Origin of the sequence: Allobosea sp. (assembly GCF_017308075.1) — a bacterium.
Taxonomy (GTDB): Bacteria; Pseudomonadota; Alphaproteobacteria; order Rhizobiales; family Beijerinckiaceae; genus Allobosea.
In genome coordinates, this window is sequence record NZ_JAFKFX010000023.1 from 223,354 (window position 1) to 277,699 (window position 54,346).

Annotated in this window: 55 protein-coding genes (2 of these 55 running past the window's edge); 32 read left to right on the forward strand and 23 right to left on the reverse strand. The window is 68.1% G+C overall.

The features are described from left to right. Both J0J10_RS01975 and J0J10_RS01980 read left to right on the forward strand, forming a co-directional pair. Positions 1–399: the 3' portion of an acetyl-CoA C-acetyltransferase gene (locus J0J10_RS01975; RefSeq protein WP_291644848.1), read on the forward strand. The gene continues 810 nt to the left of window position 1, outside the view; only the last 399 of its 1,209 coding nucleotides appear in the window; the start codon falls outside the window, past its left edge; the stop codon is at positions 397–399. Between the two features lie 11 nt (positions 400–410). Further along, on the forward strand, positions 411–2,615 hold the full coding sequence (locus J0J10_RS01980) for a 3-hydroxyacyl-CoA dehydrogenase NAD-binding domain-containing protein (RefSeq protein WP_291644850.1): 2,205 nt from the start codon (positions 411–413) through the stop codon (positions 2,613–2,615). Here the strand turns inward: J0J10_RS01980 and J0J10_RS01985 are convergent, their stop codons facing one another. After that, positions 2,616–3,518, reverse strand: a complete 903-nt coding sequence (locus J0J10_RS01985; protein WP_291637214.1) for a LysR family transcriptional regulator — start codon at positions 3,516–3,518, stop codon at positions 2,616–2,618. 127 nt (positions 3,519–3,645) lie between these two features. On the opposite strand from J0J10_RS01985, the gene J0J10_RS01990 reads away from it, so the two are divergent. Further along, entirely contained in the window at positions 3,646–4,419 is a 774-nt protein-coding gene (locus J0J10_RS01990) for an SDR family oxidoreductase (protein WP_291637212.1), read from the forward strand. Positions 4,420–4,575: 156 nt separating this feature from the next. Further along, positions 4,576–5,070: a peptide deformylase gene (locus J0J10_RS01995; RefSeq protein WP_291637210.1), complete on the forward strand. Its 495-nt coding sequence runs from the start codon at positions 4,576–4,578 to the stop codon at positions 5,068–5,070. 12 nt (positions 5,071–5,082) lie between these two features. Here the strand turns inward: J0J10_RS01995 and J0J10_RS02000 are convergent, their stop codons facing one another. Together J0J10_RS02000 and aptA are read right to left on the reverse strand one after the other, a co-directional pair. Next, positions 5,083–6,288, reverse strand: coding sequence for an ABC transporter substrate-binding protein (locus J0J10_RS02000; protein ID WP_291644852.1), 1,206 nt, complete (start codon positions 6,286–6,288; stop codon positions 5,083–5,085). A gap of 444 nt (positions 6,289–6,732) precedes the next feature. After that, positions 6,733–8,073, reverse strand: coding sequence for an omega-aminotransferase AptA (aptA, locus tag J0J10_RS02005; RefSeq protein ID WP_291644854.1), 1,341 nt, complete (start codon positions 8,071–8,073; stop codon positions 6,733–6,735). A 176-nt stretch (positions 8,074–8,249) separates the two neighbouring features. Between aptA and J0J10_RS02010 the strand changes: the two genes are divergently transcribed. After that, positions 8,250–10,070 carry a hypothetical protein gene (locus tag J0J10_RS02010; protein ID WP_291644856.1) on the forward strand — a complete coding sequence of 607 codons (1,821 nt, stop codon included), beginning with the start codon at positions 8,250–8,252 and terminating at the stop codon, positions 10,068–10,070. Positions 10,071–10,117: 47 nt separating this feature from the next. On the opposite strand, the gene J0J10_RS02015 is transcribed toward J0J10_RS02010, so the two are convergent. Further along, positions 10,118–10,453, reverse strand: a complete 336-nt coding sequence (locus J0J10_RS02015) for a hypothetical protein (protein WP_291644859.1) — start codon at positions 10,451–10,453, stop codon at positions 10,118–10,120. Here J0J10_RS02015 and J0J10_RS02020 point away from each other — a divergent pair. Together J0J10_RS02020 and J0J10_RS02025 are read left to right on the forward strand one after the other, a co-directional pair. Next, on the forward strand, positions 10,452–11,819 hold the full coding sequence (locus tag J0J10_RS02020; protein ID WP_291644861.1) for an EAL domain-containing protein: 1,368 nt from the start codon (positions 10,452–10,454) through the stop codon (positions 11,817–11,819). The genes J0J10_RS02015 and J0J10_RS02020 overlap by 2 nt on opposite strands. Positions 11,820–11,936: 117 nt before the next feature. Then, on the forward strand, positions 11,937–12,794 hold the full coding sequence (locus J0J10_RS02025) for a TIGR01459 family HAD-type hydrolase (RefSeq protein WP_287495630.1): 858 nt from the start codon (positions 11,937–11,939) through the stop codon (positions 12,792–12,794). Positions 12,795–12,976: 182 nt separating this feature from the next. Here J0J10_RS02025 and J0J10_RS02030 read toward each other — a convergent pair whose 3' ends face one another. Continuing rightward, entirely contained in the window at positions 12,977–13,360 is a 384-nt protein-coding gene (locus J0J10_RS02030) for a response regulator (protein WP_066468028.1), read from the reverse strand. 269 nt (positions 13,361–13,629) lie between these two features. Here J0J10_RS02030 and J0J10_RS02035 point away from each other — a divergent pair, with 269 nt between their 5' ends. From J0J10_RS02035 to J0J10_RS02080, 10 genes are all read left to right on the forward strand, one after another. After that, the gene (locus tag J0J10_RS02035) at positions 13,630–14,076 is read left to right on the forward strand and encodes a MaoC family dehydratase (protein WP_452116684.1); all 447 of its coding nucleotides are present in this window, start codon (positions 13,630–13,632) and stop codon (positions 14,074–14,076) included. Positions 14,077–14,157: 81 nt separating this feature from the next. Next, the gene (locus tag J0J10_RS02040) at positions 14,158–15,141 is read left to right on the forward strand and encodes a bifunctional riboflavin kinase/FAD synthetase (protein WP_291644863.1); all 984 of its coding nucleotides are present in this window, start codon (positions 14,158–14,160) and stop codon (positions 15,139–15,141) included. A 206-nt stretch (positions 15,142–15,347) separates the two neighbouring features. After that, positions 15,348–18,371 carry an isoleucine--tRNA ligase gene (gene ileS, locus J0J10_RS02045; RefSeq protein ID WP_291644865.1) on the forward strand — a complete coding sequence of 1,008 codons (3,024 nt, stop codon included), beginning with the start codon at positions 15,348–15,350 and terminating at the stop codon, positions 18,369–18,371. Positions 18,372–18,409: 38 nt separating this feature from the next. Beyond that, positions 18,410–18,898 (forward strand): signal peptidase II, encoded by a 489-nt coding sequence (lspA, locus tag J0J10_RS02050; protein WP_291645272.1) that lies wholly within the window; start codon positions 18,410–18,412, stop codon positions 18,896–18,898. Positions 18,899–18,969: 71 nt separating this feature from the next. Continuing rightward, positions 18,970–19,626, forward strand: a complete 657-nt coding sequence (locus tag J0J10_RS02055; RefSeq protein WP_291644867.1) for a hypothetical protein — start codon at positions 18,970–18,972, stop codon at positions 19,624–19,626. Positions 19,627–19,784: 158 nt separating this feature from the next. After that, on the forward strand, positions 19,785–21,077 hold the full coding sequence (locus J0J10_RS02060; protein WP_291644869.1) for a M16 family metallopeptidase: 1,293 nt from the start codon (positions 19,785–19,787) through the stop codon (positions 21,075–21,077). 106 nt (positions 21,078–21,183) lie between these two features. Then, complete coding sequence (locus J0J10_RS02065; protein WP_291644871.1) at positions 21,184–22,476, forward strand: M16 family metallopeptidase; 1,293 nt, start codon at positions 21,184–21,186, stop codon at positions 22,474–22,476. 38 nt (positions 22,477–22,514) lie between these two features. After that, positions 22,515–23,831, forward strand: coding sequence for a glucose-6-phosphate isomerase (locus J0J10_RS02070; RefSeq protein WP_291644873.1), 1,317 nt, complete (start codon positions 22,515–22,517; stop codon positions 23,829–23,831). Positions 23,832–24,001: 170 nt separating this feature from the next. After that, a complete protein-coding gene (mutL, locus tag J0J10_RS02075) occupies positions 24,002–25,819 on the forward strand; it encodes a DNA mismatch repair endonuclease MutL (protein ID WP_291644875.1) in 1,818 nt (605 codons plus the stop codon). Positions 25,820–25,950: 131 nt separating this feature from the next. Continuing rightward, on the forward strand, positions 25,951–26,241 hold the full coding sequence (locus J0J10_RS02080) for a GIY-YIG nuclease family protein (RefSeq protein ID WP_291644878.1): 291 nt from the start codon (positions 25,951–25,953) through the stop codon (positions 26,239–26,241). Between the two features lie 100 nt (positions 26,242–26,341). Here J0J10_RS02080 and rsmD read toward each other — a convergent pair whose 3' ends face one another. Then, complete coding sequence (gene rsmD, locus J0J10_RS02085) at positions 26,342–26,902, reverse strand: 16S rRNA (guanine(966)-N(2))-methyltransferase RsmD (RefSeq protein ID WP_291644880.1); 561 nt, start codon at positions 26,900–26,902, stop codon at positions 26,342–26,344. A 72-nt stretch (positions 26,903–26,974) separates the two neighbouring features. Continuing rightward, positions 26,975–29,104 (reverse strand): pseudouridine synthase, encoded by a 2,130-nt coding sequence (locus J0J10_RS02090; protein ID WP_291644881.1) that lies wholly within the window; start codon positions 29,102–29,104, stop codon positions 26,975–26,977. Positions 29,105–29,330: 226 nt separating this feature from the next. Here J0J10_RS02090 and J0J10_RS02095 point away from each other — a divergent pair, with 226 nt between their 5' ends. Beyond that, a complete protein-coding gene (locus J0J10_RS02095) occupies positions 29,331–29,759 on the forward strand; it encodes a nucleoside deaminase (RefSeq protein ID WP_465247150.1) in 429 nt (142 codons plus the stop codon). Beyond that, positions 29,759–30,274, forward strand: coding sequence for a GNAT family N-acetyltransferase (locus J0J10_RS02100; RefSeq protein ID WP_291644883.1), 516 nt, complete (start codon positions 29,759–29,761; stop codon positions 30,272–30,274). The genes J0J10_RS02095 and J0J10_RS02100 overlap by 1 nt, the downstream gene beginning before the upstream one ends. Positions 30,275–30,311: 37 nt before the next feature. Here J0J10_RS02100 and J0J10_RS02105 read toward each other — a convergent pair whose 3' ends face one another. Then, positions 30,312–31,049, reverse strand: a complete 738-nt coding sequence (locus J0J10_RS02105) for a sulfite exporter TauE/SafE family protein (protein WP_291644885.1) — start codon at positions 31,047–31,049, stop codon at positions 30,312–30,314. A gap of 156 nt (positions 31,050–31,205) precedes the next feature. On the opposite strand from J0J10_RS02105, the gene J0J10_RS02110 reads away from it, so the two are divergent. Continuing rightward, complete coding sequence (locus tag J0J10_RS02110; RefSeq protein ID WP_291644887.1) at positions 31,206–31,958, forward strand: ArsR/SmtB family transcription factor; 753 nt, start codon at positions 31,206–31,208, stop codon at positions 31,956–31,958. Between the two features lie 57 nt (positions 31,959–32,015). Here J0J10_RS02110 and J0J10_RS02115 read toward each other — a convergent pair whose 3' ends face one another. From J0J10_RS02115 to purD, 5 genes are read right to left on the reverse strand one after another with little or no spacing between them, the layout of a single operon-like run. After that, the gene (locus tag J0J10_RS02115; RefSeq protein WP_291644889.1) at positions 32,016–32,882 is read right to left on the reverse strand and encodes a patatin-like phospholipase family protein; all 867 of its coding nucleotides are present in this window, start codon (positions 32,880–32,882) and stop codon (positions 32,016–32,018) included. Further along, on the reverse strand, positions 32,879–33,793 hold the full coding sequence (locus J0J10_RS02120; RefSeq protein ID WP_291644890.1) for an alpha/beta fold hydrolase: 915 nt from the start codon (positions 33,791–33,793) through the stop codon (positions 32,879–32,881). The genes J0J10_RS02115 and J0J10_RS02120 overlap by 4 nt, the downstream gene beginning before the upstream one ends. Then, positions 33,790–34,212 (reverse strand): type II toxin-antitoxin system VapC family toxin, encoded by a 423-nt coding sequence (locus J0J10_RS02125; RefSeq protein WP_291644892.1) that lies wholly within the window; start codon positions 34,210–34,212, stop codon positions 33,790–33,792. Before J0J10_RS02125 ends, J0J10_RS02120 begins: the two co-directional genes overlap by 4 nt. After that, the gene (locus tag J0J10_RS02130) at positions 34,209–34,463 is read right to left on the reverse strand and encodes a type II toxin-antitoxin system VapB family antitoxin (RefSeq protein WP_291644895.1); all 255 of its coding nucleotides are present in this window, start codon (positions 34,461–34,463) and stop codon (positions 34,209–34,211) included. Before J0J10_RS02130 ends, J0J10_RS02125 begins: the two co-directional genes overlap by 4 nt. A gap of 58 nt (positions 34,464–34,521) precedes the next feature. Then, complete coding sequence (purD, locus tag J0J10_RS02135) at positions 34,522–35,802, reverse strand: phosphoribosylamine--glycine ligase (RefSeq protein ID WP_291644896.1); 1,281 nt, start codon at positions 35,800–35,802, stop codon at positions 34,522–34,524. Positions 35,803–35,895: 93 nt separating this feature from the next. Here purD and xseA point away from each other — a divergent pair, with 93 nt between their 5' ends. Both xseA and J0J10_RS02145 read left to right on the forward strand, forming a co-directional pair. Next, complete coding sequence (xseA, locus tag J0J10_RS02140; RefSeq protein ID WP_291644898.1) at positions 35,896–37,407, forward strand: exodeoxyribonuclease VII large subunit; 1,512 nt, start codon at positions 35,896–35,898, stop codon at positions 37,405–37,407. Positions 37,408–37,481: 74 nt separating this feature from the next. Further along, positions 37,482–38,258 carry an SGNH/GDSL hydrolase family protein gene (locus J0J10_RS02145; RefSeq protein WP_291644899.1) on the forward strand — a complete coding sequence of 259 codons (777 nt, stop codon included), beginning with the start codon at positions 37,482–37,484 and terminating at the stop codon, positions 38,256–38,258. A 14-nt stretch (positions 38,259–38,272) separates the two neighbouring features. On the opposite strand, the gene J0J10_RS02150 is transcribed toward J0J10_RS02145, so the two are convergent. Continuing rightward, on the reverse strand, positions 38,273–39,118 hold the full coding sequence (locus J0J10_RS02150) for a dienelactone hydrolase family protein (RefSeq protein ID WP_291644900.1): 846 nt from the start codon (positions 39,116–39,118) through the stop codon (positions 38,273–38,275). A 118-nt stretch (positions 39,119–39,236) separates the two neighbouring features. Here J0J10_RS02150 and J0J10_RS02155 point away from each other — a divergent pair, with 118 nt between their 5' ends. Beyond that, positions 39,237–39,458: a DUF2093 domain-containing protein gene (locus J0J10_RS02155; protein WP_291641637.1), complete on the forward strand. Its 222-nt coding sequence runs from the start codon at positions 39,237–39,239 to the stop codon at positions 39,456–39,458. Here the strand turns inward: J0J10_RS02155 and lpxK are convergent. The 5 genes from lpxK to J0J10_RS02180 all read right to left on the reverse strand — a co-directional run bounded on the left by lpxK (position 39,411) and on the right by J0J10_RS02180 (position 43,809). After that, complete coding sequence (lpxK, locus tag J0J10_RS02160) at positions 39,411–40,454, reverse strand: tetraacyldisaccharide 4'-kinase (RefSeq protein WP_291645276.1); 1,044 nt, start codon at positions 40,452–40,454, stop codon at positions 39,411–39,413. The genes J0J10_RS02155 and lpxK overlap by 48 nt on opposite strands. After that, positions 40,454–41,755, reverse strand: a complete 1,302-nt coding sequence (locus J0J10_RS02165) for a 3-deoxy-D-manno-octulosonic acid transferase (RefSeq protein WP_291644901.1) — start codon at positions 41,753–41,755, stop codon at positions 40,454–40,456. Before J0J10_RS02165 ends, lpxK begins: the two co-directional genes overlap by 1 nt. Further along, positions 41,752–42,513: a lysophospholipid acyltransferase family protein gene (locus J0J10_RS02170; protein WP_291644902.1), complete on the reverse strand. Its 762-nt coding sequence runs from the start codon at positions 42,511–42,513 to the stop codon at positions 41,752–41,754. Before J0J10_RS02170 ends, J0J10_RS02165 begins: the two co-directional genes overlap by 4 nt. A gap of 25 nt (positions 42,514–42,538) precedes the next feature. Next, complete coding sequence (locus tag J0J10_RS02175; protein ID WP_291644904.1) at positions 42,539–42,784, reverse strand: DUF4170 domain-containing protein; 246 nt, start codon at positions 42,782–42,784, stop codon at positions 42,539–42,541. Positions 42,785–42,981: 197 nt separating this feature from the next. Further along, entirely contained in the window at positions 42,982–43,809 is an 828-nt protein-coding gene (locus J0J10_RS02180) for a 3'(2'),5'-bisphosphate nucleotidase CysQ (RefSeq protein WP_291644906.1), read from the reverse strand. 248 nt (positions 43,810–44,057) lie between these two features. On the opposite strand from J0J10_RS02180, the gene J0J10_RS02185 reads away from it, so the two are divergent. Further along, positions 44,058–44,588, forward strand: a complete 531-nt coding sequence (locus J0J10_RS02185; RefSeq protein ID WP_291644908.1) for a DUF6101 family protein — start codon at positions 44,058–44,060, stop codon at positions 44,586–44,588. A 198-nt stretch (positions 44,589–44,786) separates the two neighbouring features. Here J0J10_RS02185 and ubiA read toward each other — a convergent pair whose 3' ends face one another. Together ubiA and J0J10_RS02195 are read right to left on the reverse strand one after the other, a co-directional pair. Continuing rightward, on the reverse strand, positions 44,787–45,737 hold the full coding sequence (gene ubiA, locus J0J10_RS02190) for a 4-hydroxybenzoate octaprenyltransferase (protein WP_291644910.1): 951 nt from the start codon (positions 45,735–45,737) through the stop codon (positions 44,787–44,789). A gap of 39 nt (positions 45,738–45,776) precedes the next feature. After that, complete coding sequence (locus tag J0J10_RS02195; RefSeq protein ID WP_291644912.1) at positions 45,777–46,244, reverse strand: hypothetical protein; 468 nt, start codon at positions 46,242–46,244, stop codon at positions 45,777–45,779. Between the two features lie 279 nt (positions 46,245–46,523). On the opposite strand from J0J10_RS02195, the gene J0J10_RS02200 reads away from it, so the two are divergent. The 7 genes from J0J10_RS02200 to J0J10_RS02230 all read left to right on the forward strand — a co-directional run bounded on the left by J0J10_RS02200 (position 46,524) and on the right by J0J10_RS02230 (position 52,730). After that, positions 46,524–47,264: a 16S rRNA (uracil(1498)-N(3))-methyltransferase gene (locus tag J0J10_RS02200; RefSeq protein ID WP_291644914.1), complete on the forward strand. Its 741-nt coding sequence runs from the start codon at positions 46,524–46,526 to the stop codon at positions 47,262–47,264. Positions 47,265–47,426: 162 nt separating this feature from the next. Beyond that, positions 47,427–48,593, forward strand: coding sequence for a carboxylate-amine ligase (locus J0J10_RS02205; protein WP_291644916.1), 1,167 nt, complete (start codon positions 47,427–47,429; stop codon positions 48,591–48,593). A 117-nt stretch (positions 48,594–48,710) separates the two neighbouring features. Next, positions 48,711–50,090 carry a glutamate--cysteine ligase gene (locus J0J10_RS02210; RefSeq protein ID WP_291644919.1) on the forward strand — a complete coding sequence of 460 codons (1,380 nt, stop codon included), beginning with the start codon at positions 48,711–48,713 and terminating at the stop codon, positions 50,088–50,090. Positions 50,091–50,208: 118 nt separating this feature from the next. After that, positions 50,209–50,385: a Flp family type IVb pilin gene (locus tag J0J10_RS02215; protein WP_291644921.1), complete on the forward strand. Its 177-nt coding sequence runs from the start codon at positions 50,209–50,211 to the stop codon at positions 50,383–50,385. A 251-nt stretch (positions 50,386–50,636) separates the two neighbouring features. Beyond that, positions 50,637–51,692 carry a TadE/TadG family type IV pilus assembly protein gene (locus tag J0J10_RS02220; protein ID WP_291644922.1) on the forward strand — a complete coding sequence of 352 codons (1,056 nt, stop codon included), beginning with the start codon at positions 50,637–50,639 and terminating at the stop codon, positions 51,690–51,692. A 52-nt stretch (positions 51,693–51,744) separates the two neighbouring features. Continuing rightward, positions 51,745–52,200: a TadE/TadG family type IV pilus assembly protein gene (locus J0J10_RS02225; protein ID WP_291644924.1), complete on the forward strand. Its 456-nt coding sequence runs from the start codon at positions 51,745–51,747 to the stop codon at positions 52,198–52,200. A gap of 59 nt (positions 52,201–52,259) precedes the next feature. Continuing rightward, complete coding sequence (locus tag J0J10_RS02230; protein WP_291644926.1) at positions 52,260–52,730, forward strand: TadE/TadG family type IV pilus assembly protein; 471 nt, start codon at positions 52,260–52,262, stop codon at positions 52,728–52,730. A gap of 78 nt (positions 52,731–52,808) precedes the next feature. Here the strand turns inward: J0J10_RS02230 and J0J10_RS02235 are convergent, their stop codons facing one another. Next, positions 52,809–53,690, reverse strand: a complete 882-nt coding sequence (locus J0J10_RS02235) for a LysR substrate-binding domain-containing protein (protein ID WP_066468091.1) — start codon at positions 53,688–53,690, stop codon at positions 52,809–52,811. A 169-nt stretch (positions 53,691–53,859) separates the two neighbouring features. On the opposite strand from J0J10_RS02235, the gene J0J10_RS02240 reads away from it, so the two are divergent. Beyond that, complete coding sequence (locus tag J0J10_RS02240) at positions 53,860–54,216, forward strand: DUF1127 domain-containing protein (protein WP_291644930.1); 357 nt, start codon at positions 53,860–53,862, stop codon at positions 54,214–54,216. Positions 54,217–54,323: 107 nt separating this feature from the next. Here the strand turns inward: J0J10_RS02240 and J0J10_RS02245 are convergent, their stop codons facing one another. Next, positions 54,324–54,346: the end of a DUF937 domain-containing protein gene (locus J0J10_RS02245; RefSeq protein WP_291644934.1), read on the reverse strand. 877 nt of this gene lie beyond the right edge of the window; the window shows 23 of its 900 coding nt (coding positions 878–900); its start codon lies beyond the right edge, outside the window — the gene reads right to left on this strand; it ends in the stop codon at positions 54,324–54,326.

Consider the following 54,346-nt stretch of genomic DNA (forward strand, 5'->3'; position numbering starts at 1 on the left):
AAGCGGGCCGGCAAGGCGGCCGGCCTTAAGCCTCGCGCCCGCATCAAGGCCTTCGCCACCACCGGCTCCGACCTCGCGCTGATGCTGACCGGCCCGGTCGACGTCACCGAGCTCGTCCTGAAGAAGGCCGGTATGACGCCGAAGGACATCGACCTGTTCGAGCTAAACGAGGCCTTTTCCTCGGTCGTGCTGCGCTATCAGCAGGCCTTCGACATCGATGACGCCGTGCTCAACGTCAATGGTGGCGCCATCGCCATGGGCCACCCGCTCGGCGCCACCGGCGCAATGATCCTCGGCACCGTGCTCGACGAGCTCGAGCGCACCGACAAACAGGTCGCGCTGGTGACGCTCTGCGTCGCCGTCGGCATGGGCGTCGCCACCATCATCGAGCGCGTTTGAGGAGAGCAGCGATGAACCTCGTCAATTTCCGCTTCGAGACCGACGCCGACGGCATCGCCACCCTGACCTGGGACATGCCCGAGCGTTCGATGAACGTCATCACCCCGCAGGTGATGGAGGAACTCAACCAGGTCGTCGACAAGGTCGCTTCCGACGAGGCGATCAAGGGCTGCGTCATCGTCTCCGGCAAGGAGAGCTTCTCCGGCGGCGCCGACCTCACCATGCTGCAGGGCCTGCGCGACCTCTATGTCGGACTGGCGAAGGAGCAGGGCGAGCAGATCGCGATGCAGCGCTTTTTCGACGAGAGCCGCAAGCTCTCGCTGCTATATCGCAAGCTCGAAACCTGCGGGAAGCCGTTCGCGGCGGCGGTGCACGGCGTCTGCCTCGGCGGCGCCTTCGAGCTCGCGCTCTCCTGTCAGCTCCGTGTCGTCTCGGACGATGCCTCGACCCGCGTTGGCCTGCCCGAGATCAAGGTCGGCCTGTTCCCCGGCGCCGGCGGCACCCAGCGCGTCGCGCGCCTGATGCAGACCGGCGACGCGCTGCAGATGATGTTCAAGGGCGAGCAGATCAAGGCGCTCCCGGCCCGCAATATGGGCCTCGTCCATGCCGTGCTGCCGCGTGACCAGATCGTCGCCGCCGCCAAGGAATGGCTGAAGGCCAATCCGCAGGCCAAGCAGCCCTGGGAAGACCCCAAGTTCAAGCTGCCCTCCAACAAGGTCCACTCGCCGGCCGGCATGCAGATCTGGCCGCCGGCCAACGCGATCTATCGCCGCGAGACCAACGACAACTACCCGGCGGCGCGCGCCATCCTGAGCGCGGTCTATGAGGGGCTGCAGCTGCCGATGGATCTCGCCCTCAAGGTCGAGAGCCGCTATTTCGCGAAGATCCTGCGGACGAAGGAGGCGGCCTCGATGATCCGCTCGCTCTTCGTCTCGATGCAGGAGCTGAACAAGGGCGCGCGTCGCCCGGCCGAAGTCCCGCCGAGCAAGCTGAAGAAAGTCGGCATCGTCGGCGCCGGCTTCATGGGCGCCGGCGTCGCCTATGTCACGGCGCTCGCCGGGCTCGATGTCGTGCTCGTCGACCGCGACATGGAAGCGGCCGAGAAGGGCAAGGCCTATTCGCACAAGCTGGTCTCCGACCAGATCATGAAGGGCCGCGCCAAGACCGCAGACCGCGACGCGCTGCTCGGGCGCATCAAGCCTTCGGCCGATTATGCCGACCTCAAGGGCTGCGACCTCGTCATCGAGGCGGTGTTCGAGGACCCGAAGGTCAAGGCCGAGGTCATCGCCAAGGTCGAGGCCGTGGTCGGTCCCAAGACGATCTTCGGCTCCAACACCTCCACCTTGCCCATCACCGGCCTTGCCTCGCATTCGCAGCGGCCGAAGAACTTCATCGGCATCCACTTCTTCTCGCCGGTCGAGAAGATGCTGCTGGTCGAGATCATCAAGGCCAAGAAGACTGGCGACAAGGCGCTCGCCATGGCGCTCGACTATGTCCGGGCGATCAAGAAGACGCCGATCGTCGTCAACGACGTCAGAGGCTTCTACGCCAATCGCTGCGTCGGCAACTACATCCGCGAGGGTCACCTCATGCTGATGGAAGGCGTGCCGCCGGCGATGATCGAGGCGGCCGGCAAGCAGGCCGGCATGCCGGTCGGCCCGCTCTCGTTGAATGACGAGGTCGCGGTCGATCTCGCCTGGAAGGTGCTGAAGGCGACCAAGGCCCAGCTCGGCGAGGCTTCGGTCGATCCGGCCCAGGAGAAGCTGCTCTCCGACATGGTCGAGAAGCATGGCCGGCTCGGCCGCAAGAACAAGAAGGGCTTCTACGACTATCCCGAAGCCGGCCCGAAGCGGCTCTGGCCCGGCCTTGCCGAGCTGACCGCGAACCGGCTCGAGCCCGAGCTCATCGACATGGCGGAGCTGAAGCACCGCCTCCTGGTCACCCAGGCGCTCGAAGCGGCCAAGACCTATGAGGAAGGCGTCGTCACCGATCCGCGCGAGGCCGATGTCGGCTCGATCATCGGTTTCGGCTTCGCGCCCTATAGCGGCGGCACGCTGAGCTATATCGACAATATGGGCGCTGCCGCCTTCGTGAAGCTCTGCGAAGGGCTGGCCAAGAAGCATGGCGAGCGCTTCAAGCCGAACCGTCTCCTGAAACGCATGGCCAAGACCGGCGAGAGCTTCTACGGCTCGGCGGAGAAGAAGGCCGCGGCCTGATCAGGCGAAGAGCCGCTCCCTCAGGAGCGGCTCCAGCCATTCGATGAAGACGCGTAGGCGGCGCGAGAGATGCTGCCGGTGTGGATAGAGCAGGGCGACCGGCAGCGGCTCCGCCCTGTGCTCCGGCATCACCTCGACCAGTGCTCCGTCCGCAATCTCGGCCGCGACGTCATAGGCCGGGATCTGGATCAGACCGAGTCCGGCAAGGCAGCAGGCGATATAGGCCTCCGCGCTGTTGACGGTGACGCGTCCGGGCAGGGCGAGACTGTGCAGGTGCCCTCCATTCAGCCATTGCCAGTCCTCGACCGCGCCGGTTGAGGGCGAGGCATAGTTGACCGCGAAATGCCCGGTGAGGTCGCCCGGCGCCATCGGTGTGCCATGACGCGCGAGATAGGGCGGGCTCGCGACATTGATCAGCCGGAGACTGCCGAGATTGCGGGCGATCAGGCTGGAATCGCTGAGCGGTCCGACGCGGAGCACGCAGTCGACGCTGTCCTCGACCAGATTGACGGCCCGGTCGGTGACGCCGAGTTCGATCGCGATGTCAGGATAGCGCGCCAGGAAATCCGGCAGGGCGGGGGCGATGATCAGCCGGCCGATCCGGCCCGGCACGTCGATCCTGAGCTTGCCGGATGGCCCGTCGACGGCGCTGCGGAACAATGCCTCGGCCTCTTCGACCTCGGCGATCAGCCTTAGACAGCGCTCATAGAAGGCGAGCCCGTCCTGTGTCGGCGCGACATGGCGGGTGGTACGGTGGAGCAGCCGCGTCCCCAGCCTGTCCTCGAGCAGGCGGATCGCCGCCGAGACCGAGGAGCGCGGCTGACCCAGCGTCGCGGCGGCCCGCGTGAAGCTCGCGCATTCGACGACGCGGGCGAAGGTGGCGAAGAGGTCGATCCGGTCCATCGTCTCAGCGTTAGATTGTTCGTTAGATCTGACAAGTCATGTCAGCTTATCCTGCTTTATCGAAACAATCTGCCGCGTACCTTGCCGACAGGGCGAGCAGTTCGCAAAGACGGCAGGAGATCAGGCCATGGCCGAGCACAGCATCAAGGGCAAGACCGTCATCATCGCTGGCGGCGCCAAGAATCTCGGCGGGCTCATTGCCCGCGACCTAGCCGCGCACGGCGCAGCCGCAGTCGCGATCCACTATAACAGCGCCGCCAGCCGGGCCGATGCCGAGGCGACCACCGCCGCCGTCAAGGCGGCGGGGGCGCAGGCCGTCGCCTTCCAGGCCGATCTGACCAGCGCAGGCGCGGTCGAGAAGCTCTTCGCCGATGCGACCGCAGCGCTCGGCAGGCCGGACATCGCGATCAACACCGTCGGCAAGGTGCTGAAGAAGCCGATCGCCGAGATCAGCGAGGCGGAATATGACGAGATGGCTGCGGTGAACGCAAAATCGGCCTTCTTCTTCCTCAAGGAGGCCGGCAAGGCGCTGAACGACAACGGCAAGGTCACGACCGTGGTGACCTCGCTGCTCGGCGCTTTCACGCCGTTCTACGCCGCCTATGCCGGCATGAAGGCCCCGGTGGAGCATTTCACCCGCGCCGCCTCGAAGGAGTTCGGCGAGCGTGGCATCTCGGTGACCGCAATCGGCCCGGGTCCAATGGACACGCCGTTCTTCTACCCGGCCGAGGGGGCGGATGCGGTCGCCTATCACAAGACCGCGGCAGCCCTGTCGAAATTCTCGCCGACTGGCCTGACCCATATCGAGGACATCGTCCCCTTCATCCGCTTCCTCGTTTCTGAGGGGTGGTGGATGACCGGCCAGACCATTCTGGTGAATGGCGGCTACACGACGAAGTGAATGCGTCGGACTGCGCCGGCCTCTCGCCGGATCGCGATATCGTCATTGGGGAGATCGTGGCGTGACAGCGCCTGGCGCGTAGAGCGCGGCGATCCGGCTTGCTAGGCTACGTTCCCCCCAACGGCATCTCAGCCAGGAAACACCAAGAATACCGCGATGCCTGTCCGACCGATCCTGAGTTTCCCTGATCCGCGTCTGCGCCTGACCGCGGCCCCTGTCCTGCGCTTCGACGCCGATCTGCGCGCCCTCGCCGACGATCTGCTCGAGACCATGCGGGCCGCGCCGGGCATCGGCATCACCGCGCCGCATATCGGCGTGCTCTCCCGGCTCGTCGTGCTCGAACTCTCGCCCGGCGAGGTCCGCACCTATGTCAATCCGGAGCTGGACCAGATCTCGCGCGAGACCACCCGCCACATCGAGGGCAGTGTCTCGATGCCGGGGGTGACCGACGAGCTCGAACGTCATGCGCGCATCCGCGTGCGCTATCAGGATCTGGACGGGAAGGAGCAGAGCGAAGAGGCGGATGGTCTTCTCTCGATCTGCCATCAGCACGAGATCGACCAGCTCGACGGGATCTTCTGGATCGACCGCCTGTCGCGACTCAAGCGCGACAGGCTGATCGCCCGCTACAACAAGCTGCGGCGGGCTTAGGAACCGGTTGCTTCACTTCTTGACGAGCGGGCACTCGCCCTCGCTGAGCGGGCGGAAGGCCTGGTCGCCGGGAATGGTGCGGATCAGCTTGAGATAATCCCAGGGGTACTTCGATTCCTCGGGCTTCTTGACCTCGAGCACATAGAGGTCGTGCACCATCCGGCCGTCCTCGCGGATCACGCCGTTCCTGGCGAAGAAGTCGTTGACCGGCGTCGCCTTCATCTGTGCGGCGACCTTCTCGGTCTCGGTCGTGCCGGCCGCCTTCACCGCCTTGAGATAGTGCAGGATCGAGGAATAGGTGCCGGCCTGGCCCATGGTCGGCATCGCCTTGTGGCGTTCGAAGAAGCGCTTCGACCAGGCGCGCGTCTCCTCGTTCAAATCCCAGTAGAAGGCCTGGGTCAGGATCAGTCCCTGCGCATCCTGCAGCCCGATGGCGTGGATGTCGGTGATATGCAGATAGAGCCCGGCAAGCTTGGTCCCGCTCTGCGGCAGGCCGAACTCGGTCGCCTGCTTGATGGTGGCGATCTGGTCGGCTCCGGAGCTGGCGATGCCGACCATCTTGGCGCCGGAGCTTTGCGCCTGCAGGAGATAGGAGGAGAAGTCGGTGGTGCCCTGAGGATGCTTGACGCTGCCGATGATCTTGCCGCCGGCCTTCTTTACCGCCTCCGAGGTGTCGCGCTCGAGCGCATGGCCGAAGGCGTAGTCGGCGGTGATGAAATACCAGGGGCCGTCCTTGGCGAGCGGCAGGCCGGTGCCGACCGCCAGCGCATAGGTGTCGTAGGTCCAGTGGATGCCGGTTGGGGCGCAGAACTTGCCGGTGAAGTCGGAGGAGCCGCCGGTCGAGGCGAGGACGAGCTTGTTCTTGCGCCGGCCGATCTCCTGGATGCCGAGCAGCACCGAGGAGGTCGGGATGTCGGCGATCACGTCCACGCCGTCCTCGTCGATCCAGCGGTTGACCAGGGCAGAACCGATATCGGGCTTGTTCTGGTGGTCGCCGGCGAGGATCTCGATCGGTCTGCCGAGAACTGTGCCGCCGAAATCCTCGACCGCCATCTGGGCGGCGATCACCGAACCGGGCCCGGCCATGTCGGCATAGATGCCGGCCATGTCGTTGAGCACGCCGATCCGCAATGGCTTGGGTGTCTGGGCGAAAGCGGGGGCGAGCAGGAAGGGCGTGAGAAGGGCTGCCAGTCCAGCGGAAATGCTGCGAAGCGACATCGTTGGTCCCAAGAGAAACTGCGAAGATTTGCAGAGCCTTAGGTGTCGCTTTATCAGGTGGTCAATGCTGCGGTGCGCAAATAAGAACGAACGGCTGAACAACGGGATTCGAAGAGACGAGGCCGTTCGTCAGGGCAGTCGTCGAGGGAAGTTTCTTCCCCCGACGCGCGCGACCGGTTGCGGTTTGGCTATGACTTACCCGGGGCCGTAGGCCGCTTGCAGAACGGCGAGAAGTTGTCGCCCTGTGTTGCGGTCCAACTGGATCGTTTGGCTGAGCTTCCCGGGAATCTCCCGATCGGGCGAACCAAACGTATCAATCTGGACGATGGGACCATCGATCCCATCGCCAAAGGTCTTAACACGGGCGTGCACCTTGCTTGGGTGCAGGTTCCCTTCGCTAGGCCCGATCTCAAGCCTATCGATACGAGCCATGAGAAACGCCGCTCAGTTCGCCACGGCCCGGATCGCCCGGCGCAGCTTGCCGATCAGCTCCTCGACCTGGTCCTCGGTGATGATCAGCGGCGGCGAGAAGGCGATCGTGTCGGCGGCGGTGCGGACCATCAGCCCTTCCTCGCGGAACAGGCGGTCCATCGCCGCGAAGGCGCGCTTGCCGACTCCGTCGGCGCGCGGGGCGAGGTCGATGGCGCCGACCAGGCCGACCGTGCGGATGTCGACCACGTTCGGCTCGCCCTTCAGGCTCATCACCGCATCAGCCCACATCGGCTCCATGGCGCGGGCGCGCTCGAACAGGCCTTCCTCGCGATAGACGTCGAGTGTCGCCAGGCAGGCCGCCGCCGCCAGCGGATGGCCGGAATAGGTGTAGCCGTGGAACAGCTCGATGACGTTGTCCGGCCCGTTCATGAAGGCGTCGTAGATGTGCTTGCGCACGATCACGCCGCCCATCGGAACCGTGCCGGAGGTCACGCCCTTGGCGAAGGTGATCATGTCGGGGATCACGCCGTAGCGCTCGGCGGCGAAGGCGAAGCCGAGGCGCCCGAAGCCGGTGATCACCTCGTCGAAGATCAGGAGGATGCCGTGCTTGTCGCAGAGCTCGCGTAGGCGCTTGAGATAGCCCTTCGGCGCCGGCAACCCACCGGTCGAGCCGGCCATCGGCTCGACGATCACGGCGGCGATGGTCGAGGCGTCGTGCAGGGCGACGACGCGCTCGAGGTCGTCGGCGAAATGCGCGCCATATTCGGGCTCGCCCTTGCTGAAGGCCTGCTTCTCGCGGTCATAGGTATGCGAGATGTGGTCGGTGCCGGTCAAAAGTCCGCCGAAGAACTTGCGGTTGTTGACCATGCCGCCGACCGAGATGCCGCCGAAGCCGACGCCGTGATAACCGCGCTCGCGGCCGATCAGGCGGGTCTTCGAGCCCTTGCCGGAGACATTCCAGTAGGCGAGCGCGATCTTCAGCGCCGAATCCGCGGCTTCCGAACCCGAGCCGGCGAAGAAGACGTGATCGAGATCGCCCGGAGCGAGCGCCGCGATCCGCGCCGCGGCGGCGAAGACCTTGGGATGGCCGTATTGGAAGGAAGGGGCGTAATCGAGCTCGCGGGCCTGCGCCTGGATCGCCTGGATGATCGGCTCGCGCGCGTGGCCGGCATTGCAGCACCAGAGCCCGGCGGTGCCGTCCATCACCGGCTTGCCCTCCGGCGTATAGTAGAACATGCCCTCGGCGCGGGCGATCATGCGCGGGTTCTGCTTGAACGAGCGGTTCGCCGTGAACGGCATCCAGTAGGCTTCGAGGTCGTTCGGCGTGGCGATCGCGCCCATCGCGGAGGTCATGATCCGATCCCTTTAGTTTTTAAAAACTTCCTCAGCCTAGCAGCGTGCAACGGGCTGTAAATCCACGGTCCGGCGGGGCATCCCTGCGCCGGGCGGGCGGCAGGGCGCCTCTGTCGCAGATGACGCAACGTCGTTTCCGGCGTAGCTTGAAGGAGGGGACTCTGGATCGCGCCCCAATGGTCGTTCGCGCCACAGCTCTGGATGGGGAGAACGGGCTGGCGCCGGATGAGATCCGCGCCGAGCTCGAGCGTGTGCTCGCCTCCGACATCTTTCGTGCCGCGCCTCAGCTGACGGCCTTCCTGAGCTTCATCGTCGAGCAGACTTTGGCAGGGCGGGCGAACGAGCTGAAGGGCTATACGATCGCCGTCGAGGCCTTCGGCCGTTCGCCGGATTTCGACCCGCAGGCGGACCCGATCGTCCGCGTCGAGGCCGGGCGCCTGCGAAAGGCGTTGAACCTCTATTTCGCCGCCGACGGCGTTGCCGATCCCGTGCGCATCACCGTTCCCGTCGGCGCCTATGTTCCGTCCTTCGAGCGTGCCGCTCCGCTGGCGCCCCCCGAAGAGGAGGTTTCCGAGCAGGACGGGCTCACGGCGCAAGAGGCGCATCACGAGAGCTCGGTGGCGGTCGAGAGCGGTGTGGCTGCCGCCGGGCCTTCGCGCTACTGGCTCTATGTCGCGGGCTTCGGGCTCCTGCTCGGCCTCGCCGCGATCGGCTTCTGGTACTGGGGAGAGCACGGCACGAACGGAATGGCAGCGCGATCGCCTGACATCGCCTCGCAATTGCCGCCGTTACCAGCCGCGCCGCGTTCGGATCCACCGCCCACGGTCCGGGCCGTACCTCTGGTGAGGGCGCGCCTGCCCGTGGTCTCGGTCGAGGTCGCCGAGACGGTTACGGATGCTTCGCTGGATGACATCACCCGCAATTTCGTCCGCGAGGTCGCGGACACGATGGCGCGTTTCGACGATCTCGTGGTCGTCAAGCTGCCGGAGCCGCTGACGCGTGCGGGCGAGGGGAGCGATTACATCTTGTCGATCAGTGCCCGGCGCGCCGGCAATGCGATCGAAGGCTTCGCCCGGCTGAGCGCCGCCAGGGACGGGCGGGTCGTCTGGACCACTTCGGGGGAGGGCAGCGTCGACAGGTTCGGCGAGGGCCTGCCGATGCGCGAAGTGGCACAGCGTCTGGCGATCCGGCTGGCGCAGCCTTTCGGCGTGCTCCACGCGGATGCGCGCCAGTCGCCTCCGACCCCGGCGGCTGCCTGTCTGTTCCTGGCCTTCAATCTGCGCCGCACCATGAAGGCCGAAGATCACCTCGCCGCGCGCGACTGCCTGGAAGACCTTGTCGCTCACAATCCGGAGTTCCATCCGGCCTGGTCGCAGCTCGCTTTGCTGGCGCTCGACGAATACGCCTCGGACTTCAATGCGAGGCCGGGCTCGGCTCTCGACCGGGCGCTCGCCGCCGCGGTCACCGCGGTCCGGCTCGCTCCGGCCAGTGCCCGGGCGCATCAGGCCATGATGGATGCGCAGTTCTTCCGGGGGGCGACCGAGGACGCGCTGAAGGCAGGTCGCGAGGCGCAGGCGCGCAATCCCTATGATCCCGACGTGCTCGCCGCCCTCGGCGCGCATTACGTCCAGCTCAACCGGCCGGCCGAGGGGCTGCCGCTGCTCGAGCAGGCGGTCGCGCTGTCGATCGGCAGGCCGCCCTGGTACGATTTCTATCTGTATCTCGCCGCCTATCTCACGGGTGCAACCAGGTTGGCGGAAGCGCATGCCGCTCTGATCAATGCTGAGGAGACCCCGTTCGGCCTGATCGGGCGCGCCATGGCTGCCGCTGCGAGCGGCGACGGATTCGCGCTTGAGCGCTCTCTGCGGATTTTGCGCCAGAAGGTGCCGCTCTTCGATCTCGATGCGGGACTCTATCTACGCCGGAGGGGATTTTCGCCCGAGGTCAGCGACCGGATCATCGCCGCGATCCATGCCCGGGGTGTGCCGCCGCGCTAGATCGCCGAGCCTCCTATCGGACCCAAGCTGGCGATCTAGCCCGTCGTTCAGGCACCGGCTTTGTCCGGAAAGCGGATGGCATTTTCTCGTCGGATGCTCGGCAAGGGGCGCAGCAGCCCCTTCCGAGGCATGAAGATCGGCGCCGCCCCGGCCCGCTTGGCTGGTTTTCGCCTGATTTTCGCCGTCGCGAGCCGGTCGCGGCCGTGCCCGCTCTCGCAGCCATCCGTCCGGGCGGCTATCCTGCGGCTGTCGCGGGTGATTCGCCACTCCGGCATTCCTTCCACCTCTTTTTGCGTGATCCTGCCCTTGGCTCGCATCCGCCTCAGCGCACTCCCACCGGCCGCCAGCGGCGTCGCCGGTTTTTCGCTGGGTGCCGCCGCCATGCTGCTGCTTCCGGGCGGGCTCGCCAATGCCGTCGGTCTGTTGGCTGCCGGGCTCGGCCTTTCCGGTTCGTTCGCGCTGATGCGCCGCAACTGGGCTGGCGAGCGCGAGCAGCTCCTGGCTGCGGTCGGCGAGGTCAAGGTTCGGTTGGCGACCAATGCCATCCGCCTGGATGGCATGGCGAAGCGCATCGACCAGCTGCCGATGAGCGAGGTCGAGGCCGCGCCGGCCCGGGCGATGCTCAACGAGCTGACCGCCGAGGTCGGCCTGCTCGGCGACCTGCTGCAGCAGGTCGCGACCACGCTTGGCGATCACGACGACCAGCTGCGACTGGTTCAGGATAAACTTGCAGCGGCGGCGCAGCCACCTGCGCGGCAGGGGCCGACGGCACTGACGGAGCGCGGTGCACCGCGCGAGGCCGAGCCGCTCGTCGCGGTCCGGCAATCGCCGGCCGAACTGGCGCAGATTCGGGCTGCCGAGCAGCGCGCCGCGGTGATCAGCGACGCCCTCGCCAATGGCCAGGTCGAGGTCCATCTCCAGCCGATCGTGCAGCTGCCGCAGCGCCGGACCCGCGGCTACGAGGCACTGGTGCGCCTGCGGCTGGACGAGAAGACGCTGCTCCTGCCGGCCGAGTTCATGGAGACGGTCGAGCAGCGCGGTTTCGGGCCGACGCTCGATGCGCTCGTCCTGACCCGGGCGCTGGCGATAGCCCGCCATCTCGGCAGCAAGGAGGGCGGGCTCTTCGTCTCCTGCAATTTCAGCGGCGCGACCTGGGGCTCGTCGCGCGCGCTGGCCACGCTGGCGCGTATCCTCGAAAAATATCATGCCCATATCGGCAATCTCGTCATCGAGATGCCGCAGCGCGTCTTCCGCACGCTCGAACCGACTGCCCTCGGTCTTCTGGGGGCGATGTCGGCGAACGGGGTGCGCTTCGCGCTCGATCACGTCACCGATCTGCGTCTCGATCCGGCCTCGCTGCATGATCGCGGCGTGCGCTTCGTCAAGGTCCCGGCCTCGCTGCTCCTGGCCGAGGCAAAGGGCGGGCCGGCGACCGACATCGCCACCGGCGACCTTGCCGCGCATCTCGCGCGTGCGACGATCCAGCTCGTCGCAGACGAGGTCGAAGACGATCCGATGGTCGCCGACATGCTCGATCTCGGCGTCGGCTATGGCCAGGGCGCGGTCTTCTCCCCGCCGCGCCCGGTGCGACCGGAGGTCTTCGCCGAGCCGGAGGCCGTGGCGCCTGCACCGGCAGCCCCTGCGCCGGCGGCCGCCGAAGTCGTCAACTATCCGCCGCCGGCTCCCGCCGCGCCGCCTACCCCGACGCGGGTGCCTTTCCGCGATGTCCTGCGACGCGCGACCGGCTGAAACAGCCTGGACGCCGGCGCGTTATGCCCTGATCAGACTGGCCGGCCTGTCACTGGCGGCGTATTGAGCCCGATGCCGTGGCGCCAGCCGCCGCCCATTCCAAGCCGGAGCTTGCCCGTGCCGTCTTCAACCCGCCTGCTTTCCGGCGTTTCGCCGATCATCGGTCAGTATGAGCTTTGCCTCTGCGACATCTGGGGCGTCGTTCATAACGGCGTGGCGCCCTATGCCGAGGCCTGTGCGGCGCTGGCGAAGATGCGGGCCGGCGGCGTCACCGTCGTGCTCGTCTCGAACGCGCCGCGCCCGCGCTCCGAGATCGCGATCCAGCTCGGTCGTCTCGGCGTCCCGGGCGATGCCTTCGACGCGATCGTCACCTCCGGCGACGTCGCCCGCGACCTGATCGCCCATCGCGCCGGCGAGCCGCTCTATCATCTCGGTCCGGATCGCGATCTTCCGCTGCTCGCGGGGCTCGACGCGCCGCGCGTCCCGGCCGCCGAGGGACGCTATGTCGTCTGCACCGGCCTGTTCGACGACGAGACCGAGACGGCGGAAACCTATGCCGAGGCGCTTGCCGATTTCGCCCGTCGCGACCTCACCCTGATCTGCGCCAATCCCGATCTGGTGGTCGATCGCGGCGGTCGCATGGTGCCCTGCGCCGGCTCGATCGCACTCGCCTATGAGAAGCTCGGCGGCCGGGCGATCTATGCTGGCAAGCCGCACGCCCCGATCTACGAGCTGGCGATCCGGCAGGGTCAGGAACTGCGCGGCGAAAATGTCGAGAGGTCGCGCATCCTCGCCATCGGCGATGCGATCCGCACCGATATCGCCGGCGCCGTGCATTACGGTCTGGGATCGCTGATGTGCCTCGCCGGCATCCATGCCGAGGAGACCGGAGAGCTCTCGCCAGCGGATTTGCAGGGCTGGTTCGCCCGCCAGAGCCACCGTCCCGACTACGCGATGCCGCAGCTGGCCTGGTGATGAAAGGCGAAGAGCGCCAGCCGTACTGACCGGCGGTCGCCATTTCTGCCGCAGCGCAATGAAGCGCCGGAATCCATTATAGAGCGTAGCGCCTTGCGAAGGATTTCGGAGCGGCGCCGCTGGCGCGGCTTGTCCGGAATGATGGAGTTTCTGCGAGCGGAGCCCGAGCGACCGGCCGGCTCTCAGGCGGCGCAGACCGATTCGATCTTGGATTTCAGCGTCTGCGCGTTGAACGGCTTGACGATGTAGTTGTTCACGCCGGCCTTCTTGGCGGCGATGACGTTCTCGGTCTTCGATTCCGCGGTCACCATGATGAAGGGCGTCGCGGCGATCTCTTCCTCGTTGCGAACCTGGCGCAGCAGCTCGAACCCGGTCATCGGCTCCATGTTCCAGTCGGAGATCACCAGCCCGTATTTCTTGTCGCGCATCTTGGCGATCGCGCTGCTGCCGTCCGAGGCATCGTCGACATTCTCGAAGCCGAGTTGCTTCAGCAGGTTGCGGATGATGCGAACCATGGTCTGGTAATCGTCCACCACCAGGATCGGCATCGACGGGTCAAGGGCCATGGTGGAACTCCGAACATGCAAGCGCGCACCGGGCAATACCGATGCGCTGGCCGCTCTCCCAGAGCGGCGACCATGGGTCAACCCTGATAGCCGAGCGGTGTTTCAAAGCCGTTAACCCGTTCGTAGACTGACCTAGCGTCATCATCCAAAAGGCGACCTCCTCAGGGCACGAAAGTTCTATGGTGCAATGCAGCGAATTGTGAAACGCTGCCATACCCTGCCCCGTGCGGCAGCGGGTTTTCACCGTTGCTGCGCATGCGAGACGACCGATGATGACCAGCGCGCTCTATCAGGTCCATGCCTTCGAGGACCTGGCCATCGGCCAGCGCGAGAGCCTGATGCGTACCGTGATGGAGCGCGACATCTCGCTCTTCGCCGACCTCTCCGGTGACGCCAATCCGATCCATCTTTGCGACCGCTACGCCGCCGGCACGAAGTTCGGCCAGCGCATTGCCCATGGCATGCTGACGGCCAGCCTCGTTTCGGCCCTGCTCGGCACCCGCCTGCCGGGGCCGGGAGCGGTCTATCTCTCGCAGACCCTGAACTTCCTCGCCCCGGTCAAAATCGGCGATGTCGTCACCGCGCGCGTCGAGGTGGTAGAGCTGGTCGTCGAGCGCCGCCGCGCCCGGCTGTTCTGCGAATGCCTGGTCGACGGCAAGGCGGTTCTCGAAGGCGAGGCCTGGGTGGCGCTGCCGAAGGCGGCAGCGAAAGCCTGAAGAGCAAGTCTTGACGCTTCCGCCGGCTTGAGGCCAAACACGGCCCGCCGGATGGTCCCGGCGCCCGGACGCTTGCGCTCCATGACCTCATCAGCCGAAGCGCCGCGAACCGACACGCCGGCCGCCTTCATCCTCGAGCCGGGAAAGCCCGTGCCGGACGCCCTGCGCGGGCGGGTGCTGGCGCTCGGCAATTTCGACGGCGTCCATCGCGGCCATGCCGAGCTCGCGCGGGTGGCGAACGAGATGGCGGCAGGGCAGGGCGGCAAGGCGGCGGCGCTGACCTTCGAGCCGCATCCGCGCTCGGTCTTCCGGCCGGACCAGCCGGTGTTCCGGCTGACGCCGGCGGCGCTCAAGGTCGAATTGCTGGCCGGCGAGGGGCTCGCGCCGAGCTTCGTCCTGCCTTTCGACCGCGAGATCGCCGCGGTCGCGGCCGAGGCCTTCATCGACGAATTGCTGCTCGGCCGGCTCGGCGCCGCCGGTCTGGTCTGCGGTTATGATTTCCATTTTGGCGCCGGCCGCACCGGTTCCCCGGAGATGCTGCAGGCGCGTGCAGGCGCGGCGGGCGTGCCGGTGGCGGTGGTCGCGCCCTATTCCTGGCAGGGCGAGCCGGTTTCCTCGACCCTGATCCGGGCCGCTCTGGAGCAGGGCGATGTCGCCCGCGCCGCCGCCTTCCTCGGCCGGCCCTGGTTCGTGCGCGGCGTGGTCGCCCATGGCGACAAGCGCGGGCGCGAGCTCGGCTACCCCACCGCCAACATGCATCTGCCGCGCGACTGCCGTCTGCGCTACGGCATCTACGCGGTGCGCATGCGCGTCGACGGCATCTGGCGCGACGGCGTCGCCAGCTTCGGCAGCCGTCCGACCTTCGACGACGGCGCGCCGCGGCTGGAAAGCCATCTCTTCGATTTCGCAGGCGACCTCTACGGCAAGACCGTCGACGTCGCCCTCGTCGGCTGGCTGCGTGGCGAGGCGAAGTTCGAGGCGCTGCCGCCACTGATCGCGCAGATGGACGCCGACAGCCGGCAGGCGCGCGACATTCTCGGCCGGACGCCGCCCTTCCTTCCCTAGGCAACGCCTGCTAGAAGCCGCTCATGTCCGCTTTCCGCGCCACGATCATCGCACTGTCCCGGCGAATTACGAGCCCGGCTGCCGCCCTGCGCTGACGCGCGGGCGCCTGCGCAGTCCGGGATTTTGATCGCTTTCCCAGTTTTCGCGGACAAGAGCGCAGCGCCAGACCGATCTGGCCCGCCTGTCCGAACCGCCAGAGCCGGATCATGAACGACAAGACCGCCGAAAAGCCCGCCGCCCAGGACGCCAAAGCCCAGGAGGCCAAGGGGCAGGACTATTCGCAGACCCTGTTCCTGCCGCAGACCGAGTTTCCGATGCGGGCCGGCCTGCCGCAGCGCGAGCCGGAGCTGCTCGCCCGCTGGGCCAAGATGGATCTCTACCGCAAGCTCCGCGAGACCGCGAAGGGCCGCGACCGCTTCGTCCTGCATGACGGCCCGCCCTATGCGAACGGCAACATCCATATCGGCCATGCGCTGAACAAGGTGCTGAAAGACCTCGTCACGCGCTCGCAGCAGATGCTCGGCCATGATTCCAACTATGTGCCGGGCTGGGATTGCCATGGCCTGCCGATCGAGTGGAAGATCGAGGAACAGTACCGCGCCAAGGGCCTGAACAAGGACGATGTCCCGGTCGTGGAGTTCCGCCGGGAGTGCCGCACCTTCGCCGAGCACTGGGTCGATGTGCAGCGCACCGAATTCAAGCGCCTCGGTGTCGAGGGCGATTGGGACGATCCCTATCTCACCATGGCCTATCCGGCCGAGGCGCAGATCGCCCGCGAGATCATGAAGTTCGCGCAGAACGGCATGCTCTATCGCGGCTCCAAGCCGGTGATGTGGTCGGTGGTCGAGAAGACCGCGCTCGCCGAGGCCGAGGTCGAATACGAGGAGCATGTCAGCGACACGGTGTTCGTGGCGTTCCCGGTGCTCGGCTCGGGGCCGCTTGCCGGGGCCTCGGTGGTGATCTGGACGACGACGCCCTGGACGATCCCTGGCAACCGCGCGATCTCCTTCCATCACAAGCTCGCCTACGGACTCTACCGCGTCACCGCGGCGCCGGAGAACAACTGGGCCAAGCTCGGCGCGACCTATGTGCTGGCGAAGAACCTGGCCGAAGGCGTCTTCAAAGCGGCCAAGGTCGAGGCCTTCGAGCTCGTGGCGGATGTGTCCGCCGAGCAGCTCGCCGGCCTGACGGCGGCCCATCCGCTGCGCGGCCAGGGCTACGAGTTCGACGTTCCCCTGCTTGATGGCGACCATGTCACCGACGATGCCGGTACCGGCTTCGTCCACACCGCGCCGGGTCATGGCCGCGAGGACTTCGACATCTGGATGGCGAGCGGGCGCATGCTCGCCGAGCGCGGCATCGAGACCAGGATCCCCTACACCGTCGATGCCGATGGCCGCTTCACCAAGGATGCGCCGGGCTTCGAGGGCGCGCAGGTCATCACCGACAAGGGGGAGAAGGGCAACGCCAACGACGTCGTGATCAAGGCGCTCGCCGCCTCCGGCAACCTCGTCGCTCGTGGCCGGCTCAAGCACCAGTACCCGCATTCATGGCGTTCGAAGAAGCCGGTGATCTTCCGGAACACGCCGCAATGGTTCATCGCCATGGACAAGCCTTATGGCGATGCGGGGGCGCCCAATCCGGCGGCTCTCGCGCCGGTGGCGGGTGGCAATGCCGACACGCTGCGCAACCGGGCGTTGAAGGCGATCAAGGATACGCAATGGGTTCCCGCTGCCGGCGAGAACCGCATCAACGGCATGATCGCCAACCGGCCCGACTGGGTGGTCTCGCGCCAGCGCGCCTGGGGCGTGCCGATCACGGTCTTCGTCGCGAAGGAGACCAAGGAGGTCCTGGTCGACGCGAAGGTCAACGCCGCCATCGCCGAGGCCTTCGAGGCGGAAGGCGCCGATGCCTGGTTCAGCGACACCGACGGCGCCCGCTTCCTGAAGCCCTTCGGCTACGACCCGGCCCAGTATGAGCGCGTCACCGACGTGCTCGACGTCTGGTTCGATTCCGGCTCGACCCATGCCTTCACCTTGGAGAAGCGCGCCGATCTCAAGACGCATCGCGTCGTCGACGGCGGCAGGGACAAGGTGATGTATCTCGAAGGCTCGGACCAGCATCGCGGCTGGTTCCATTCGAGCCTGCTCGAAAGCTGCGGCACGCGCGGCCGGGCGCCCTATGACGTCGTCCTGACCCACGGCTTCTGCCTCGACGAGAAGGGCGAGAAGATGTCGAAGTCGAAGGGCAACGTCACCGCGCCGCAGGATGTGATCAAGGACAGTGGCGCCGACATCCTGCGCCTCTGGGTCGCGGCTGCCGACTATTCCGACGATCTGCGCATCGGCAAGGAGATCCTCAAGACCTTCGTCGAGACCTATCGCAAGCTGCGCAACACCATGCGCTGGATGCTCGGTACGCTCGCCCATTTCAGCGAGGAGATCCGCGTCACCGAGCCGGCCTCGATGCCGGAGCTGGAGCGGCTGATGCTGCATCGCCTCGCCGAGCTCGGCCCGCAGGTCGAGGAGGCCTATCGGACCTATGACTACAAGAAGGTCGTGAACCTGCTCTCGCAGTTCATGAACACCGAGCTCTCTGCCTTCTATTTCGACGTCCGCAAGGACGCGCTCTATTGCGACCCGCGTTCCAGCCATGTCCGCAAGAGCGCGCTCACCGTCGTCGATCAGCTGTTCCGCTGCCTGACGACCTGGCTCGCGCCGATCCTGGTCTTCACCGCCGAGGAGGCCTGGCTCGAGCGCTATCCCGATCAGAAGGCGGGGGAGGGCTCGGTCCATCTCGAGCTCTTCGCGCCCGTGCAGGAGAACTGGTTCGATCCCGAGCTCGCCGAGCGCTGGGCCAAGGTCCGGCGCGTGCGCCGCGTCGTCACCGGCGCGCTCGAGCTGGAGCGTGCGGCCAAGCGCATCGGCTCTTCGCTCGAGGCGGCGCCGGTCGTCCATATCACCGATGCCGATCTGCGCGCCGCCGTGAGCGGGCTCGATCTCGCCGAGATCTGCATCACCTCGGGTGCGAGGATCTCCGATGTCGAGGGTCCGGAAGAGGCCTTCCGCCTCGCCGACGTGCCCGGCGTCTCGGTCGTGCCGGTGCGGGCATCCGGGGTGAAATGCGCCCGTTCATGGAAGTATTTCGACCCGGCGACGGCCGAGGCCGACCATCCCGACGTCACGCCGCGTGACGCCAGGGCGCTGCGCGAGCTTCGCCGCGCCGCATGAGTCCGCAGGAGCCGAACATGCTGCCGGCCGGTCCCGGCATGACGCCGCTGCGCCGCTTCGGCGCGGTCCTTGCCCTGGTCGTGCTGCTGCTCGACCAGGCGAGCAAGCTCTGGCTGCTGTTCGGTGCGCGCCTGGCCGAGGAGGGGCCGTTCCAGATCACCTCCTTCCTCGAATTCGTGCTCGCCTGGAACCGTGGCATCTCCTACGGCTTGTTCCAGCAATCGACCGATATCGGCCGCTGGGCGCTGGTGGCGGTCTCCTTCCTGGCGCCGATCTGGCTGGGGCGCTGGATGTGGCGCTCGCCGGACAGGCTGACGGTCGCGAGCCTTGCCCTGATCATCGGCGGCGCGATCGGCAACGGCATCGACAGGGCCGTGTTCGGCGCCGTGGTCGACTTCGTCCACGTCCATTTCGGCAGCTTCAGCTGGTACATCTTCAACATCGCCGATGCGGCCATCGTTGTCGGCGTGGCCGGGCTTCTGTATGAGTCCTTCCGGCCCGGCGGCGGCAAGCCGGCTGCGGAGTGAGTTTGCTCGCCATGGTTTTGCCGCGCCGATCGATCATGACGGGGTCTCGTACCCTGGGACGGAGAATGGACATGGCTTATCGGATCCGCGCCTCGCGCATGCTGCTCGCCGGCGGCTTGTTGCTGGCTGCGACCCCTGCCTTTGCCCAGGAAGGCGTGCTCTTCCAGAACCTGGTGAAAGGCATGGGGCTTTTCGGCAGCGACAAGGACGACATCGAATACAAGCAGCGCGCTCCGCTCGTCGTGCCGCCGTCCTCGGCACTGCCCCGGCCGCAGGAGCCCGGCGCGACGCGCACCGCCGCCTGGCCGGATGACCCGGACGTCGCCCGCCGCAAGGCTGACCGCGATGGCGCCCGCGCGCCCTTCTCCAGCACCGAGGCGTTTCGCGGCAACAACAGGCCGGAGATGTCGCAGCAGGAGCTGCGCCGCGGCCGTGTCGCCGGGCGAGCCAATGGCCCGGAAGGGATCGTTCCGGACCACAACAACTACAACAACCAGATCGCGCCGATCCGCATCGGCCGCGAGATGGCGGCGCGCCAGGCCCAGACCGACACGTCCAATCTCGCCTATGGCGTCGAGCCGGAGCGCAAATATCTCTACGAGCCGCCGACCGGCTATCGCATGCCGGCCAGCACGGCGCCGCTCGGACCCGGCGCGCGCGGCCCGCAGGAAGACAAGCAGGCGGTCGGCCAGCGCGAATTCATCGCCGGCACCAAGCCGATGCAGTAGCGGCCGGGCCTGCCGGCCGGTACGCACGCGCCCATGAGGCGATGCGGGCTGGTGTCCGGCGCGGCGCGGGCCTATCTTCCGGTTGAGCCAATTTTCGGCTCGGGGCTTCTTGCGCCCGGGCCGGCATCCGTCCGTTGCCCGAGGAGTCCGCCCAGCCCATGACGGTCCACACGCCGCCCAGCAGCGTCGCCAGCACGGTCGAAACCTTCCGGCTCGCCAATGGCCTCGAGATCGTCGTCGCCCCCGACCACCGGGCTCCGGTCGTGACCCATATGGTCTGGTATCGCAATGGCTCGGGCGACGATCCGGCCGGCAAGTCCGGCATCGCCCATTTCCTCGAGCACCTGATGTTCAAGGGCACGGCGAAATGGCCGGCCGGCGAATTCTCCAAGATCGTCGCCGGTTATGGCGGCCAGGAGAATGCCTTCACCTCTTTCGATTACACCGCCTATTTCCAGCGCGTGCCGAAGGAGCACTTACGCGCGATGATGGATTACGAGGCCGACCGGATGACCGGCCTCGCCTTCGACGAGAGCGTCGTCGGTCCGGAGCGCGACGTGGTGCTCGAGGAACGGCGCATGCGCGTCGACGCCGACCCCGCCGCCCAGCTCGGCGAGGAGTTCTCCAGCGCGCTCTATGTCCATCATCCCTATGGCACGCCGATCATCGGCTGGGAGCACGAGATCGAGGGGCTCTCCCGCGACGATGCCTTCGCCTATTATCAGCGCTTCTACACACCGGAGAACGCGATCCTCGTCGTCGCCGGCGATGTCGAGCCGGCCGAGGTGCTGCGCCTGGCGCAGGAGACCTATGGCACGATTCCGGCGCGCGGCGAGCCGCCGCGCCGCAACCGGCCGGCAGAGCCCGATCCGCGCGCCGCGCGCCGGGTCTCGCTGACCGATCCGCGCGTGCAGCAGCCTTCGCTGCGCCGCGCCTGGCTGACCCCGACCTATCTCTCCGACAAGCGCGATCATGCCTTCGCCCTCGAGCTGGCATCGGAGATACTCGGTGGCGGCACGACCTCTCGGCTCTATCGCCGGCTCTGCGTCGAGCAGGAACTGGCGGCCGGCGCCGGCGCCTATTTCATGGGATCGATGGTCGACCGCTCCGCCTTCCAGGTCTCGGTGAGCCCGCGGCCCGGCGTCGCGATGACGGCACTGGAGGCGGGCCTCGACGCGGCACTCGCAGCGTTTATCGCGGATGGGCCGACTGAACTCGAACTCGCCCGGGCCCGCACCCGCCTCGTCGCCGAGACGATCTTCGCCCGTGACAGCCAATCCTCGCTGGCGCGCATCTTCGGCGCTTCGCTCGCCGTTGGCGAGACCGTCGAGGATGTGCTGCTCTGGCCCCAGCGCATCGAGGCCGTCACCCGCGAGCAGGTTCTCGAGGCGGTGCGCCTCTATCTCAGGCCCGATCGTTCGGTCACCGGGCTGCTCCTGCCCGCCGCCTGATCCGCCGGAGCAGGCTACGAGAACGGAAGCCGGGTCTTTCGTGTCGAGCCTGTTCCGAACTCTGGACAGCAACCGGGCCTCAGCCGTCACGCCGTCAGGAAACGCCATGAACGCGCCGACCATCCCCGCCCTTGCCGCCCCCGGCCCCGCGCTCGACGTGCAGCGCGTCACCGCTTCCTGCGGCGTCGAGGCCTGGCTGGTCGAGGAGCACAGCCTGCCGCTGCTGGCGCTCGATTTCGCCTTCGACGGCGGTGCCAACCGCGACCCCGCCGACGCTGCTGGCAGCGTCAACCTGGTCTCCGGCCTGCTCGACGAGGGCGCCGGCGATCTCGACGCCGAGGCCTTCCAGGGGCGCATGGCCGACCATGCGATCAGCCTGTCCTTCGATGCGCGGCGCGACGATTTCCACGGTCAGGTGCAGACCCTGTCGCGCCATCGGGACACCGCCTTCGAACTGCTCGGGCTCGCGCTCAACGCGCCGCGCTTCGACGCCGATGCCGTCTCGCGGGTCAAGGCACAGGTCATCGCCGGGCTGCAGCGCCAGGCCCAGAACCCCGATGCGCTCTGCCGCAACGCGCTCTTCGCCGCAGCCTTTCCCGGCCATGCCTATGGCCGCCCGGAGCGCGGCGAGATCGCCAGCGTCGGCGCCTTGCAGCCGGAGGCGCTGAAGAGCCTGACGCGTGATCTGCTGACGCGTGGCGGGCTCAGATTCGTCGCCGTCGGCGACATCACCGCCACCGAACTGGCGCAGCGCCTGGACGATCTTTTCGCCAGGCTCCCGGCCGGGCAGCCGCGGACCATGCCGGAGGCCGGCCTGCCGATCGCCGATCTCGGCAAGACCCATGTCGTCGATCTCGACGTGCCGCAGACCGTGCTGCGCTTCATCGGCCCCGGCCTGATGCGGCATGATCCCGATTTCTTCGCCGGCACCGTGCTGAACCACATCCTCGGCGGCTCGGCCTTCACCTCGCGCCTGTTCATGGAGGTCCGCGAGAAGCGCGGCCTCGCCTATGGCGTCTCCTCCAGCCTGATGCCGCTGCGCCAGAGCGGGTTCCTGATCGGCGGGACCTCGACCCGTAACGACCGCGTCGCCGAATCCATGACGGTGATCCGCGAGGAGATCGCCAAGCTCGCCGCAGAAGGGCCGAGCGAGCATGAGGTCGAGGAGGCCAAGCGCTACATCATCGGCTCCTACCCGCTGCGGTTCGACACCTCGCCCAAGATCGCCGCCGAATTGCTCGGCCTCGCGGTCTCCGGCTACGGCCCGGAATTCCTGGCCGAACGCAACCGGCGCTTCGCCGAGGTCACGCTCGCCGATGTCCGGCGTGTCGCATCGCGCCTCTTCGGCGATGGGCGCCTCCTGGTGCAGGCCGTCGGCCGCCCGGTCGGGCTCGCCTGAGCGTTACCATCCTTCCTCCAGCCGTCCGGATCCGCTCCATGCTCCAGCAAAGCCTCGATCTCGCGCTCGTCTCCGGTGTCGGCGAAGGCGGGATTCCCGATGCCGCCTTCGAGAAGGCGGTGGCCGATCTTGCTCCCGCTCTGGCGCGGTTGAATGGCGAGGCCAAGACCCTGCCGCTGCTCGGCCTGCCGGCCGATACCGCCGACCTCGCTCCGGTGCGGGCCGCTGCCGAGCGTCTGCGCCAGGGGGCCAGCGACGTGCTCGTGCTCGGCACCGGCGGCTCCAGCCTCGGCGGCCAGACGCTGGCGCAGCTCACCGGTTACGGCACCGCCGGCCTCTCGGCCTTCCTGCCGGAACCGCGCGTCCATTTCATCGACAATCTCGACCCGCTGACCTTTGCGGCGCTGCTGAAGACATTGCCGCTGAAGACGACCAAGTTCGTCTCGATCTCGAAATCCGGCGGCACCGGCGAGACCCTGCTGCAGACCATCGCCGCGATCACCGCATTGCGCGGCGCCGGCATCGCCGAGGACAAGATCGGCTGGCATTTCCAGGGCCTCTCCGAGCCGGCCAGGCCCGGCAAGCTGCATGCGCTGCGGGCCCTGCTCGAGCCGTTCGGCGTGCCCTTCCTCGAGCATCATACCGGCGTCGGCGGGCGCTATTCGGTGCTGACCAATTGCGGCCTGCTGCCGGCGGCGGTGCTCGGCCTCGACATCGTCGCGCTGCGCCAGGGTGCCGCCAAGGCGCTCGCCCCGGTCCTCGCCGGCAAGGGCGTCAAGGAGACCCCGGCGGCGCTCGGCGCCGCCCTCAACCTCGCGGCGATGCGCAACGGCAAGAACATCGCCGTGCTGATGCCCTATGCTGATAAGCTCGCTTTGCTCACCCGCTGGTGGATGCAGCTCTGGGCCGAGAGCCTCGGCAAGGACGGGCAGGGCACCCAGCCGGTCGGCGCGCTCGGGCCGGTCGACCAGCATTCGCAGCAGCAGCTCTATCTCGCCGGTCCGAAGGACAAGCTCTTCACGGTGCTGACCGTCGCCAACAAGGGCAAGGGCCCGGCGATCGACGCGGCGCTGGCAAAGCAGATCGGCGAAGGCGATTTCGCCGGCAAGACGATCGGCGACCTCGTCGCGGCGCAGGGTCTCGCCATGATCGACACCTTCGCCAAGAACGGCCGCGCGGTGCGCAAGCTTCATGTCGACGTGGTCGACGAGGCGAGCCATGGCGAGATCCTGATGCATTTCATGCTCGAGACCATCCTTACCGGCTACGCCATGGGCGTCGACCCGTTCGACCAGCCGGCGGTCGAGCAGGCGAAGATCCTCGCCAAGCGTTATCTTGCCGAAGGGCGCGGCTGAGCGAATCGGCCGGACCGCTGCTTTCACCCACGACGTCATCCCGGGCGAAGCGAAGCGCAGATCCGGGATCCATTATCGAGCGCGGAGCTCTGCGATGGATCCCGGTGCAAGGCCGGGATGACGCGATTTGAAGCTCGCGCCGAGCTTCAACGCTATTCCAGAACGTGCTCATGACCGTCCGCCGCCTCGATCCCGTCCTTGTCGACCGCATCGCCGCCGGCGAGGTGATCGAGCGGCCGGCCGCCGCCGCCAAGGAATTGGTCGAGAACGCCCTCGATGCCGGCGCCCGCTCGATCGCGGTGACCATCGCCGCCGGTGGGCGCGAACTGATCCGCGTCGTCGACGACGGCGCCGGCATGACACCGGAGGATCTCGCGCTCTCGGTCGAGCGCCACGCCACCTCCAAGCTTCCCGATGGCGACCTCTTCGCCATCCGCTCGCTCGGCTTCCGCGGCGAGGCCTTGCCCTCGATCGGCTCGGTGGCGCGGCTCTCGATCACGACGCGCCGGCGCGAGGCGGCGCAGGGCTCCGCACTGGTGGTCGAGGCCGGCGTCAAGGGACCGGTGCGGCCGGCGGCTGCGGCCCACGGCACCCGCATCGAGGTCAGCGACCTTTTCATCTTCACTCCGGCGCGGCTGAAATTCCTGAAAAGCGACCGGGCGGAGGCGCAGGCCGTCTCCGACATGCTGCGCCGCCTCGCCATCGCCCATCCCGAGGTGCGCTTCTCACTCGAAGGCGAGCATGTCAGCGCCTTCGACTGGCCGGCCGAGCCGATCGGCGCCGACGGCCGCCTGCGCCGGCTCGGTCGGGCGCTCGGACGCGACTTCCCGGAGAATGCGCTGCCGGTCGAGGCCGAACGCGAAGGCGTCAGGCTCTCGGGCTTCGCCGGCTTGCCGACCTTCCATCGCGGCACCTCGGCCGGCGTCCACATGGCAGTGAACGGGCGCCCGGTGCGCGACAAGCTGCTGCTCTCGGCGGTGCGCGGCGCCTATGCCGACGTCGTGCCCTCGGACCGGCATCCGGTGCTCTATCTCGACGTGCTCTGCGACCCCGCCGCCGTCGACGTCAACGTCCACCCGGCGAAGAGCGAGGTGCGCTTCCGCGATCCCGCCCTGGTGCGCGGCCTCGTGGTGTCCAGTCTCAAGGCGACGCTGGCGAGCGCCGGCCATCGCGCCACCTCGACCGGCGGCGCCCGCACGCTCGAAGCCTTCCGCGCCGTCTTCTCGGGCGGCGGCTCAGGCGGCGGCGCTGGTTCGATCCAGCGGCCAAACTTCGGCAGCGTTGCCGACTGGCGCCTGCCCGAGCCGCCTGCGCCCGCGGAGCCGCTCCAGTCCGGCTTTTCCGATTTCGCCATGCCCTCGGCCGATGCCCGGGCTCATCTCGCCGAGCCGGCGCAAGATGCGCTCGACCGGCCGCTCGGCGCCGCCCGCGCCCAGGTCCACGGCACCTATCTGATCGCGCAGACCCGCGACGGCATGGTCATCGTCGACCAGCACGCCGCCCATGAGCGGCTGGTCTATGAGCGGCTCAAGGCCGAGCGTGAGAAGAGCGGCATCGCCCGCCAGCCCTTGCTGCTGCCCGAGGTGGTCGAGCTTGACCCGGTCGATGCCGACCGGCTCAACGCGGCGGCCCCCGATCTCGCCTCGCTCGGCCTCGTCATCGAGAGCTTCGGCCCCGGCGCCGTGCTGGTGCGTGAGGCGCCGGCAGCCATAGCTGGCGGCAATCTCCAGGGCATCGTCCGCGATGTCGCCGACACGCTGGCCGAGCATGGCGATACCGGCTCGCTGGAGCGCCGGCTCGACCATGTGCTGGCGACCATGGCCTGCCACAACTCGGTCAGGGCCGGACGCCGCCTGCGGCCGGAGGAGATGGACGCGCTGCTGCGCGAGATGGAGGCGACGCCGAATTCCGGCCAGTGCAATCACGGCCGGCCGACCTATGTCGAGCTCAAACTCGCCGATATCGAGAAGCTGTTCGGGAGAAGGTAGCGCCATCCGTCATTGCGAGGAGCGTAGCGACGACGCAATCCAGGGGGGCTGCGTGAGGCCCCTGGATTGCTTCGCTACGCTCGCAATGGCGGCTATTGAGACTCTGGGCCAGCGAAGCCGAAAGGTTGAGCATGCGCGAACCGGCCGTTTACATCATGGCAAATCAGCGCAACGGAACGCTCTACGTCGGCGTGACCTCGAATTTGGCCGAGCGTGTCTGGCAGCACCGCGGAGGCCTGACGCCGGGCTTCACCAGACGATATGGCTGCAAGATTCTGGTTTGGCATGAACGTTACGAGCGCATGGCGGAGGCCATCGGACGGGAGAAGCAGATCAAGGGCGGTTCGCGTGCGAAGAAGTTGGCACTGATCGAGGCGGCGAACCCGAACTGGCGCGATCTTTACGAGGACTTGACCGGCTGACACCGATCGTCATTGCGAGCGAAGCGAAGCAATCCGCAACCTGGAGCTCTGCCGCCTCTGGATTGCTTCGTCGCTTCGCGCCTCGCAATGACGGGGAGGTTCACACCGCCCGCAGGAACCGCACCTGCGTCTCGCCATAATCCCGGCGGTCGAGCTCCTCGAAGCCCTCGGGAAGGGCGATCTCCGCACCAGACGCTTCCTCGAACACGACCAGCGCGTCCTTGGCGAGCCAGCCGCCTTCGCGGGCCGAGGCAAGCGCCTTCTCGCCCAGCCTCTTGCGATAGGGTGGGTCGCAGAAGACGAGGTCGAAGGGCGCCATCGCGCTGATCGGCCCGAGCTTCGTCGCGTCGCGGCGGAAGATCCGGCTGACCCCGGCGAGGCCGAAATTCATCTGGTTCTCGCGGATCAGCCCGCGCGCCTCGGCGCCGTCATCGACCAGGAGGGCGAAGGCGGCGCCGCGCGACAAGGCCTCGAAGGCCATGGCGCCGGTGCCGGCGAACAGGTCGAGCACCCGCGCGCCGGCGACGGCGTCGTCATAGCCATGCGCCAGCACGTTGAAGAGCGATTCCCGCAGCCGGTCCGAAGTCGGGCGGATCGCGCCGATCCCCGGCTTCGGACTGGCGAGGGGCCGTCCGCCGAAGCGGCCGCCGACGATCCGCATCAGATCGCCACGTGTCGGATGGGCATGATGTCATCCGAAAACCGGTTTCCACTTTTCGGCATCATGCCCGCCTCAGCCACGCCGGTCGCGCCCGCCGCCGCCTGAACGGGGCGGTCCACCCTTGCCGCCGCCGGGACGCGGGCCCCGGCCGCCGGGCCTGTCACCGGACGGCTTTCCGCCGAAGGGCTTGCTGCCGAACGACTTGCCGCCGCCCGACCTCTCCCCGAACGGCTTTCCGCCGGAGGATTTGCCGCCGAAGGATTTGCCGCCGCCCGGCCTGTCGCCCGAGGGCTTGCCGCGCGGCGGTGCATCGGCCCAGTCGCCGCTGCCCTTCCAGGGGGAATCGCCGCTGCGATCCGGACCGTACACCTCCTGCGGCGCGCGGGAGGGTCGCTCTCCGCGTGGCACGCGCGGCTTCAGGCCGGTTTCGCGCGGCGGCTCGGCCGCCGCCGAAGTCCTGACGCGCTCGACCTTGACGCGGCGGCCGCTCGGATCCTCGATCGCCTTGTCGCGCACGCGTATCACGGCGCCGCTGGCTTCGCGGGCCTGGCGCTCCTCCCTCGGATCGGCGCCCCGGCGCGGCGCGGCGCGGCGCTCGCGCTGCGGCTGCGCCTCCTCGTCGCGCCAGACCGTGCGCTTCCACGGCTTGTCGCTGCGGTCGTCCTGCGAAGGCGTGCGCTGGACGAAAGGCAGCCCGTCGCGATCCTCGCGCGGGCGTCGGCGCGGCCGGTCGTCGCCAGCGGGCGCCCGGCCGCGTGCCGGTCGCTCTTCCTGCGGAAGCTCGTCGCGGCGCGGGGCCTCGAAATCGACGCCGGCCTTCGCCATCAGCTCGGTGCCGAGCTGGTCCTTCAGCACCTTGGAGCGGATTTCGTCGGCCTCGCCCTCGGGCAGGTCGCCGAGCTGGAACGGGCCGAAGGAGATCCGGATCAGCCGGTTCACCTGCAGGCCGATATGCTCGAGCAGGTTCTTGACCTCGCGGTTCTTGCCTTCGCGCAGATCGACGATCAGCCAGGTATTGGCGCCCTGTTCGCGCTCGAAACGGGCGTTGACCGGACCGTAATTGACGCCGTCGATGGTAACGCCGTCCTTGAGCGTGTCGAGCCGCTCCTGCGTGACATGGCCGAAGGCGCGCACCCGGTAGCGCCGCAGCCAGCCGGTTTCCGGCAGTTCCAGCATGCGCGCGAGGCCGCCATCATTGGTCAGCAGCAGCAGGCCTTCGGTGTTGATGTCGAGCCGGCCGATCGAGAGCACGCGCGGCAGATCCTCCGGCAGCGCGTCGAATACGGTCGGCCGCCCTTCCGGGTCGTGGTTGGTCGTCACGAGGCCGCGCGGCTTGTGATAGAGCCAGACCCGGGTGCGCTCGCGCGCCGGCAGGGGCTCGCCATCGATCAGCACGACATCGGCGGGACCGATATCGAGCGCCGGGCTGTCGATCACCTCGCCGTTCACCGTGACGCGGCCCTCGGCGATGATCGCCTCGCAATCGCGGCGCGAGGCGACGCCGGCGCGCGCCATCACCTTGGCGATGCGCTCGGGCTCCAGAAGCGACGGCAGAATGGTCGGGGTGACCGCCTCGGCGATCTCGGCGGCGCTGCGATGAGCGCGGTCGGGCCGGCCGCGGAACGGCTTGTCGCCGCGCGGGGCATCGAAGCGCTTGGCGCCGAAGTCCTTGCCGCCGAAGCCCTTGCCGGCAGGCCTCTCGCCGCGCGGTCGCTCGCCACCTTCGCGCGGCGGCCGGCCGGCGAAGCGATCCTCGCTGTCACGCGCGCGGAACGGCCGCTCGCCGCCCTCGCGGGGCGGGCGCGAGCCGGCATCGCGGCCGGGCCGCTCGAAACGCGCGGGCCGTTCGCCGCGCGGCCTCTCGCCTTCGCGGGGCGGCCGGCTGGAGAAACGCTCCTCGCTGCCGCGCTCACGGAAGGGACGTTCGCCGCCTTCGCGGGCCGGCCGCTCGCCGCTCGGGCGCTCGCGGAAGGGCTTCTTCTCGAAGCGCTTGGCGGGGCGCTCGCCTTCGAAACGCCGCTCCGCGCCTTCGGCCGGGGGGCGCCGCGGGCGCTCGTCGCCTTCGCGCGAACGGAAGGGCGGCTTGCCGGCGCCGCGGCCTTGCGGCCTGCCGCCGCGCGGGCCGCCATCGCGTCCGCCGCCGTGTCCACCGCTTCCGCCCTTGCGCGGGCCGCGGTTTTTCTGGTTGTTGTCGTCGCTCATAATGGCTCCAAGAGCAGTCTCGTCGTCGGCCGCGATGAGGGTCGCAGGGGCCGCGAGGCAAGCCGTCTCCAAATTGGGTCGTAGCCGGCGCTTGTAGCAGGGCCTGCGGCGCGCCGCGAGCGGCAATGATGAGGGTTCGATGACATCTGTCGACGCAGGGCGCATCGAGGCCATGTCCGAGACGCCCATATCCGAGACGCCCGACGCCGGGACGCCCACCTCGCCGATGGCGTTGGCGCTGGCCCAGGCACGCGCCGCGGCCCAGCGCGGCGAGGTTCCGGTCGGTGCGGTGGTCGTGCGGGAGGGAAAGGTGCTCGCCAGCGCCGGCAACCGCACGCTCGAGCTGAAAGACCCGAGCGCGCATGCCGAGATGCTGGCGATCCGCAGCGCCTGCCAGGAGATCGGCTCCGAGCGGCTGATCGATTGCGATCTCTACGTCACTCTCGAACCCTGCCCGATGTGTGCGGCGGCGATCTCCTTCGCCAGGCTGCGCCGGCTCTATTTCGGCGCCTATGATCCCAAGGGTGGCGCGGTCGAGAGCGGTGTTAGGCTCTATGCCAGCCCGACCTGCCACCATCAGCCTGAGGTCTATGGTGGGCTGAGCGAGAGCGAGGCGGCCGCCTTGCTGCGCGATTTTTTCAAGGAGAGGCGCTGATGTCGCGGACTGGCGAGGCGGTCGATATCCGCGCAGCCGCGGCTGCGGACCACGATGCCGTCGCGGCGCTCAACCGTGCGGCCTTCGGTGGTGAGGACGAAGTCGGCATCGTCCAGCGCCTGCGGCGTGACGACCTGGTCGCCGTCGAACTGGTCGCGGTTCGGGCCGAGGCGATCATCGGCTATATCCTGTTTAGCTGGTTGCCGACTGTGGTGGATGGTCGGGCTGTGAAGACCTTGGCGCTGGCACCGATGGCCGTTCGGCCGGGGGCGCAGAAGCGGGGCATCGGCGGCAGGCTGATGGCGGCGCTCGACGGGGCGAGGGGCGCGGGAGCAGAGGCGGTGATCGTCCTCGGCCATCCCGGCTATTATCCACGCTTCGGCTTCTCGGCGGCGCTGGCGAGCAAGTTGGCCTCGCCTTTCTCAGGCGAGGCCTTCATGGCGCTCGAACTGGTTCCGGGTGCGCTGGCGGGGCAGGCGGGGGCGGTGACCTATCCGCCGGCCTTCGGACTGTGAAGCAGGCCGGGCGCTGACTGCGCAAAGCCAGTCTGTTTCAGAGCGTCCGCAGCACCAGATATCCCCCGAGAGCCAGCAGCCCGGCGAAGAAGCAGAGCTTGAAGGTCGCGGCCGAGATGCGCTGCCGGATTGCCTGGCCAGCGCCCATTCCGGCCAATGCCGGCAGCAGCGCCAGCAGCGAGGCGCCGGCAACGGCCCAGTCGAGAGCGCCGGCGCCGATGAGCCCGAAGGCGAGCGCCACCGTCGAGACGATGAAGGAGAGGCCGAGCGCCTGCACCAGCTCTTCCTTCTCGAAGCCGAGCGCCTGCAGATAGGGCACGGCGGGGAGCACGAAGACCCCGGTCGCGGCGGTTGAGATGCCGGTGAGCACGCCGACAACCGGTCCGAGCCAGCCTTCATGAGCGGCCGGCACACGCAGCTTCGCCGCCTTCAGCCCGACCAGCGCATAGAGGACGAGGGCGATGCCGAGCCAGAGCGTCGCCGAGCCGTCCTTGGCCTTTTCCAGCAGGCCGGCGCCGGCCCAGGTGCCGAGGCAGGTCCCCGCCAGCATCGGCCAGAGCCGGAGCGCGATCGCCTTGAGTTTCGGGCCGGAGAGCTGCCAGCCATTGGTCACCAGATTGGGGATCACCAGCAGCGCCGCCGCCTGTGCCGGGGCCATCACCACGCCGAGGATGCCGACGGTGATGGTCGGCAGGCCGAGCCCGATCACGCCCTTGACGAAGCCGGCGACCACGAAGGTCGCGGCGATGAAGAAGAGGAGCGTCGTCTGGTCCATGGTTCGGCCGGCCCTGTCAGTCGGTGGTCGTGGACTGCTTGTGGCAGTCCTGCCGCCTGCTGTCGCGCCTCGACACTACGGTCGCGGTCGTAGTGTCGCCGCTTGCCTGAGGCGCCATGCCGGCGATGATGGCGCCAGCACGGGGAGGGCGAAGCCATGGCCATGAACGGACCTTATCTCGCCGAAATCGCCCATCTGATCGGCGACCCCGCCCGCGCCAACATGCTGCATGCGCTGATGGATGGCCGCGCCCTGACCGCCAAGGAGCTCGCCTTCCTTGCCGGCGTCGCGCCGCAGACGGCGAGCGGCCATCTTGCCAAGCTGTTGCAGGGCGGGCTGCTCGGCGTCGCCGTGCAGGGGCGCCATCGCTATTACCGTCTCGCCGGGGCGGATGTCGCCGCGACCCTGGAGGGGCTGATGGTGCTGTCCGGCGGCCAGCCCACCAGCCGGCGCCTGCCTTCGCGCGTCGGGGCCGATCTCGCCGAGGCGCGGACCTGCTACGACCATTTCGCCGGCCGGCTCGGCATCGCCATCCATGACGCGCTCGTCGCTGGCGGGCATCTCTCGGTTTCGGAGGGCGGCTATGGTCTGACACGCACTGGCGTCGCGGTCTTCGTGGGCCTCGGCATCGACCTTGCCGCCGCACAGAAGGTGCGTCGCGCGCCCTTGCGGCCCTGCCTCGACTGGAGCGAGCGCCGACCGCATCTCGCCGGCTCGCTCGCCGCTGCGTTCGCCTGTCGTTGCTTCGAAGCCGGCTGGGTCCGGCGGATCAAGGACAGCCGCGCCGTCCAGCTCACCGATACCGGGCGTGAGGCGCTCGAGGGAGGCCTGCCGGGGTTCCGCTGTGATGCGCCGACGGTGGTACGTCATTCTCTGGCGGAGCGAAGCGCAGACCCGAGAATCTCATGACCAGATGCCGCTGGTTTCCGAGGTGCTCGGGCCTTCGGCCCGCCCCGGAATGACGCCTCATGCCGATACTCGCTGCTCCAGCGCCTGCGACAGCTTGCGCTTGACTTCGTCCTTCACCGGCGCGGCGGCATCGAGGATCGCCTGTGTCCTGAAGAAATCGAGCGGGCCGAAGCCGTCGCCGCCGGCCCTAATCAGGATGTCGGGCGGCTGGCGTTCGACCATGCGCTGGACGAGGGCGCGCGTCAGGATCTGCGTGACGCCGACGAGAGCCTCCAGAGGCTCCGGCACCCGGCTGTCGCTGACCATGGCCGGGGCGCTGGTGTCGATGGCGAGCACGATGCGGTTCGTGGCGATCAGCCGGTCATAGGGCAGGGGATTGACCGCACCGCCGTCGATCAGCACCCGCCCGCCGATCGTCACCGGCCGGATCAGGCCGGGGATCGCCAGCGAGGCGGCGACCGCTGGTGTCAGCGGCCCGCTGCCGATCACCACCTCCTCGTGCAGATGGTAGTCGGTCGCGACCGCGAGGAAGGGGGTGCCGAGCTCCTCGAAGCGATCCGGCACCTTTTCGGGCCAGAACAGGTCGAGCAGGCGCTCGCCGTCGAGCAGCACCGGATTGCCGAAGCCGCGCCAGAGATCGGCGAACTTGCCGACGCGCGCTTCGAGCAGCCGGGCGATCACCCTCGCGCGATCGCGGAAGGTCGTCTCGACATGCTCGCGCAAGTCGCGGCCGGAGAGCCCGGCGGCATAGGCGGCGCCGATGATCGCACCCATCGACGAGCCGGCGATCAGTACGGGCCTGATCCCGAGTTCGTCGAGCGCTTCGAGCACCAGGATATGGCTCAGCCCGCGCGCTCCACCGGAGCCGAGCGCGAGGACGAGTTCCGGCGCGCCGGTCGGGGCGGGAGAAGGCAAGGTCGTCATGCTGCAGCCCGGGCCAGGAACGGCTTCAGCGCGGCAAGTGTCGCCTGCGGATTCTCCTCCGGCAGGAAATGGCCGCTCGCAATGGCCTGGCCTTCGGCCTGCGGAGCGAAGCTCTGACGCCAGATCTCGAGCGGGCTTGCGCCCTTGGCCGGAATACCGCCATCGCCCCACAGCGCCAGCACCGGGCAGAGGATCCGCTTGCCGGCCGTAAGGTCGGCCTTGTCCTGGGTGAGATCGGTGGTGGCGCCGGCGCGGTAATCCTCGCAGGCGGCGTGAATGCGCGAGGGATCGTTGAAGGATTCCGTATAGGAGGCGAGCGCCAGCGGATGGAAGGCTTTCAGCTCCTTGGCGCGTGTCCAGCTCGCGATCGTATGGTCGAGCCAGCCGGCGGGATCGCCCTTGATCAGGTTCTCGGGCACCGGCTCGGGCTGCGCCAGGAAGGTCCAGTGATAGACCTGCATGGCGCGCGCGGCGTTCATGCCTTCCCACATCGCGAATGTCGGCAGAATGTCGAGCAAAGCGAGTCGCTCGACCCGGCCGGGATGGTCGAGCGCGAGGCGATAGGCGACGCGGGCCCCGCGGTCATGGCCGATCACGGCGCAGCGGACATGGCCGAGCGCGTCCATCACAGCGACGATGTCCTCGCCCATGCCGCGCTTGCTGTAGGTCTGCTTGCCGCCATCGCCATGCGGGGCGGACGACCAGCCATAGCCGCGCAAATCCGGGCAGATCACGGTATGGCTCTTCGCCAGTTCGGGCGCGATCTCATGCCATTCGGCATGGGTTTGGGGGAAGCCGTGGATCAGCATCAGCGGCGGGCCTTCGCCGCCGACGCGGGCGAAGATCTTGCCGACCGGGCCGTTGATCCAGTGCGCGGTAAAGCCGGGGAAGAGCTGGTCGATATTGGTCATGGGCGTGCTCCAGCAGCCAGGGCCGAGACGATGTCGGTGCGGCTGAAATCCTCCCCCTTGTACAGCAGGGGGGCGTCGAGCGATTTGGCGAGCGCATAGGAGAAGCAGTCGCCGAGATTGAGCTTGGCGGGGTGGCGGCCCTTGCCGAAGCGCAGGAAGGCCCTGGCCGACAGTGTGCTCTGATCTTCGTCGACTGGAAGACGACGGATGCCGAAGCTGTCGATCAGTGCAGCATGGCGTTCGAGCGAAAAACCCGGCACGCGGTTCATCGCGACCATGAAGGCTTCGACGAACGTGACCGCGGAGCAGCAGGCATCCGCGCTCTCATCTAGAGCGGCGATGAAGCAGGTTCGCTCCGGCTCATTGAGCAGGATCGCGAGGATCGCCGAACTGTCGACGACGATCGTCGAAGCCGTCACGACGGCACGCCGTTCTCGTCGTAGCCGATGATCTCGTCATCGCTGAGATCATCGTTGATTTTCGGCATGGCGTCGATTTCGGCGAGCAGCTTCTCGACCTTTACCCGGTCGATCCGGCCCTTGCGAGGGCACAAATCGGAGAGCTCGCGCTCTGCCGCGTTTCTGACCGCCTCAGTGATCGTCTTGCCGGTGCGCGCGGCAAGTTCCCGCACGATGCGATCCGTCTCGGGGTCCTTGATCAGGATGGTCATGGCATCCTCGTATATATATCGAGCCTCTGCCGATATATACGCCGCTCAGCCCGCGCTGTCAGCCTTCGCGCTCGCGCTTCACCGCCTGCCAGCCGATGTCGCGGCGGCAGAAGCCGCCCGGCCAGTCGATCAGGTCGACCGCCGCATAGGCGCGCGCCTGCGCCTCGCTGACGTTCTTGCCGAGGGCGACGACATTGAGCACGCGGCCGCCATTGGCGACGAGCTTGCCTTCCTTCTCCTGCGTCCCGGCATGGAAGATCAGCACGCCGTCCTGCGCCACAGCCTTCTCGACGTCGGCGATGACGCTGCCCTTCTCGGGCGTGCCGGGATAGCCCTTCGCCGCCAGCACCACGGTCAGCGCCGCCTCGTCAGACCAGCGCAGGTCGAAGGAACCGAGCACGCCATCGCAGGCGGCGAGCAGCGCCGGGACGATGTCGCTCTTCAGACGCGGCATCAGCACCTCGCATTCGGGGTCGCCGAAGCGGACATTGTATTCGATCAGCTTCGGGCCGTCCGCGGTGATCATCAGCCCGGCGAAGAGCACGCCCTTGAAGGGGGAGCCGCGCCGCGCCATGCCGGCGAGCGTCGGCTGGATGATCTCGGCCATGACGCGCGCTTCCATCGCCTTCGTCATCACCGGGGCTGGCGAATAGGCGCCCATCCCGCCGGTGTTGGGCCCGGTGTCGCCGTCGCCTACGCGCTTGTGGTCCTGCGCCGAGGCGAGCGGCAGGGCATGCAGCCCGTCGCAGAGCGCAAAGAAGCTCGCCTCCTCGCCGATCATCCATTCCTCGATGACGATCTCCTCGCCGGCGGCGCCGAGCCCGCCGGAAAACATCATCGCGACCGCGTCATTGGCCTGCTCGACCGTCTCGGCCATCACCACGCCCTTGCCGGCAGCGAGCCCGTCCGCCTTGATCACCAGGGGTGCACCATGCTTCGCCACATAGGCTCTGGCGGCGTCGGGATCGTCGAAACGGGCGAAGCTCGCGGTCGGAATGCCGAATTCGGCGCAGAGTTCCTTGGTGAAGGCCTTGGAGCCCTCGAGCTGGGCCGCTGCCTTCGACGGGCCGAAAGCCTTGATGCCGGCGGCTGCGAGATCGTCGACGATGCCCTCGACCAGCGGGCCTTCCGGCCCGACCACGACGAGGCCGACCCGCTGCAGCTTGCAGAAATTGGCGACCGCCTCATGGTCGGCGATGTCGATCACGACGTTCTCGCCGCATTGCGCCGTGCCGGGATTGCCGGGCGCGATGAAGAGCTTGTCGCAGAGCGGCGAGGCCGAGATCGCCCAGGCCAGGGCATGCTCGCGTCCGCCCGAGCCGATCAGAAGGATGTTCATTGCGCCGTCTCCGCTTGCTCAGGGCGCAATAACCCTCGCGGACCGACGGGGCAACGCTTCAGCTATCGCGCTCGCGCCGGTAAGGTCCGCACCATGGACAACGAATCGCCTCAGCCTGCCGGCAATGCCCCCGAATGGACGGTTTCCGACCTTTCCGGCGCGCTCAAGCGCACGCTGGAGGACGCTTTCGGCTTCGTGCGCGTGCGCGGCGAGATCTCGGGCTATCGTGGTCCTGTCGCCTCCGGCCATGTCTATTTCTCGCTGAAGGACGTCAACGCCAAGATCGACGCGGTGATCTGGAAGGGCGTCTTCGGCCGGCTGAAGACCAGGCCGCAGGAAGGGCTGGAGGTGATCGCCACCGGCAAGATCACCACCTTCGCCGGCAAGTCGAGCTACCAGATCGTCATCGATTCGCTGGAGCCGGCCGGCGTCGGCGCGCTGATGGCCCTGCTCGAGGAGCGCCGCAAGAAGCTCGCCGCCGAAGGCCTGTTCGACGAGGGCCGCAAGCAGCTCATCCCCTATCTGCCGGCGACGATCGGCGTCGTCACCTCGCCGACCGGCGCCGTCATTCGTGACATCCTGCACCGGCTGGAGGAGCGTTTTCCGCGCCGCGTGCTGGTCTGGCCGGTCCGGGTCCAGGGCGAGACCAGCGCGGCCGAGGTCGCCAACGCCATCGACGGTTTCAACGCCCTGCCGCAGGGCGGCCGCATCCCGCGCCCGGACGTGATCATCGTCGCGCGCGGCGGCGGTTCGCTCGAGGATCTGATGGGCTTCAACGAGGAGGCTGTGGTGCGTGCCGCCGCCGCCTCGCTGATCCCGCTGGTCTCCGCCGTCGGCCACGAGACCGACTGGACGCTGATCGACCACGCCGCCGATCTGCGCGCGCCGACGCCGACCGGCGCGGCCGAGAAGGTCGTGCCGGTGCGGGCCGAACTGATGGCGCAGGTCACCGATCTGTCGCGCCGGCATGTGGGCGCGACCTTGCGCCTGTTCGACAGGCGCCGCAGCGAATTGCGCGCCGCCGGCCGCGCCCTGCCGACGCCGGAGAACCTGCTCGCCGGGCCGCGCCAGCGGCTCGACCTCGCCGCGGCGAAGCTCGGTCCGGCTTTGGCGCGCAACGCCCGGGCCTATGAGCAGCGGCTCGCCCAGCTCGATCGCCGCCTGCACGTACAATCACCGGCGGCGCGACTGGCGACGCTGGCGGTGAAGCTCGACAGCCTGGGCGGACGGCTCGTCCTTGCCCGCGGCAATGTCGTGCTTCGGCAGCGCGAGCGCATCGCCCGTGCCCGCGACCGGCTGGAGGCCGTCGCGGCGAGGGCGGAAGCCGCCTTCGCGCGCCTCGTCCAGCGCCGCCGCGACCGGCTGGGTGGCCTCTGGTCGCTCGCCGCTTCGCTCGGCCCGCAGGCCGTGCTGGCACGCGGCTATGCGCTGGTGCGCGACGAGAACGGCGTGCTGCTGCGGCAGGCTGCAGCGGCGCGGCCGGGCATGACCCTGCAGGTCACGCTCGCGGATGGCAGCTTCGGCGCTGTCGTGCCGGGCAGTGCAACGCCGCGTCCGGCCACACGCAAGGGCGCGGCCTCCGGCGGGCAGGGGGATCTCTTCTGAGGCTGCGGCCACTGTTCAGCCAGCGTTCAGCAAGCGCCGGCTAACCGCAAGGCATCGACGGTTGGGGGTGCCTGATGCGGATTCGGATCCGGACGGCCTATGCCTGCGCCTTGGCGATGTTGTCGCTGTCGGGTCTTGCGCTCGTGCCGGCGCAGGCCTCGGAGTTCGTCTGCAAGCCCAGCTCGATCATCTCTGCGGCTGCCGCCCCGGATTTCGCCCCGCTTTCGCGCCATGGCGAGGGGGCGCTGCGCCTGCTGGCGATCGGCTCCTCCTCGACCGAGGGCATCGGCGCCACCAGCAAGGAACGCAGCTACCCGGCGCGGCTCGCCGCCCTGCTGCGTCAGGGGCTTTCCGGCCGGGCGGTCGAGATCGTCAATGCCGGCATTGGCGGCGAAATCGCGCCGCAGACCCTGCAGCGCCTGAAGAAGGCGCTGGCCGAGACGCGCTATGATCTGGTGATCTGGCAGGTCGGCACCAATGACGCCGTTACCGGCGGCGATCTCCAGGCTTTCCGCGCCCTCGTCGCCGACGGCATTGCCGCTGCCCGCAAGGCCCAGACCGGGCTCGCCATCCTCGATCCGCAATTCTATCCCGGCATCAAGGAGACGCCGCGCTACCGCGCCTATGTCGATGCCATCGCCGAAATCGCTCGCGCCAATGGCGTACCGGTGCTGTCGCGCTTCGCGGCGATGTCGGGCTGGTATCAGCGCGATGCCGAGGGCTTCATGGCGGCGCTCGCCAACGACCGTTTCCACATGAGCGATGCCGGCTATGCCTGCCTGGCGCAGGACATCGCTCGTTCCCTGCTAGAGCGGTCGCCCGGCGTGACTCTGGCCTCGACCGCGCGCTGAGCGCGCCGGCCGCCTCATTTACCCGCGAGGAATTCCTTGACCCGGCGGATCGCGTCCTCGCGTGCCGCGGGGTCGGTGCCGACCGTCGCCTTGCCGTTCCCCGTCGCCGAATAGGCGATGTCGTCGCGCTGCTTCAACTCGAGCCGCGGATGATCGAAGTCATGCACTGCACCCTCGTAAAGCACGAGGGTGACCGGCTCGCCGCGGGCGCGCGCCGCTTTGGTCAAGAAGTCGCAAGGGGCCGGAGGCGTCCAGTCGTCGGCAGCTCCCATCAGGATCAGCACGGGCAGGCGCACTTCGAAGCCGCGCGATTCCGACTGCGTGCGGCAACCGGGATAGAAAGCGATCGCGCGGGCGAAATCCGGCTGGCGGTCGGCCGGGCGCCGGTCCCTGCGCACGGCGGCGAGGATGGCGGAGCCGCCGCCGGACCAGCCGAGCAGCGAGATCGCGTCCGGGCGGACATCGGAGCGGCTCTGCAGCCAGATCCGCGCCGCGACGGCGTCGATCACCCGCTCGCGACTGGCGCGTACGGTGAGGTCCTTGACGCCGCATTGCGAGCCGAGGCCGCGCGAGCCGTAGCTGTCGGGCATCAGCACCATGAAGCCGGCCGCGGCGAGCCGTTCGCCCCAGTCGCTATGCCGGGTGGAGAGCTTTTCCTTGTCGCGCCAGAGCCCGCCGCAGCCATGCAGCGCGACCACGGCCGGGAACGGCCCTGGCCCGGGCGGGCGATAAAGCACGGCATTGAGCTGAACGTCGTCGAGCGTGATGCGCACGCGCTCATAGCCTCCCGCCCCCGCGGCGGCGGCAAGGCAAGGCAGCAGCCCTGCCGCGAGGAGCAGGAGACGGACGAGACTGGACATCATCGGCCGGGACGCTATCACAAGAGCGCCATGATCAGGCAATTTATTCATACACTTGTCTCAGCACGCCGCCGCGATGCCCGCGGTGCGGAAGGCTGCTTCACAACCCGGGTCCGTCATGAACATCAATGAGCGCCTGCCGACTGGCGGCTCCGAGGCATTGCTTGATTACGGCCATGGCGAGTTTCGGGTCGTTCGCCCCGGCGCCTTCGTGCGCTGCGCCGTCACCGGTGCGCCGATCCGGCTCGAGGATCTGCGTTACTGGTCGGTCGACTGGCAGGAAGCCTATGTCTCACCCGAGGCGGTGCAATTGCGGGTCCGCCGCGGCGGCCGTCCCTGAACCCGTCAGGGCCTGTTCCAGAAGCGCGCCGATCGCCGCCTCGTCCTCGAAGCGCAACTGCACCGGCACGGCGAGCAGGCGCTCGCGCTCGTCCGCCGGCCAGAGCGGCGCCAGCTTGACCATGTCCTTCTCGGTCACGGCGATGGTGGAGCCGGTCGCCTTGGACTCCGCGAGCAACGTCGCGACATCGCCCGCCGTATAGGGATGGTGGTCGCCATAGCGGCGCTCGCCGGCGAGCCAGGCGCCGGACTGGCGCAGGGTCGTCGCGAATTTTTCCGGCCGTCCGATCCCCGATGCGGCGATCACCGCGAGCCCGTCGAGACGGGCGAGGGCTTCCGGCAGGACGTCGAGCCCGACGCGAAGCACGGGCCGTCCGGCGGCTTGCGCCAGCGCCGCGACCGCGTCGCCGGCGGCGCCCGGGCCATTGACCACCACCGCATCGGTCTCTCCGAGCTGCCCTTCCATCGGCGCACGCAGCGGCCCTGCCGGAAAGCAGTAGCCATTGCCGATCCCGGCGGCGCCCTCGACCACGGCGAGCCGCAGATCCTTGCGCAGGGAGGGGTTCTGCAGGCCGTCATCCATCAGCACCACGGTGGCACCGCGCGCGGCGGCGAGCGCCGCGCCGGCGGGCCGGTCGCGGGCGACCACCACCGGCAGATGATGGGCCATCAGCAGGGGCTCGTCGCCGATCTCGGCAGCGCCATGACGGGCAGGGTCGGCCAGCACGGGCCCGGCCTCGCGCCCGCCATAGCCGCGCGACAGCACGAAGGGCGTTTCGCCGCGGGCGGCGAGCAAAGCTGCCAAAGCGAGGACGGTGGGTGTCTTGCCAGCACCGCCGACGATGAAATTGCCGACGCAGATCACCGGGACGCCGGCCCGGATGCCGGGGCGGCGCATGCGCGCCAGCGTCGCGGCGCCATAGATCGCGCCGAGCGGGTAGGTGAGCCGGGCCAGGGCTGAAGGTGGCGTTCGCCACCAGAAGCCCGGCGCGCGCATCATGGCGCCGTCTCGCGCTGGCCGAGCGCAACGCGCATCAGCAGGGGCTCGAGAGCCTGCACGGTTCGTTCCAGCGCCCCGCCGAGCTGGGCACTGGTCTGCGCGGCGGCGCGCGCCGCTTGCCGCGCCGCTGCGGGGTCGCTCAGCCAGCGATGCACGGCGTCGGCCAGTTCCTGCCGGTCGGCGACCTGGCGGGCGCCGCCGCCGGCGTCGAAGGCGGCGAAGAGATCGGCGGATTTGTGGACCAGCGGCCCGTGCAGCAGGGCGCAGCCGAGCTTGGCGGGCTCGATCGGGTTGTGACCGCCGATCGGGGCGAGCGAGCCGCCGATGAAGGCGACCGGGGCCAGCCGGTAGAACAGGCCGAGATCGCCGAGCGTGTCGGCGACATAGAACTCGACCTCGCGCTCCGGCAACTGGCCGAGCGAGCGGCGTGCGCTGACGGCGCCATTCGCCTGGGCGAGCGCCGCGACCTCGTCGCCGCGATCGGGATGGCGTGGTGCGACGATGGTCAAGAGCTTCGGCAGATGCGCCTTGACGCCGAGATGGGCAGCGAGCACGTCCTCTTCCTCGCCCGGATGGGTCGAGGCGGCGACCCAGACCGGGCGCCCCGCCATCAGGCCGTCAAGCAAAGCAAGAGTGTTGGGGTCGGCCGGTGGCGCCGGCACGTCGAATTTCAGATTGCCGGCGATGCTGACGCGTGGCGCGCCGAGCTGCGCCAGGCGCTGTCCGTCCTCCTGCGACTGGGCGAGGCAGCGTTCGAAGCCCGAGAGCAGATAGCGCGAGGTCTTGGGGAATCTGTACCAGCGCTGGAAGGAGCGCTCGGACATGCGGGCATTGACCTGGACCAGCGGGATGCCGCGCTTGCCGGCCTCGATCATCAGGTTCGGCCAGATCTCGGATTCGCAGAGCAGGCCGAGATCGGGACGCCAATAGTCGAGGAAGCGGCGCATATAGCGCGGCACGTCGAGCGGCAGGTACTGGTGGATCGCTCCGGCCGGCAGGCGCTGCTCGAGCAGCCGCGCCGATGTCACCGTGCCGGAGGTGACGAGCACGGCGAGGCCGCGGCGCTGCAGGCGCTCGACCAGCGGCAGCAGAGTCACCGTCTCGCCGACGCTGGCGCCGTGCAGCCAGACCAGGGTCTTTTCGGGGCGGTCGACACCGGGATAGCCGCGACGCTCGGCGATCCGCGCCGGATCCTCCTTGCCGCGCCGCTGGCGCCAGAGCAGGAGCCCGGCCGCAGCCGGCTCGAGCAAGGCGGTCAGGGTGCGATAGATGCTGATGATCAGGCTGCGGCCGATCATGGCGTTGCCGCTTTCGCTGCAGCCGTAGCGGCCTCCCTGGCGGCTGCGGCTTCGCGCAGGCCGGCGCCGGGGTCGCTTGCCCCGATCAGCGCATAGGCCCGCTCATGCGCGGCATCGAGCCCGGCCTGCACGGCGAGCCTCGCCGCCTCGCAGGTCGCCTCGTCGGCGTCGCGCGCCACGCTCACCGCCTCGCCGACGACGATGGCGCCGCGGCCGAAGGGCAGCCCGATCGACGCGCGGTCCCAGCTGTTGAAATCGATCCGCCGGCTGGTGACCACGGCGATCGGATGGATCGGCCGGCCCGAGGCACGCGCCAGCGCGACGATGCCGGCGCCGCAGACCCGGGCGCGCTTGGGGATGTCGGCGGTCAGCACCATCGTCTCGCCGGCCGCGAGCCGGCGCATCATGGCGAGGAAGGCCGGGGCGCCGCCCTTTTCGCGGACCTTCTTGCCCATGGCGCCGGAGCCGCGGATCGCGCCGATGCCGAGCTCGCGTAGCGCCACCGCATTAAAGCCGCCATCGCCATGGCGCGACACCAGTGAACAAGCCGGCATCCAGTCCGGCCGCGCGAACGGGATCATGATGTGCTGGCCGTGCCACATCGCGATGATCAGCGGCAGTTCCGGGCGGACGCGCTCATAGATGTCCGCGGGCTCGGTGACGAAACGGTTCGTCCGGCGTACCAGGCGCAGATACCAGGCCAGGCTGCGCCCGAGCGCCTCCTGTGCAAATCGCGTCTTGAGCAGCGAGAAACCCATCGAATATGCGCGAGACCGCCTCTGTTCAGCCTTGCGGCGCCGTCGACGGGTCGAGCAGCCGGTGCAGATGCACGACGAAATAGCGGGTCTGCGCCTGGTCGACCGTGGCCTGGGCCTTGGCCTTCCAGGCCGCATGCGCGGCAGCGTAATTCGGGTACACGCCGACGATGTCGAGCTTGGAGAGGTCTTTGAACTCGACGCCGTCGAGCGCGCTCAGTTCGCCGCCGATCACCAGATGCAGCAACTGCTTGTTTTCCCGGCTCGCGCTCATCGACTCCTCCGTTTCCGGCTGGCGGGCTCCCCAGCGAGAGAAAGCTGAAGGCGGGGCCCGAAACCGCTCCGGGCGACCTCGCGCCATCAGCGGCCGCGCGTTCAGTTACGCCATTCGCGCGCCGCGCGCGAGCGCCGATTTCGGGCATTTTCCGTTGTAATGACGCGCCAATGGTCGCATTGCGCCGCTGGCGGTGCTCAGCCGCGCTCCGAGATGGCTTCGCGCATGCGGCGCAGAGCCTGGTCGAGCGGCGGCAGGAGTGCTGCGCCGGATGCCACCAGCATGCCATGGACCGGATGCGCCTGATTATAGCGCACCGGTGCGCCTTCGGCGGTGGTCAGCTTTCCGCCGGCCTCGCTCAGCACGAGATCGGCGGCGGCGAGGTCCCAGTCGCATGAATCCGGCGAGACGAGCCCGGCATCGATGCTGGCATCGGCAATCCGTGTCAGTCTGAGCGCGAGCGAGGGAATTTTGTCGACGGCGACGAAGCTTCCCTGCCGTGCGAGCGCGTCGAGCATCGGCTTCGGCCCGGCGATCCGCGCTGCTGCGAGATCGCTGACGCCGCTGGTGCGGATCGGCGCGTCATTGCGCGATGCGCCGCCGCCGCGCAGCGCCGCATAGCTGGCGCGGCTGGCGGGGGCGTGAACCACGCCGGCAATCGGGATGCCGTCCTCGAGCAGCGCGACGCAGACCGCCCAGTCCGGCGAGCCCGCCATATAGGCGCGGGTGCCGTCGATCGGGTCGACGACCCAGACGAAGCGTCGCGACAGGCGCAGCGCGTCATCGGCCGTCTCTTCGGAGAGCCAGCCGGCTGCCGGCAGAAGCTCGGCCAGTCTGATGTGCAGGAAGGTGTCGACGCCGATATCGGCTTCGGTCACCGGCGAGCCACCGGCCTTGGACCAGGTGCGTGCCGCCGTCTTCTCGCCGGGGCGGAAGAGGTCTAGCGCGAGCTGTCCGGCCTCGAGGCAGGCAGAGCGGATGGCGGGCAGGAGATCGCGGGCGAGGGGAAGCGGATTTGGCTGCATCATGCTTCGTTATGGGCCTCGCGCGTGGCGGGACAAGGAAAAATGCAGCCTCCTCGCGAAAGATTTCGTCAAGCATCAGGGGGAAAAGCGGCCCGATCCACCCCGAAAACCCCGCCGATACCTTTGTTTAACCGAAGCTCTTAAGCGCTCGGACAGGCTCCGGCCGCCAATCTCAGCCTGCACAGCACGAGAACCCCGCAATGACAGAGGGTTCCGGGCAGCAGGGAATTGAGAGAGGCGTTAAATCGATGGCAAGCGTCACGCCAGCCGCCGGGGAGATCGGCTTTCAGCCGGCCAGCCCTGGCGGCGTCACCAACTTCAATGGGCAGCCCTTCAGGACGCAAGGGGCGCCCTCGCATCAGGCGGAGGCGCCGCGGATCGAGCGCCTTGGCCCGGTCCGCATCCTGCGCGGCGGGATGGGCTGGCGCGGCATCGCCTTGCGCCTGGCCGGCGCCGAGGGTGAGGAAGCGCGCTTCCAGCTCGCTCTGACCGCCGGCGATGGCCGCTCGGTCACGATCGCCGTGCTCGATGAGGACGAGGCCGTGGCCACCTGGCGCAGCTTTGGCCGCTCCAGCGGGTTGCCGCTGCTGCTCGAGACCAGTGACGGCGTCGTCACCGAGCCGTTTCCGCAGCTCGGCCGGGTCGCGCTCGGGCCGGTCCGCATCCGGCGCCGCTATGCGTTGCTGGCTGGCCGGCGACCGCGCTTCCTGACGCGCCGCAAGACCGGCTGTTTCGCAGAGCGGCCGGTGGTCATCCAGGGCGAAATCCTGTCGGGTTGACACCGACTGCGTCGGTTACAACGGACCAGATCGACAGGCCGGGGCTCGCATGGCGAGCCTCGGCCTGATCCATTCGGGGTGTTGAGAGTGCTGTCACTCGCAGCCGCTCCGCTACGTCGGAGCGCGCTGGAAATTCGGACACGGGCCTATGGGACGTCGTGGCTGAGATGCGCATCGGTCCGCGAGGAGTTGCTGGTCCTAGAACACTGCCTTGGCGGCTGCATCGAGCGCGAAGCCGGCGGCGAGGATAAGGCCGGCATTGCGATTGGATCGGAACAGCATCAGCGCGGTCGGTCCGTCGGCGCCGCCGATCAGGCGGACCTGCCAGGCGAGATGGGCCGCGAACAGGAAAAGCCCGGTGAAGGCGACGATGCCCCCGCCGGCCAGCCAGGTTGCGAGGCCCGCCAGCAGGGCGGCCGCCGCATAGCAGCCCCCGACCGCCTGCTGCGTGTAGTGGCCGAAATAGCGTGCGCTCGACTTGATGCCGGCGATGACGTCGTCCTCGATGTCCTGCATCGCGTAGACCGTGTCGTAGCCGATGGTCCAGAACACCGCGGCGAAATAGATCAGGTAGGCAGGCGCGTCGAGCCGGCCGAAGACCGCGCTCCAACCGACCAGCCCGCCCCAGGAGAAGGCGAGGCCGAGCACGAATTGCGGCAGGTTGGTGATGCGCTTCATGAACGGGTAGATCGCGACGATGCCGAGCGAGGCGATGCCGGTCGCGATCGTGAAGGCATTGAACTGCAGCAGGACCAGCAGGCCCGCCAGCGACAGGCCGAGCATGAACAAGGCTGCGGCGCGCGGGCTGACCTGTCCCGAGGGCAGGGGGCGGCCGCGGGTGCGTGCCACCTGGGCATCGAGCTTGCGGTCGACGATGTCGTTGAATGTCGAGCCGGCCGCGCGCATCACGATCGCGCCGATCAGGAAGAGCAGGACGTGCCAGAGGTTCGGGAAGGGCATGCCCGCGGCGATCGCGGCCAGTCCGGCCGCCCACCAGCAAGGCAGCAGCAATAGCCACCAGCCGATCGGGCGCTCGATCCGGGCGAGCTTCAGATAGGGCCGCAACCGGCGTGGCGCGCGCGTGTCGACCCAGTGGCCGCTTAGCGCGTCGGGCAGTGGCGCGTCGGCGAGTTCGGGCGAAGACGCCATGACAATCCGGCTTTCGGGTTAGAGCACCGACCCGATGGTCTAGAGCGCCCCTTGCGGCACGCGCATCGGGCCGCCGGTCAGCGAGTCGGAGCCGCCGAACGGGTTGGCGCTCTGCTGCTGCGCCTGCTGCTGGGCCCGGCGCTGCATCGCGGCATGCTGTTTGACGGCATTGCAGGCCTGGTTGCGGATTGTCGCGGCCTTCTCGTTGTCCGCCTTCATCCCGTCGATGAAGCTCGGCGGAATCTGGCACCAGTCCTGGTTGGCGGTCGCGAATTTGAGCGTGGCGTTGCCGTTGTTGACGAGGCGGCCGAGCGTGCTGCAGGCCTGCTGCGGAGTAAGTTTGCGCTTCGATTTGCTGGAGGCGTTGAGCCCCTGCACGATCGACTGGCGCTCCTGCAGCAGCTTCTGCATGTTCTCGCAACCGGAGGGCGCCTGTGCCAGCACCGGCTGGGCCAGGCCAGCGCCCGCCAGCGCCACAGCCAGCTTCAGGGTTGCGTATCGCCGCATCATCCCGCTCCGAATTCTTCCACCCGCGCCGTCCCGGCGCCGTGGTCTCCATAACAGCCACGCCCGCGCACCGCAAAGTGCCGGCTTGCATTTGGTGACGACGCGCTTGCCGATAGCCGCCGATTGTGGCGACTTTCGCGTCCGGAGCTGCAAAATCGGTCTTGGCGGCAGCTTCGCTTTGTGATCGCCGATCGCCTGTCCTATCTGGTCAGGCGCGCCCGCCCGCACCGGCCGATCCCGGCTGGCGCACGGCGCGCCACCAGGACGGACCGACGACGGATGCGCGATTTTTCCAAGCACAGGCTTTTTTGCGAAGCGGCGCTCGTGCCGGGTGGGACCATCGAACTCGCCCGCGACCAGGCGAATTATCTGCTCAACGTTCTGCGCCTGCGCAGCGATGACGCGATCCTGGCCTTCAACGGGCGCGACGGCGAATGGCTCTGCGCGATCCGGGTGGAGGGCCGCAAGCAGGCCCGGCTGGAGGCGCAGCGTCAGGTCCGCGCCCAGCCGCCGGCCGCCGATCTGGTCTATATGTTCGCGCCGCTGAAGCATGCTCGGCTGGACTACATGGCGCAGAAGGCGGTCGAGATGGGGGCGGGCGTGCTCCAGCCGGTCCTGACCCGCCACACCCAGGTCTCGCGCCTGAATCTCGAGCGTCTCGCAGCCAATGCCGTTGAGGCGGCGGAGCAGTGCGGCATTCTCTGCTTGCCGCAGATTCGTCCCGAACTGCCGCTGGCTGACGCGCTGGCAGGGCTCGAGCCCGAGCGCCTGCTGGTGTTCTGCGACGAGGCATCCGCGCCCGAAGGGCCGGTCGCAGCGCTCCAGTCCGCCCCGCGCGGCAAGCTTGCGCTGCTGATCGGTCCGGAAGGTGGTTTCGACGAATCGGAGCGCGCTCTGGTGCTCGCTCGCGAGCGCACGCTGCGGCTCTCGCTCGGCCCGCGCATCCTGCGCGCCGACACGGCTGCGGTCGCCGCGCTGGCGCTCGTCCAGGCGACGCTCGGCGACTGGATAAGCCGATAGCACCGGGCATTTGCGCGAAGCGGTCTGCGGCCCGAGCCGTGGAACGCGGCGCACGCGTTGTACGTTGAGCACAGGATCTGCGACCATGGTCGCAGTTCCGACTCAATGACGGGCAGTCTGGCGCACCCGAACGAATGGGGCACCGGGAAGGGGGAACGGACCATGGTGACCAGCGCCTATCGTTTCGGCATCGAGGAAGAGTATTTTCTTTCCGAGGCCGAGAGCCGCGGCATCGCGCGCAAGATCTCGCCGCGTTTCATCGAGGCGGCCCAGGCCGCTTTTCAGAACGAATTGCAGAGCGAAATGCTGCAATCCCAGATCGAGGTCATGACGCCGGTCTGCGAGAACATGGCCCAGGCGCGGCTGTCGCTGTCGCGGCTGCGGGCCGGGCTCGCGGCGATCGCGCGCGACCACGACATGCTGCTGCTCGCCTGCGGAACGCACCCAACTGCCGCCTGGTCGCGCCAGCGTGCGACCGAGGCCAAGCGCTATGACGGCATCATGCGCGATCTACAGATGCTCGGCAGCCGCAATCAGCTCTGCGGCCTGCATGTCCATGTCGAAGTGCCGGACGAGGACCTGCGCATCGGTATCATGGTGCGGATGCTGCCCTTTCTGCCGCTGCTGCTGGCGCTGTCGACCTCCTCGCCCTTCTGGCAGGGGCGGCGTACCGGGCTGATGGGCTATCGCCTGTGCGCCTATGCAGAATTGCCGCGCACCGGTCTGCCGGAACTGTTCACCAGCGCAGCCGATTACCGCGCCTATATCGACACCATGGTCGCCTCCGGAACGATTCGCGACACGAGCTTCGTCTGGTGGTCGATCCGCCCCTCGGAAAAGCATCCGACGCTGGAGCTGCGCGTTGCCGACAGCTGCACCAGGCTCGACGATACCCTCGCCATTGCCGCGCTCTATCGCTGCCTGGTGCGCCATCTCGCCCGCAAGCCGGATCTCAATGGCAGGCTGACCGCGGCCTCGCGTGCCATAGCGGCCGAGAATATCTGGCGGGCGCAGCGCTATGGCCTGCATGGAGGCTTCGTCTGCGAAGCCCGGCGCGCCATGCGCCCGGTCGGCGAAGTCCTTGAGGAAGTGCTGGCGATGCTGGGCGAGGACGCCGCCGCGCTGGGTTGCGGCGCCGACCTTGCGGCTTGCCGCGGCATCGTCGCCGGCGGCACCAGCGCCGATATGCAGCTCGCCATTTTCGAGGAGGCGCGCGCCGGCAGTGGCGGCCAGGAGGCAGGGATGCGCGCCGTGGTCGATTGGCTCGCGGCGCAGACGCGCGCCGGCGGCAATGGCGATGCCGGGATCAGCATGCGCGGAGCCGCCTGATCGGCGATCATGCATTTTGGCAAGATTGTGACCCCGACCCCGCATCCGTGGTCGTTGTGGTTGCCGTGACGCTCGCCTATGTCTGGCGCTCCGAAGCCTTCCCAGCCGGAGTGCCTGATGGCCCGCGACGTCTCCGATTCCACTCCGATCAGCTCGAAGGCCGAACTGATCGGCTGGATCGCCGAAGGCGAGAAGCCCGCTTCCCGGTTCAGGCTGGGGACCGAGCATGAGAAATTCCCGTTCTACGCCGACGATCTGAGCCCGGTGCCCTATGAGGGCAAGGCCGGGCGCGGCGGAATCCGCGCCCTGCTCGACGGCATGCAGGAGCGGCTCGGCTGGGAGCCTATCCTCGATGACGGCCATGTCATCGGCCTCGCCGATCCCGATGGCGGCGGAGCGATCTCGCTCGAGCCGGGCGGACAGTTCGAGCTCTCGGGCGCGCCGGTCGACAGCATCCACGAAACGGCCGCGGAGCTCGGTACGCATCTCGCCGACCTCCACGCGGTCGCCGAGCCGCATGGCATCCGCTTCCTCGGGCTCGGGCATTCGCCGCTCTGGACCCGCGAACAGACGCCGGTGATGCCGAAGCGGCGCTACAAGATCATGGCGAACTATATGCCGAAGGTCGGCACGCGCGGCCTCGACATGATGTTCCGCACCTCGACCGTGCAGGTGAACCTCGATTTCGCCAGCGAGGCGGACATGGTCGCCAAGCTGCGGGTCGGCCTGGCGCTGCAGCCGCTCGCGACCGCGCTCTTCGCTGCCTCGCCCTTCAGCGAGGGCAAGCTCAACGGCCTGCAGTCGATGCGTTCCGAGATCTGGCGCGACACCGACAATGCCCGCTCCGGCATGCTGCCCTTCGCCTTCAACGAGGCGATGTCCTATGAGGCCTATGTCGACTGGGCGCTCGACGTTCCCATGTATTTCGTCAAGCGCGGCGACGTTTATCATGACGTCACCGGCGCTTCCTTCCGAGATCTGCTCGCGGGCCGCCTAGCGCAGCTCCCTGGCGAGCGCGCGACCATGTCGGACTGGGCCAACCATCTTTCGACCCTGTTCCCCGAGGCGCGGCTGAAGCGCTATATCGAGATGCGCGGCGCCGATGCCGGGCCGGTCGAGATGCTGAACGCGCTGCCGGCCTTCTGGGTCGGGCTGCTCTATGACGAGGCTTCGCTCGCCGCGGCCTGGGACCTCGTCCGGGGCTGGAACGCCGAGGAGCGCCAGCGTCTGCGCGACGATGTGCCCAAGGCCGGGCTCAATGCCAGGATCGGTGGGCGGCCGTTGCGTGAGATCGCGCGCGAGGTCGTTGAGCTGTCGCGGGCAGGGCTGGCGCGGCGCGCGCGTCTCGATGCACAGGGTCGCGACGAAACCTCTTATCTCGAGCCGGTCATGGCCATCGCCGAGAGTGGCCGCAGCCTCGCCGAGCGGCTCGCCGTGCGCCAGCAGGGCGCCTGGGGCGGCCGGATCGATCCTGTCTTCTCCGAGCTGGTGCTGTGAGGCGGCGGGACAATGTAACGCCTCCCGCGTCGCGACTTCGGCGGAAAACTGCGCATACCTCCGAATTTTGCGCTTCCGATTAACGAATTCTCCGCAGCTTGCCGCTAGCAATGGCGGCATGAAGCCGATTTTCGCCCTTGCTCGCGACTTTCTGCACGACGACCGTGGCGCCACGGCGATCGAGTACTGCCTGATCGCCGGCATGATCTCGCTCGCCTGCATTGCCGGCGCGACGACGATCGGCACGACCCTTTCCCGATATTTCTTCGCGGCCGCGGCCGGTCTGGCGCCCTGAGGGCGACGAGCTGCGCGCTGCACGACGCGTCCTCGTCGTGCAGCCGAAAGCGGCTGGCCGATTGGGCCGGAAATTACGCAACGCAGTTTCGCTAAACTTTACCATATTCAGGCTGCGGCGGCCGATAACGCCCGCTTTTGCGCCGATAGCCCCGGTTTTCACGAGCCCGCGCAAGATTTTGTCAATCCGCGCCCGCCTACGGTTTTTGCATCGTCGCGCTGTGTTTTCGGCGCTTTCCGCGAGGCTTTGGAATGACGCCCCTGTTTCGCAGCTTCCTGAAGGACACCCGCGGCTCGACCGCGCTGATCTTCGGGCTCGGCCTGCCGGCACTGATGCTCGCTGTCGGCGGCGGCATCGACCTGACCCGCGCCGCCGCCCAGCGGCAGCGCATCGCCAGCGCAGTCGAACTCGGCTGCCAGCAGTCGACGCACGAGATCAAGTACCGGCAGAGCCAGGCTAACGCCGATCCGAACGCGAATTACGCCCCCGTCGTGACCGATATCACGAACAGCAAGGTGACGGGCAGCGGGCTGTCCGGTGTGACGGTCAACGCCAGCATCGCCAACAATATCATCACCATCCGGGCCTCGGGCAACAGCGCCAACGTTTTCGGTGGCGTGCTCGGCTTCGAGAACGTACCGCTCGGGGTCGTCCGCAATTGCAACTTGCTGCCGGTGTCCACGACGACGCCGGGCACGGTGCTTTTGATGGAGTCCTTCGAGACCAACCACAATGTCGCGTCGAACAGCTGGACGGTCCTGAACAACTGGAATGGATGGTCGACGCAGGCCGGCAAGGGCGGCATCGAGATCAACGGTATCCCGCAGCTCTCCGGCAACGAGATCCGTTTCGGCAATTTCTTCGCCGAGCTCGACTCGCATTGCTATACCTCGAACTGCCGGACCAATTCGTCGATGTGGCGGGAGATAACCCTCCCGGCCAATGGCGATTACGAGCTGCGCTATTGGTACATTTCGCGCGTTCGCAATCCAGCCTATGCCGGCAAGGTTTACTGCGCCTACAAGGACTCATCGACTGCGGTCTGGAATGCGCTCAATAATGCGACCTGGGAGGGGCAGACCAACCGGATCGAGGTCTTCTTCGCGAAGTCGAGTGGCTTTTCCTCGGCGGCCTCGAACGCCGTCGACACCTGCGTCCACACTGACCAGTGGACCGAGCGGAAGATCACCTTCCGGAACCTCAAGGCCGGCGACAAGTACAGGCTGCAGTTCCAGGCAGCCGGGCGTGAGGATACCTATGGCGGGCTGATCGACTACATCCGCTTCTGCACCAAGACCTGTCCGTGACGGAGTGGCGACGGTGAGGCGTTATCCCCGATCGATCACTCTAGCGGGCCTCATGCTGCGGCTGGGGAGCCGGCTGCGCGCCTTCGCCGGCGATGAACGCGGCGCTGCCGCGGTCGAGTTCGCCTTTGTCGGTGTGGTCTTCATCACCGTGCTGTTGGCTGTGCTGCAGTTCGCTCTGGTTTTCCTGACGCAGATGAACCTGCATGATGCGGTTTCCGATGCCGCCACCGGCAACAACGCCCAGACCCTGGCCGGCAACCGCTCGGCCGTCGTCACCCAGATCTGCGGGCGGCTCGTGATCGCGGACAACTGCGTCGCGAACATCCGCCTCGAGACGCAGCCTCTGTCGGCTTATGGCGGCACTTCTCAGCCGATCGGCGCAACCTTCTCTGCCGCGACTGCGGGAACCCCGATGCTGATCCGCGCGCGCGTGCCCGTCGTGACGTTCGTGCCCGGGCTGCCCGATCTCAGCGTGTCGGGGTCCGCACTCTATGCGAGGGCGTCGTGATGAGTGCGGCGAGAACGTGCTGGCGCAGCCCGCGCCGCATGCTGCGGGACGAACGCGGCATGGCCGCCGTCGAGTTCGGCCTGATCAGCACCCTGTTGTTCACCATGATGGCCGCGGCCGTCGACCTGTCGCAGGCCTTAACCATCCAACGCGACATCACGCGCTTCACTGCTGAAGCGGCGCTGGTGCTGGCCTCGCAGGACAACGAGAACCTCGCCGCCCTGACCGGCCAGCAGATCAATGCCAAGATCGCCAATGTCCTGCCCGGCAAGACCGGCATCGAGGTGGGCTCGACGACGATCGTCCGCAAGGACAACACGATCCTGGTCGGCATCGGCACGATGACCTATCTGCCGCCCGAAGCGAATGCCTCGGCATTGGCGACGCTCCAGAACGGTGACCATGGTGTCGTCGTCCGTGCGTCCTATCGGCACGAGCCCATCATCCTCGGCTTCGCCGAGACCTTCGGACTGCGCACGCGGACCTTCACCGCTGCCACGGTGGCGCTCAGGATGCGCCAGGACTACTAGAGCGTCTTCGAGCGCACTGGCATCGCGCCACTCGGGAATGCTTGCGATCGTCGAGGCGCTTGTCCGCGCGCGCCAAGCCTACTCGGCCGCGGTCTTGAAGCTCTGCAGATTGTCGAGGCTCTGAATGATGTGCTCGGCGAGCGCGTTCGAGAGGATCGACGGGTCGTGCCGGGTCCGCAGCAGGCCGATCTTGCAGGAGGGCAGGCTGGCATAGCCTTCCGAGGCGCCGAGGATGCGCATGCCGGGCCTGACGGCGCTCTCCGGCAGCACCGAGACGGCGAGCCCCGCGACCACCGCCGCGCCGACCGCGGTCGAGTTCCAGCTGGCATAGAGCACGCGGAAGCGCCGTCCCTTGTTCTCCAACGCTTCGACCGCCGCCTGCCGCCAATTGCAGGTCGGACGCCCCAGGGCCAAGGGCAGGGGGTCCTCCTCATGCACGCAATGGCGGGCCGAGGTCACCCAGAGCAGCGGCTCGATGCGGATGATCTCGCCCTGGCCGCGTCCCTCGACATGGGTGATGATCGCAAGGTCGATGTCGCCGGTCGCGATCCGCTCGGCCAACATCGGCGTCGGCTCGCAGACGACGGTGACTTCGGTGCGCGGGTTCGAGCGGGCGAAGCGGGCCAGGATCTCCGGCAGGTAGCGGTCGGCATAATCGTCGGGCACGCCGAGCCTGATCCGGCCCTTGAGATCGGCCTCGGTGAAGCTGGCGACGCATTCCAGGTTCAGCCGCACGATCCGGCGGGCATAGTCGAGCAGGCGCTCGCCATCCTCGGTCAGCTTGGCATGGCGCCCGTCACGGCCGAAGAGCGGGCGTCCGACGCGTTCCTCGAGCCGCTTCATCTGCATCGAGACCGCCGATTGCGTCTTGAAGACGATCTCGGCCGCGCGGGTGAAGGAACCAGTGTCGGCGATGGCGACGAAGGTCTTGAGCTGGTCGGCGTCGAGCACATGGGCCATGCCGGCATCCCCCCGGAGGAATATCAAAATTAATTGTGCCAAACATCATAATCATTCGTTTGGCTGATGGCCAGCGGGGACTTACCTTTGGGTCATTCTCCGGCTCCTGTCATGGCGCGTCCAGCCGGTCCCGATGATCCGATCCGCCGATCAACCCTAGGAGGCCGTCATGCTGATCATGACCTATGCCGCGAAGTCCCTGTCTGCCCTTGGCGGCAGCGTGACGCGTGCAGCCATCCGGACGGTCACTGGCGTCAAAAAACTGATCCGCGCCTGGGTCCACCGCCGCGAGGTCATGCAGCTCGGCGAACTCGACGAGCGCGGCCTCAAGGATATCGGTCTCGTTCGCTCCGATGTCGAAGGCGCGCTCGCGACCTCCTGGCTGCGCGACCCCTCTGTCGTTCTCTCCGCCCGCTCCGCACAGCAGCAATCGGCCGCTGCGCGCCGGCGAGAAGTCGGGCTTCGACAGGCCGTAACCCAGCCGGCGCGGGCAGCGCGGGCCATCGAGATCGCGTGCAACGCCTGACCCCTTGGCGTGACGCGTTCCTGCGGGCGGTAGCTTCGGCTACCGCCCTTTTTTATGGGCGATGTCCGGAGCCGCGGCCGGTATCGACACGCCGGCATCTGCCAATGTCAGGCGCGGCGCTGCCCACCGC

What these genes read in the sequence shown, in the direction of transcription:
- J0J10_RS01980 (WP_291644850.1), top strand. Translation starts at nt 411, where the DNA reads ATGAACCTCGTCAATTTCCGCTTCGAGACCGACGCCGACGGCATCGCC.
- J0J10_RS01985 (WP_291637214.1), bottom strand. Translation starts at nt 3,518, where the DNA reads ATGGACCGGATCGACCTCTTCGCCACCTTCGCCCGCGTCGTCGAATGC.
- J0J10_RS01990 (WP_291637212.1), top strand. Translation starts at nt 3,646, where the DNA reads ATGGCCGAGCACAGCATCAAGGGCAAGACCGTCATCATCGCTGGCGGC.
- J0J10_RS01995 (WP_291637210.1), top strand. Translation starts at nt 4,576, where the DNA reads ATGCCTGTCCGACCGATCCTGAGTTTCCCTGATCCGCGTCTGCGCCTG.
- J0J10_RS02000 (WP_291644852.1), bottom strand. Translation starts at nt 6,288, where the DNA reads ATGTCGCTTCGCAGCATTTCCGCTGGACTGGCAGCCCTTCTCACGCCC.
- aptA (WP_291644854.1), bottom strand. Translation starts at nt 8,073, where the DNA reads ATGACCTCCGCGATGGGCGCGATCGCCACGCCGAACGACCTCGAAGCC.
- J0J10_RS02010 (WP_291644856.1), top strand. Translation starts at nt 8,250, where the DNA reads ATGGTCGTTCGCGCCACAGCTCTGGATGGGGAGAACGGGCTGGCGCCG.
- J0J10_RS02020 (WP_291644861.1), top strand. Translation starts at nt 10,452, where the DNA reads ATGCTGCTGCTTCCGGGCGGGCTCGCCAATGCCGTCGGTCTGTTGGCT.
- J0J10_RS02015 (WP_291644859.1), bottom strand. Translation starts at nt 10,453, where the DNA reads ATGGCGGCGGCACCCAGCGAAAAACCGGCGACGCCGCTGGCGGCCGGT.
- J0J10_RS02030 (WP_066468028.1), bottom strand. Translation starts at nt 13,360, where the DNA reads ATGGCCCTTGACCCGTCGATGCCGATCCTGGTGGTGGACGATTACCAG.
- J0J10_RS02035 (WP_452116684.1), top strand. Translation starts at nt 13,630, where the DNA reads ATGATGACCAGCGCGCTCTATCAGGTCCATGCCTTCGAGGACCTGGCC.
- J0J10_RS02040 (WP_291644863.1), top strand. Translation starts at nt 14,158, where the DNA reads ATGACCTCATCAGCCGAAGCGCCGCGAACCGACACGCCGGCCGCCTTC.
- ileS (WP_291644865.1), top strand. Translation starts at nt 15,348, where the DNA reads ATGAACGACAAGACCGCCGAAAAGCCCGCCGCCCAGGACGCCAAAGCC.
- lspA (WP_291645272.1), top strand. Translation starts at nt 18,410, where the DNA reads ATGACGCCGCTGCGCCGCTTCGGCGCGGTCCTTGCCCTGGTCGTGCTG.
- J0J10_RS02055 (WP_291644867.1), top strand. Translation starts at nt 18,970, where the DNA reads ATGGCTTATCGGATCCGCGCCTCGCGCATGCTGCTCGCCGGCGGCTTG.
- J0J10_RS02060 (WP_291644869.1), top strand. Translation starts at nt 19,785, where the DNA reads ATGACGGTCCACACGCCGCCCAGCAGCGTCGCCAGCACGGTCGAAACC.
- J0J10_RS02065 (WP_291644871.1), top strand. Translation starts at nt 21,184, where the DNA reads ATGAACGCGCCGACCATCCCCGCCCTTGCCGCCCCCGGCCCCGCGCTC.
- J0J10_RS02070 (WP_291644873.1), top strand. Translation starts at nt 22,515, where the DNA reads ATGCTCCAGCAAAGCCTCGATCTCGCGCTCGTCTCCGGTGTCGGCGAA.
- mutL (WP_291644875.1), top strand. Translation starts at nt 24,002, where the DNA reads ATGACCGTCCGCCGCCTCGATCCCGTCCTTGTCGACCGCATCGCCGCC.
- J0J10_RS02080 (WP_291644878.1), top strand. Translation starts at nt 25,951, where the DNA reads ATGCGCGAACCGGCCGTTTACATCATGGCAAATCAGCGCAACGGAACG.
- rsmD (WP_291644880.1), bottom strand. Translation starts at nt 26,902, where the DNA reads ATGCGGATCGTCGGCGGCCGCTTCGGCGGACGGCCCCTCGCCAGTCCG.
- J0J10_RS02090 (WP_291644881.1), bottom strand. Translation starts at nt 29,104, where the DNA reads ATGAGCGACGACAACAACCAGAAAAACCGCGGCCCGCGCAAGGGCGGA.
- J0J10_RS02095 (WP_465247150.1), top strand. Translation starts at nt 29,331, where the DNA reads ATGGCGTTGGCGCTGGCCCAGGCACGCGCCGCGGCCCAGCGCGGCGAG.
- J0J10_RS02100 (WP_291644883.1), top strand. Translation starts at nt 29,759, where the DNA reads ATGTCGCGGACTGGCGAGGCGGTCGATATCCGCGCAGCCGCGGCTGCG.
- J0J10_RS02105 (WP_291644885.1), bottom strand. Translation starts at nt 31,049, where the DNA reads ATGGACCAGACGACGCTCCTCTTCTTCATCGCCGCGACCTTCGTGGTC.
- J0J10_RS02110 (WP_291644887.1), top strand. Translation starts at nt 31,206, where the DNA reads ATGGCCATGAACGGACCTTATCTCGCCGAAATCGCCCATCTGATCGGC.
- J0J10_RS02115 (WP_291644889.1), bottom strand. Translation starts at nt 32,882, where the DNA reads ATGACGACCTTGCCTTCTCCCGCCCCGACCGGCGCGCCGGAACTCGTC.
- J0J10_RS02120 (WP_291644890.1), bottom strand. Translation starts at nt 33,793, where the DNA reads ATGACCAATATCGACCAGCTCTTCCCCGGCTTTACCGCGCACTGGATC.
- J0J10_RS02130 (WP_291644895.1), bottom strand. Translation starts at nt 34,463, where the DNA reads ATGACCATCCTGATCAAGGACCCCGAGACGGATCGCATCGTGCGGGAA.
- purD (WP_291644896.1), bottom strand. Translation starts at nt 35,802, where the DNA reads ATGAACATCCTTCTGATCGGCTCGGGCGGACGCGAGCATGCCCTGGCC.
- xseA (WP_291644898.1), top strand. Translation starts at nt 35,896, where the DNA reads ATGGACAACGAATCGCCTCAGCCTGCCGGCAATGCCCCCGAATGGACG.
- J0J10_RS02145 (WP_291644899.1), top strand. Translation starts at nt 37,482, where the DNA reads ATGCGGATTCGGATCCGGACGGCCTATGCCTGCGCCTTGGCGATGTTG.
- J0J10_RS02150 (WP_291644900.1), bottom strand. Translation starts at nt 39,118, where the DNA reads ATGTCCAGTCTCGTCCGTCTCCTGCTCCTCGCGGCAGGGCTGCTGCCT.
- J0J10_RS02155 (WP_291641637.1), top strand. Translation starts at nt 39,237, where the DNA reads ATGAACATCAATGAGCGCCTGCCGACTGGCGGCTCCGAGGCATTGCTT.
- lpxK (WP_291645276.1), bottom strand. Translation starts at nt 40,454, where the DNA reads ATGCGCGCGCCGGGCTTCTGGTGGCGAACGCCACCTTCAGCCCTGGCC.
- J0J10_RS02165 (WP_291644901.1), bottom strand. Translation starts at nt 41,755, where the DNA reads ATGATCGGCCGCAGCCTGATCATCAGCATCTATCGCACCCTGACCGCC.
- J0J10_RS02170 (WP_291644902.1), bottom strand. Translation starts at nt 42,513, where the DNA reads ATGGGTTTCTCGCTGCTCAAGACGCGATTTGCACAGGAGGCGCTCGGG.
- J0J10_RS02175 (WP_291644904.1), bottom strand. Translation starts at nt 42,784, where the DNA reads ATGAGCGCGAGCCGGGAAAACAAGCAGTTGCTGCATCTGGTGATCGGC.
- J0J10_RS02180 (WP_291644906.1), bottom strand. Translation starts at nt 43,809, where the DNA reads ATGCAGCCAAATCCGCTTCCCCTCGCCCGCGATCTCCTGCCCGCCATC.
- J0J10_RS02185 (WP_291644908.1), top strand. Translation starts at nt 44,058, where the DNA reads ATGGCAAGCGTCACGCCAGCCGCCGGGGAGATCGGCTTTCAGCCGGCC.
- ubiA (WP_291644910.1), bottom strand. Translation starts at nt 45,737, where the DNA reads ATGGCGTCTTCGCCCGAACTCGCCGACGCGCCACTGCCCGACGCGCTA.
- J0J10_RS02195 (WP_291644912.1), bottom strand. Translation starts at nt 46,244, where the DNA reads ATGCGGCGATACGCAACCCTGAAGCTGGCTGTGGCGCTGGCGGGCGCT.
- J0J10_RS02200 (WP_291644914.1), top strand. Translation starts at nt 46,524, where the DNA reads ATGCGCGATTTTTCCAAGCACAGGCTTTTTTGCGAAGCGGCGCTCGTG.
- J0J10_RS02205 (WP_291644916.1), top strand. Translation starts at nt 47,427, where the DNA reads ATGGTGACCAGCGCCTATCGTTTCGGCATCGAGGAAGAGTATTTTCTT.
- J0J10_RS02210 (WP_291644919.1), top strand. Translation starts at nt 48,711, where the DNA reads ATGGCCCGCGACGTCTCCGATTCCACTCCGATCAGCTCGAAGGCCGAA.
- J0J10_RS02215 (WP_291644921.1), top strand. Translation starts at nt 50,209, where the DNA reads ATGAAGCCGATTTTCGCCCTTGCTCGCGACTTTCTGCACGACGACCGT.
- J0J10_RS02220 (WP_291644922.1), top strand. Translation starts at nt 50,637, where the DNA reads ATGACGCCCCTGTTTCGCAGCTTCCTGAAGGACACCCGCGGCTCGACC.
- J0J10_RS02225 (WP_291644924.1), top strand. Translation starts at nt 51,745, where the DNA reads ATGCTGCGGCTGGGGAGCCGGCTGCGCGCCTTCGCCGGCGATGAACGC.
- J0J10_RS02230 (WP_291644926.1), top strand. Translation starts at nt 52,260, where the DNA reads ATGGCCGCCGTCGAGTTCGGCCTGATCAGCACCCTGTTGTTCACCATG.
- J0J10_RS02235 (WP_066468091.1), bottom strand. Translation starts at nt 53,690, where the DNA reads ATGGCCCATGTGCTCGACGCCGACCAGCTCAAGACCTTCGTCGCCATC.
- J0J10_RS02240 (WP_291644930.1), top strand. Translation starts at nt 53,860, where the DNA reads ATGCTGATCATGACCTATGCCGCGAAGTCCCTGTCTGCCCTTGGCGGC.